We start from the raw sequence: 55,267 nt of genomic DNA, 5'->3' as shown, positions 1-55,267 counted from the left end.
CCTATCCCTTATCGTAAGGGGGAAACGGTGTCCTGTCTTTCATGGGGCTCGTTCAATGGCAATGACTGATGCCGTGGGGCGCCGTACCATGATGGATTATGATCCGCTGGACCGTAAAACCAAGGTTACGGACCCGCTAGGAAGCGTGACCAGCTTTGCTTACGACACGAACAGTAATCTCCTGAGCGTCACTGACGCCAAGAACGGAGTACATGCGTATAGCTACGACGCTCGCGATCGCCGCGTGTCTTACACCGACCCATTGAACGCGACGCAAAGCTATGGTCTCGACGGCCTGGGTAATGTGACGCAGTGGACCGCCCGCAATGGCGTCATCGCCACCTACACCTATGACGCCTTGAATCGGCGCACGCAATCAGCCTTCGGGCAAACCTTAATCGGCAGCGGGCCATCGTTGACAACGCCGGATGCCACAGTTGGCTACACCTTCGATGGTGGGAATCGTCTGACGCAGATCGTGGACACTCAAGGCGGAACGATCACCCGCAGCTACGACAATCTGGATCACCTGCTTAGCGAGACCACCTCCCTAGGCACCGTTTCCTACACCTACGATGCCGCTGATCGTCGCACCAGTATGACGGTGACGGGCCAGCCCGCTGTGAATTACACCTATGACGTCGGCAATCGCCTGACCAATCTCAGTAACGGCAGCCAGAGCGCGGCGTTCACCTACGACGCGGACAACCGTCGTGCCACCTTGACCCTGCCCAACGGGGTGACCGTCAGTTACGGTTACGATAATGCCGGCCAGCTGATCAACCTCAATTACGCCAAGGGCGGCACCAGCCTTGGTAATTTGAACTACGGCTACGACAACGCCGGTCAGCGCGTGCAACTTGGCGGCAGCTTGGCCCGCACCACCCTCCCCGGAGCCGTGAGCACCACCAGCTATAACGCGGCTAACCAGTTGACGGTATGGAGCGGTGCCGCCTTGCTGTATGACGCCAACGGCAATATGACCAGCGACGGCAGCAATACCTACACCTGGGATTCGCGCCAGCGCCTGAGCACGCTCACGGGCACCACGTCCGGCAGCTTCAGTTATGACGCGGCCAACAGACGCAGCCAGAAGACGATTGCCGGACAGACCACCGGCTATGTTTTCGATGGCCTCAACCTGGTGCAAGAGCTGACCAGTGCCGTCCCCCCGACAGTGCAAGCCAACCTCCTCACGGGCGGCCTCGATGAAATATTTAGCCGCACCGAAGCCAGTGGCAGCACTTACAGCTACTTGGCTGATGCACTGGGTTCAACCCAAGCGCTCACCGACAGCAGCGGAGCATCCACCACCCAATACACCTATGACCCTTATGGCCAGACCAGCAGCAGCGGCTCCACCAGTGCTAACAGCCAGCAGTACACCGGGCGGGAAAATGATGGCACGGGGGTCTATTATTATCGGGCACGGTATTACCAACTAGGTTTTGGGCGTTTTATCTCAGGAGATCCGATTGGTCTTGCTGGTGGTATTAATATGTATACCTATGTGGAGGGCGATCCTATTAATAATACTGATCCGCTTGGATTGATGTGCTTTGACTTCGACAGATTTACTAATCAAATTGAGCAGAATCGAGCGGATAGCGCCCTTACTTTGGGAAGTCTTTTAACAACTGAAGCTATTGGAACTATGCCAAAAGCTTCAAGTGAGATCAGAGCTTTAGGTACACCAAAAGGTAAGATCAATCCATGGACTAGCCAATTGAGTCGTTGGTCAGGAAGGTTTAATACCCGAGCCCTGAGAATTATTGGGCGAACACCTTCCATAATGGCTGCGAGTACTGTAGCCACTACCTCGGTAGTGGCAGAAGGCATTTATGATTGGGTGGTGATTGGAAAGTCTGCCTGGGATGCTACTTCCTCAGGTGATTGCGATTGTGGAAAATAATGATATGAGAGCGCATTATGAACGATCCAGATGAAATTGTCCGTGAATTCGCCTTGCAGAGAATTGCGAGTATCTTCAATGTCTCCGTGGACACTCTTAACCCAGATGCCGTGTTTGGGGATGATTTGAGAGCCACCCGCCCTACCGGCCTATTTAAAAGGAATGAGTACGATGAACTTGAAGGCGACATCCTCGATGCTTGTGATAGAAAGAAATACAAAGCAATAAGTTCTGGCAACTTAACCATCCGCACTGTCGACGACTATTGCAACCATATGACTCAATGCTATAAGACAAACCCAAAGGCTGTGATTCAGACATTAAAAATAACCTCACTTAGCTACTAAGCCGGATCTTACTTTTAAGCAGCCGGCATAAGGTGCCTGCTTCGAGCAATGTCGCTTCTATGTTTAGCTTTTCTGAAAAACACAGAATTTAGTTGTGTTGCATCGACCGGTTGAATCCACAGCCGAAAGCGGCCTCTCACGAATAGTCATCGGCCAATCTCGGCCATTTGCGACGGGCATCAATGCCATGGATCCCGATTGTTCCAGTCAAGCAGACCACCCACTGATAACGCGCCCAACGACGTGTTGGTCACTACTTGTCTAATGCGAACAGCATCACGAGCACCCGGAAGGATTCAGGTGACGCCACCGCTTACATCCGGTGGTGTTCCAGCAAAAAGTCCACGAACAACCGCACCCGCGCCGGCATTGCCGAGCCACCTACGAACACCGCATGAATCGGTTCCTGGTCGCCGGGGTTCCAGGCTTCCAGCAGCGGTATCAGATCGCCGCGCAGCAGATCCTCGCTCACGCTGAACTCGCCGATACGCGCAATGCCGGCACCTACTCGCGCGAGTTGTGCCAGTGCTTCACCACTGCTGCATTCGATGTTGCCGCTGACCTTCAGGGAAAACTCTCTTCCGCCGCGGATGAACGGCCAGTTGGGTTCGGCACGCCGGAAGTTGAAGCGTAGGCAGTTCGTAGCAGGTCTTCCGGTTCCTGGGGGATGCCGTGGCGCTGCAGAAGATCCGTCACCGTGCCCAATCACGCGAGCTTTATGGCTCCGCCCTGGATATCGTCACGCGCCATTCGTAAGTCATTAGCGTCCTGGTTGAGCCGGTGAATCATGTTGAGCAACCGTTGGCGTAGCACCTCGTCTTGGAGCTGCTCAGCAGCACGCATCACATCAAGCGCCGCTGCCTCATTGTTGGTGGCAACGACGTCGAGCAGTTTGCGCATGCTTCTTGATGGTCGATTCATCTCCAACTCCCTGGATTTCAGTGACGCGAATCATATGGCCAGAATGTTTCGTCAGTATTTCAGCTGCACGGACTGGCTTGAATCACCGGCTCCGGCTCATGGAAGGATAACCTGAGGGGTCAATTACGCTCGTAGCAACCCGTCATTAGCTAAGCGGCTTGCTCCAGAGCATCCAGCAAACCAAAAAATTTCCAGCGAAAGCTTATGCCGAGCGGCCAAATGGATGATGGGTACTGAAGCTTCGTGAGATTCGCGCATCTTGACGGAGCTGCTTAGCAACACCGGCAGCACAGGTAAACCTTCGGTCAACAACTCATCAACGAGATTTTTTGATGAAGGCTGGTGTGCCCCGTGAACTGGTTGACCACCACCCCTGTTGGCACCGACGCCAGTTTGACCTTTGGTACCGGAATCCGTTGACCCAGCCTACTACGCACAAAACGAGGGTCAGCGCGGCTTTCGATGGTTCAGCCTGGGTCAGCCAGAATCGACCACCCGGGTCAAAATTTAGTCGACGCCTACAACCACGCCCAACAACACCCTGTCGCGACAGCGGGGGCTTGGGCCTTGTCGCGCTACAGTTCTGCCGCGAAGGTCTTGGCTTTCTTCGGCGTGACACCGTACCGTTGCTTGTAGACCTTGATGAAGTGGGAGGTATTTTCATATCCCACCTCCGCAGCCGCGTCGGTGACGGAACATTGGTAGAACGCACAGCGCAGCACATGGCGGATATGGCCAAGCCTCAAGCGCCGTACTCGACCATGGTTCGCGAGTTTTTACAGGGCTTTGAGGCGCGCCTGGTTGCCGTTCCCTAGGCTGGATCAACAAATTTTCAACGCCTGGGCAATCTCGATCACCAGTGCATCACATGCTAATGGGGGCAAAAATGGGGGCAAACCAAAACTTTCTCGGCCTGAAAACACCGCGCTAGAGCCAAGTCAAAATGTTTTTTGGGGATCCCGAGAGCCTTTAAGCCCTCAACCACAGACTGCACGGCAACCGGCGCTACGCGGTCCTCATCAAACGACCGCGCACTCGCAACCCGATCATCACAGGCGACTGCGTCCCGAGTGAGCTTACCGCAGCCGAGCTACATTCTGGTCAATGCAGCCCTGGATCGTGCGCAAAGTATCTCGAGTAATACCCTGCGGGTAGAGACTCTCGGCGATGGTTGCAAACTGGCTGGCTACATCACAAATGCCGTCAATCATCCTACCGGCAACATCCAGGGGCACCTCAGCCTCCTCGGCAAGCCGAAGCATCTGCGCGCGGGTAATCTCCAGGGCCTCGCCCATCACATCCATCTGGTGATATCCGCCTGGCCCCTCGCAGAAGGTCACGTCGTATGCCGGCGCCAGTCGCCACTGGCCACCTTGCGACATGATGTACGCGAAGTTCTTCGGATGATCGTCTCTGTTGTTGAACGCCACATTGAAAACGGCGCGCTCGAAGGCCACCGCCATCTCTCGCACGTCGTTGGTGCACATCTGCGTTGCTCGCAAGAAGTTGACGTAGTCCAACACTCCCGGAGACCGGTAATCGGCACCCGTAAAGGCCGCGAGGCTTTGCATGGGTACGCGCAGGCAATCCTGGCGGTCAAATCGCCTACTGGCAAACGCCGCCAATCCGTTAGGTAGACTGAAATGCTGTGTGTCCGGTGTCTCGATGCCGCATCTGCGCAGGCACTCGGCGTAGACCATTTCGATAGCGCATACCTCGGCATGCTCTTCTCTGGCCGGAAACTTAATCAACCAGGCTTCAAAGCCCGGTGTGACGGCGGTGGTGGATGCGCCGGTCTCGGGGTTGCGATAGACGAGAGCCTTAGGCCTTGCACCTTGAGGCGAGCCCCCCACCAGCAGCAATGTCTGCAGAAACTCGCCACCCTCTCCTTGGAGCACTTGCTGCACTTCAGCCGCAAGCTGTTCCAGCGGGATGTGGACGTCCGATTTTTGCCCTTCAGGCTCCACGGGTTCAAATGTCATGGCGCCCATCGCATTGCTACCGATATAGGCCAGCCGTTCCAGTGAGCCGATACGCGCCGTGGTGAGCCCGCGACGCCTGAACATACGATCCATCAACAGCAGGCCCCACCCGTCTGGCAATGCGTCATAGACAGGTCCTGGCAAATGCAACTGGTGACCCGGAAAATCTCGCCGCAGTTGAGGTCCCTCCAACGGTAGCGCGTAGGAGGACAGCTCCAAGCCCCTTCGCTTGGCTTCATGGCTGTACTCGAACACGATCAGCGGGCGACCGGTCAGCGCGGTCGTAGAGACCAACGTACCCCATTGCCAGCGCTCACCCCAGCCCTCGTAGAAGACGTTCACCTGCTCAAGCATTGCCGGGTTTCCTCTTTATACGAAGACGATTGGCGCTGTTTTCGTAGCGCCGAATGTCCTCGATACTGTCCAGCTTCGGCAGGAACAGACCTTCGAGCTCCTTGGTTCGACCAAGCGCCATCGCCACCCGGACCAGGTTCTCGAACCCGACATTGCGCCCGGCTTCAAGATTGGACACGGTGTTGGTGCCGATGCCAGCACGCCCTGCCAAGTCGGCTTGTGTCATGCCCAGCGCCAAGCGTTCTGTGCGCAAACGATCACAGAGGCGCTTGACCACCTCACTCGGCTTGCTGAAGCTTAAATCCAACATAATGTGTACCGAGCCTGCAATATGCCAGTTAATACCCAAAATTGTAGAGTTAACGCCCATCACTAAGCAACTGGCGTGAACCCCTGATCTTGGGTCTTATGGCTTGAGCGCCGGTCTAGGCCACTCATTCAAAACCACGTCTCCATCTGAATCCCGTACTGCCACACCCCGCCGGCATTGAAATCGGACTTACCGAAAGCATCCGTGGTGCTGTACCGGTCCAGGTCCGAGGACCAATCCATGACGCTGGCGAACAGCCGCAGTTCGGGGCGTGTGAGCAGATCGCCCAGGTCGGGCTTGAAGGTCGGGGCGACGGTGAACTTCCAGAAATTGCCATTGACGGCGTTGCGTTGCAGGTAGCCCTTGGGGTCCAGGTCCATGGTTTGCCAACTCATTTCGTAGGCCATTTCGAAATTGCTGTTGATCGCATTGGCCAGTCGGACGTTCAAAGTCATCCAGCGGTAGTCGTCACCCTGGACGTAGCGGTCCTTGCTCTGTTCGGCCAGCAGACTCGGGCCGATCCGCCACCCCGGGGCGATGGGTGTCTCGCCGTAGAGGGCCAGGCGCAGCGCGCGGGCGTCGTCGATCAGTTCGCCGTCGGCGCCGACGTTCTTGACCTCCGCCCCCAGGCCTTGCCCATAGAGCAACGCCGTCTTGAAGAAGCCTTCCCGGCCGAAGAAGTTCTTCTGGTGGTTGGCCACCATGGTATGCAAGCCGGAATCGGCGGGGCTCAGGCCGGCCTCATTGGTGCGGGTGGCGATGTCGTTTTTCTTCGAACCGATGGCGTTGAACATCCACTGCCACTGCCCGTTATCGAAAAACTGGTTGGAGGTCAGGACGTAGCTTTCCACATCGGCATTGACGCCGCCTTCGCTGAACTCGCCGTAGTTGCGCCCGATCAACGAATAATTCGAGCGCCAGTCCTTGGTCATCTGCACGTCGTAGATACCGCCGCCGGTACCGGCCAGGTAGATGACGTCCGAGTCCAGCCAGTGGATGTCGAAGTTGTCGCGGTCAAAGCGTTTGCCGGCCCACAGGGTGGCGTTTTCGAACATCGGGTTGCCCTTGAACGCGGCGAGGTGATCCAGTTCGGTGAACACCTGGCGCACGTTCAAGTTGCTTTCAGTGGCCGTCCAGTCATTGGAGCTTTCCACGCCGTCGGCGATGGACACGGTGAACTTGGAGCGGGTGCCGTTCTGGGCGTACATCTCCTTGGACAGGTCGATCCGCATGTAGGTGTCGTCCTCGTTGCCGAGTCGCCCGACAGCCCCACCGACAGAACCGGCCGGCGTGGTATAGGGGCCGCCCCGGCCGCCGCCCAGCCCGTCGTTGACCAGCAATCCGGAGCGGGCATAGCCCTTGAAACTGAAGCCGTCGGTGAGGTGCGCGCCGCTGTTCTGTTTTTCCATGCTTTGCTGGCGGGCTTCGAGCGTCGCCAGTCGCGCATCCAGCGTGGGCGCGGCAACGCTCGCCACAGGCGTCGCCGAGGGTTGGGTGGGCGCGGCGAGTTTGAGTTGTTGCAGTTCCCGGGCCAGTGCCTGGGTCTGCTGTTCGGCGGCAGCGGCACGTTTTTCCGCGGCGCTGGCGCGGGCTTCGAACGCGGCCATGCGTTCTTCCAGTGTCGCCGCCTGAGCGGTGGCTGCCGAGGTGCCGAGTACGCCTGCCAGAAGCCAACTTGATGCTTTCTGCATATGGATCTCCCTGTTTTGTTTTTATTTTTCGTTCCCGCGACCCGCCTCCGCGCAGCGTTTTGAATTGTCAAAACCTGCGAAAAAAAGGATGCCTCATCGCAAATACGCTGCTACATTTGGCGATGTTAACGTTAACTTTTCTAAAAACAAAAATAAAGAGGGACCTATGAAACAGCTCAAATCGCTCCTTCCAGCAGTATTGCTCGCCCTTTGCAGCGGGCTTCCCAGCCTTTCCAGCGCGGCTAACCTGACGATCTCCTGCGGCGCGGTGGGTGCCGAACTGCAACTGTGCAAGGAGGCTGTCGACGCGTGGTCGAAACAGACCGGCCACAGCGTCGAAGTGGTTTCCACGCCTAATTCGGCGACCGAAAGGTTGTCGTTCTATCAACAGATCCTCAGTGCGCAATCCAGCGACATCGACGTCATCCAGATCGACATGGTGTGGCCTGGCATGCTCGCCAAGCACCTGATGGATCTGCGTGAGGTACTGCCCGCCAACGCTACCCAAGGCTATTTCCAGGCTCAGGTGGACAACGCCACGGTCAACGGACGGCTGGTGACGATGCCGTGGTTCACCGATTCGGGCCTGCTCTATTACCGCAAGGACCTTCTGGAGAAATACAACAAGCCAGTCCCCCAGACCTGGGAAGAAATGACCGCGACCGCCAGGGATGTCCAACAGGCCGAACGCAGCGCCGGTAACGCCAACGCCTGGGGTTATGTGTTCCAAGGCCGCGCCTACGAAGGCCTGACGTGCAATGCCCTGGAGTGGATCAGCAGCCAGCCGCAAGGTGGCCTGGTCAATGCCCAGGGCGACATCGTGGTCAATACCCCGGCCTCGAAGGCTGCGCTGACATTGGCGAAAAGTTGGGTGGGCGACATCTCTCCGCGCGGCGTACTCAACTACACCGAGGAAGAAGGACGCGGGGTTTTCCAGTCCGGTAATGCGTTGTTCATGCGCAACTGGCCGTATGTCTGGGCATTGGTGCAGAGTCCGGACAGCGTCGTGAAAGACAAGGTCGGCGTCGCGCCCCTGCCCCGTGGCAGCGAAACCGGCACCCACGCCTCCACACTCGGTGGCTGGGGCCTGGCCGTTTCGCGCTACAGCGCCCATCCCAAACTGGCCGCCGAGCTGGTGAGTTACCTGAGCAGCGCCCAACAGCAGAAGCACCGGGCCTTGGTCGGTGCCTATAACCCAGTCATCGAATCGCTCTACCAGGATCCCGAGCTGTTGGCGGCCATGCCTTACTACAGCCAGCTGCACAGCATCCTCAATGACGGCGTCATGCGCCCTGCCGCGATCACCGCCGAGCGTTACCCACGGGTGTCCAATGCGTTCTTCGACCAGGTGCATGGCGTGCTGGCGGGCGAGTTGCCGGTCGATCAGGCCCTGGCCGAACTGGAAAGCGAACTGACGCGCATCAAGCGCCGGAACTGGTAAGCCACAAGGAAGAAAATCACCATGTCTGTCTCCACCGCACTTGCCCCTGATGATGAGTGGGTTCCCCGCGATACACCGGTACAACGCCGACGTGTGCGCGCCGCCTGGCTGTTCCTCGCGCCCATGTTGCTGTGCCTGGCCCTGGTCGCGGCCTGGCCGCTGCTGCGCACTTTCTGGTTCAGCCTGACCGACGCCAGCCTGGCCGATACCGGCGAGGCGACCTTTGTAGGCCTGAGCAATTACCTGTTCCATAGCGGCACCGGCTGGTCGGGCATCCTGGTCGATCCACAGTGGTGGAACGCGGTGCGCAACACCTTGCATTTCACCGCCGTATCCGTGGGGCTGGAGATGGTGTTGGGTCTGCTGGTGGCGTTGCTCTTGAACGCCAAGTTCAGCGGCCGGGCGCTGGTGCGGGCATTGATCCTGATCCCCTGGGCCATTCCAACCATTGTCTCGGCGAAGATCTGGTCGTGGATGCTCAACGATCAGTTCGGCATCATCAACCACCTGATGCTCAGCCTCGGCCTGATCGATGCGCCCCTGGCCTGGACGGCAGACGCGAACCTGTCGATGTGGGCGGTGATCATCGTCGACGTCTGGAAGACCGTCCCGTTTGTCACCCTGTTGATGCTGGCCGCCTTGCAGATGTTGCCCGGCGACTGCTACGAAGCCGCCCGGGTCGATGGCATTCACCCCCTGAAAGTGTTCTGGCGGGTCACGCTGCCGCTGTTGATGCCGGCGCTGCTGGTGGCGGCGATCTTCCGCATCCTCGATTCGCTGCGGGTGTTCGACGTCATTTATGTGCTGACGTCCAACTCGTCGAGCACCATGAGCATGTCGGTCTATGCCCGCCAGCATCTGGTGGAGTTCCAGGACGTCGGCTACGGCAGCGCCGCTTCGACCTTGTTGTTCCTGGTGGTTGCCGTGATCGCCATGGCGTATCTGTACCTCGGACGTCGTCAGCTGGAGGTGCGTTCATGAGCCTGCGCCTGCTGAAGAAAACCCTGCTGCGCCTCGGTTTCTGGAGCCTGATCGGCGTGCTGCTGGTGTACGCGGTGTTCCCGTTCTACTACGCCGTCGTGACGTCGCTCAAGCCGTCCAGTGCCTTGTTCCAGGTGAGCTACTGGATCGCCAATCCCGACTTCTCCAATTACGCCGCGGTGCTTAACCAGGCTTCGTTCCTGCGGGCGATCGGCAACTCGCTGGTGGTCGCGTTGTGCGTGGTCGCCTTGGCGCTGTTCCTCAGCCTGACCGCCGCCTACGCCTTGGGCCGGGTGAAGTTCCGTGGACGCGGTACGGTGCTGATGCTGGTGCTGGGGGTGTCGATGTTTCCCCAGGTCGCGGTGTTGTCGGGGCTGTTCGAGGTGATCCGTTCCCTGGGGCTGTACAACACCTCCTGGGCGTTGATCCTCAGCTACACGATTTTCACCCTGCCCTTCACCGTTTGGGTACTGACCACGTTCATGGGGCAGTTGCCTCACGAGCTGGAGGAAGCGGCCATCATGGACGGCGCCTCGCCCTGGATCACCCTGATGCGCGTGCTGTTGCCGCTGCTCTGGCCCGCGCTGGTCACCACCGGCCTGCTCGCCTTCATCGCCGCATGGAACGAATTCCTGTTTGCCCTGACCTTCACGCTCACCGACACCCAGCGCACGGTGCCGGTCGCCATCGCCCTGATTTCCGGCGGCAGCTCCCATGAACTGCCTTGGGGCTTGCTGATGGCCGCGTCGGTGCTGGTCACCGTCCCCTTGGTGATTCTGGTGCTGATTTTCCAGCGCCGAATCGTTTCCGGCCTCACCACCGGCGCGCTCAAGGGCTGAGCCCCACAAATACAAGGAACAGCATCGTGATCAAGTTAAAGCTGGACAACGTGAACAAACAATTGGGCGGCATGCGCATTCTGCGGGATGTCAGCCTGGAGATCGCGGCCGGTGAGTTCGTGGTATTCGTCGGCCCGTCGGGCTGCGGCAAGTCAACCCTGTTACGACTGATCGCCGGGCTGGATTCGATCTGCGGCGGCGACCTGCTGATCGATGGGCGCCGGGTCAATGACCTGGAACCGCGCGAGCGTGGAGTCGGCATGGTGTTTCAATCCTATGCGCTGTACCCGCACATGAGTGTCTACGACAACATCAGCTTTGGCCTCAAGCTGGCCAAGACCGAAAAGACCAGCCTACGCGAACGCGTGCTGAAGACCGCACAGATCCTGCAACTGGACAAACTGCTGCAACGCAAGCCAAAGGAGCTCTCGGGAGGCCAGCGTCAGCGCGTGGCCATGGGCAGGGCCATGGCGCGGGAGCCGGACATTCTGTTGTTCGATGAACCCCTGTCCAACCTCGACGCCTCCCTGCGGGTGCAGATGCGCAACGAAATCGCCCGGCTGCATGCGCGCCTGGCGTCGACCATGATCTACGTCACCCACGACCAGGTCGAAGCAATGACCCTGGCCGACAAGATCGTCGTGCTCAACGGCGGTCGCATCGAACAGGTCGGCTCGCCACGTGAACTCTATGAACGCCCGGCCAGTCGTTTTGTCGCCGGTTTCCTGGGCTCGCCGAGGATGAATTTCCTGGCCGCGCACCTGCACACGCCAGGCGAAACCACCGTGGTGCAAGACCCTGTGCTCGGCAAGACCGCCCTGCCCTTCGACAGTTCGGGCCTGGACGCGGATACCCCGCTGAGCTTGGGCATCCGCCCGGAACACGTCGCGCTCAAGGCGGCGCAAGGCAACGCTGGCCTCGCCGTGACGGTGGTCGAATACCTGGGCAGCGAAACCTATGTGCACCTCGATACCGGGCAGGAGGAGCCACTGATCTGCCGCTGTGACGTCCACGCAGGCTGGCGAGTAGGCGACCGGGTCGAGCTGCAACTGGACCTTGCCAATGCGCACCTGTTCGACGCCAACGGTGCGGCGTTGAAACGTCGGCCAACGGCCAATCAGGCCTCGCCCGATGAGGCCAGGCAGCTTCCGGTACGAGCAAACGCCCTATGACTTCGTTCTCGAAAACCACAAGCACTCCAGCACTGTCACCCCTTGAACGGGCGCAGCAAGCCCTGGCGGATGGCCGATCTCGGGTGATCGACGATTATCGCCCCGACTACCACCTGGCCCCACCGGTCGGCTGGATGAACGACCCTAACGGTGTGGTGTACTTCCGTGGCGAGTACCACGTGTTCTACCAATACCATCCCTTCGACGCGAAATGGGGCCCGATGCATTGGGGCCACGCCAAGAGCGCCGACCTGGTCCATTGGCAGCACCTGCCCATCGCGCTGGCGCCGGGCGACGCGTTCGACCGCGACGGCTGCTTTTCCGGCAGCGCAGTGGTGTGCGGCGAGACCCTGGCGTTGATCTACACCGGGCACACCTGGCTGGGAGACGTGGGTGACGAGCGCCAGATCCGCCAGGTCCAGTGCCTGGCCACCAGTGTCGACGGCATTCGGTTCACCAAGCAAGGCGCCGTCATCGACACCCCGCCGCAAGACGAGATCATGCATTTTCGTGATCCCAAGGTCTTGCAGCAGGACGGCTCTTGGTACCTGATCGCCGGCGCGCGGTTGGGCGATACACCACTGCTGCCGCTGTACCGTTCCGCCGACCTGCGCACCTGGGAATTTCTCGACTACGTGTCCAGCGGCCAGGACGGCGATGGCTACATGTGGGAATGCCCGGACCTGTTTCAACTCGATGGGCGCGATGTGCTGTTGTACTCGCCCCAAGGCATGCAGCCGACGGGTCATGAGCGGCTCAACAAGTACCAGACCGGCTATCGTGTCGGCCAGCTCGACAGCCAATGGCACTTCACCGGCGGACCGTTCATCGAGCTGGATAACGGTCACGACTTCTATGCCGCGCAAACGCTGGTGGCCGCCGATGGCCGGCGCCTGGTGTGGGCCTGGCTGGATATGTGGGAAAGCCCGATGCCGAGCCAGGCCCATCACTGGTGCGGCATGCTCGGCCTGCCGCGTGAACTGCAGCTGCACGCCGACCGGTTGAGGATATTCCCGGCGCGGGAGCTGACCGCCCTGCGCCAGGCCCCCTTGTTGAGCGCACCGGCTTGGAATAGGCCGGACAGCCAATGGGTGCCGCAGGTGAAGGGCGACCGGCTCGAAATCCATGCGCACCTGGATCTGCGCGATTGCACCGACGGTCACCTGGGTATCGCCTTGCGTTGCAGTGCCTATGAGCAGGAACAAACCCTGCTCTATTACGATGCCTCGTCGCGGCGTCTGGTGCTCGACCGCAGCCGTTCGGGTGCACAAGTGACCGGCCAGCGCAGCGTGTCGATAGACCCGGCACAAGGAGACTTGCACCTGCGGGTGTTCCTGGACCGCTCCTCTATCGAGGTGTTCGCCGAAGACGGGCGTTTCAGCCTCAGCAGCCGCGTCTATCCGAGGACCGACAGCCTGGGCGTGAAGTTGCTGGCAAATGGGACTGGCGGGCGCGTTTCCATCACCCAGGCCTGGCCCCTGGCCTCGGGATGGTTGTGAACGTCGTCATTCGGGTCGCGAGAAGCCCGGGCCCTGTGTCATGATCCTGCGTCAACCCGACTGGCCTCACCTCGCATGACTTCAGTGAAAGACGTTGCACAGCTGGCCGGCGTGTCCCTGATGACGGTTTCACGAGCGCTCAACAGTCCGGAAAAGCTGAGCCCCGAAACCCTTCAGCGGGTACGTCGCGCCATTGACGAACTGCAATTCGTACCGAGCCTGTCGGCGCGCCGGATGCGCGGCGACAACCTCCAGTCGCGCACCATCGGGGTCTTCGCCCTGGACACCGCCACCACGCCCTTTGCCGTCGAACTGTTGCTGTCCATCGAACAGACCGCACAGCAGGCGGGCTGGAATGTCTTCATCCTCAACCTGCTGAGCAACCCACCCACCGACCAGAACATCGACCTGATGCTGTCGCACCGCCCCGACGGGTTGATCTTCAGCGCGATGGGGTTACGCCAGGTGAGCATTCCGGAGCGTCTGAAGAGCAAGCCGCTGGTCCTCGCCAACTGCGTGGCCGATGACAGTCAACTGGTCAGCTATGTGCCGGATGATGAATCAGGACAGTATCGCGCCGTCCAACACGCGTTGAGCCAGGGTTACCGGCGCCCGCTGTGCATCAACCTGCCTCGTAAAAGCCTCGCCTGGAGCTTGCGGCAAAAAGGCCTGTTGCGTGCCTGCCAGGCATTTGGACTGGCGCCCGACGCCCTGCTGCAATATGACCTTTGCGATCACGATGCCTACGGTGAAACGGCCGCTATTCTCGAACGCCACATCGTCGACGGCCGTCCGCAGTTCGACATCCTGGTCTGCGGCAACGACCGCATCGCCTTTTGCGCATACCAGCTGTTGTTGGCCCGCGGCCTGAACATCCCCAAGGACGTTGCAGTGCTCGGCTACGACAACATGATCGGCATCGCCGAATTGTTCATCCCACCGCTGACCACGGTGCAACTGCCCTACTACGAGATCGGCCGCCAGGCCGCCCGACACCTGATCGAGACCCTGGAGGTGGCCGGCGCCCAACCCGTGGATTGCCCACTGGTGGTCAGGGCGTCGGTATGAACCAGGCAGCGCCTGCTGGCAGGCGCTGAACCTCGTGATCAGGCCACCAGGTCGCTGGCGCTGAAGGTGTTGACACCCACCAACTGGATTTCGAAATCCGCGCCCAGGTCACCGTTCACGTTGCCGTAGAGCACGTGATCGGCGAAGCGCAATTGCCCTGCTCCGGTGAAATCGCTCGTATCGACGAAGCTGAATTTGTTGAACAGCGGCGTCAACATATCCGCATCCAGTTTCGTCAGATCGATTTTATCGCCCTGGAGGCGGTTGAAATCGAGAATGGTGTCGCGGGCGCCGCCGGTACCCAGCTCGTTCAAGGCGCTGAAGACGAATCGGTCAGCGCCAGCACCACCGGTCAAGGTATCGGTGCCAATGCCGCCGACCAACACGTCATTGCCTGCGCCGCCGTCGAGTTGATCATTCCCGGCACCACCGCTCAGCAGGTTGTTTCCGGCATTGCCGATCAACACGTTGTCCAGCTCGTTGCCAGTGCCATTGATGAGCGCCGTGCCGGTCAGCGTGAGGTTTTCCAGGTTGGCGCCCAAGGTCCAGCTCACCGAAGAACGTACGGTGTCGATTTCGCTGGCCAGGGTGCTGGTCTCGGTGACGACGTCCTTGAGGTTGTCGACGATGTAGGTGTCATTGCCGGTGCCGCCGATCAGTGTGTCGGCACCGAGACCACCGTCCAGGGTGTCCGCGCCGTCCAGGCCGTTGAGCACGTTGGCGGCGCTGTTGCCGATCAGGCTGTTGTCCGAGGCGTTGCCCGTCAGGTTGAGCGCGGCGACGCCGAGCAGTTGTCCGTCCTCGACGTTGGCCGACAACGTGTGGCTGACCGTCGTGCGCACCAGGTCGTGGCCTTCATCGGCGAGTTCGGTGACGCTGTCCCCCAGGTTGTCGAGCAGGTAGGTGTCGTTGCCGGCGCCGCCGATCAACGTGTCCTGCCCAAGGCCACCGCTGAGCAGGTTGTTGCCGGCGTTGCCGGTCAGCACGTTGTTCAAGGCGTTGCCAGTGCCGCTGAGGTGGTCGGTGCCGGTTAGCGTGAGGTTCTCCAGGTTCAGGCCCAAGGCCCAGCTCACCGAGGCGCGGACGGTGTCGATTTCATTGGCCAGGGCGCTGGTTTCGCTGACGACGTCCTTGAGGTTGTCAACCACGTAGGTGTCATTGCCCGTCCCGCCGACCAGCGTATCGATACCCAGGCCACCGTCCAGCACGTTGGCCCCGGCATTGCCGGTGATGCGGTTGTTCAGCGCATTGCCGGTGCCGTTGATGTCGCCGCTGCCACTGAGCGCCAGGACTTCGAGGTTGCTGCCCAGGGTGTAGCTGATGGACGAAATGACGCTGTCGATTTCCGTGAGCGACGTGCCGCGTTCGATGACCGTGTCACCGATGTTGTCGACCACGTAGGTGTCATTGCCCGCGCCGCCGTCCAGCTGATCGCTACCGGCGCCACCGTTCAATACGTTGTTAGCGGCATTGCCGATCAACACGTTGTCCAGCTCGTTGCCGGTGCCATTGATGAGCGCCGTGCCGGTCAGCGTGAGGTTTTCCAGGTTGGCGCCCAGGGCCCAGCTGACCGAAGACCGCACGGTGTCGATTTCGCTGGCCAGGGTGCTGGTCTCGGTGACGACGTCCTTGAGGTTGTCGACGATGTAGGTGTCATTGCCGGTGCCGCCGATCAGTGTGTCGGCACCGAGACCACCGTCCAGGGTGTCCGCGCCGTCCAGGCCGTTGAGCACGTTGGCGGCGCTGTTGCCGATCAGGCTGTTGTCCGAGGCGTTGCCCGTCAGGTTGAGCGCGACGACGCCGAGCAGTTGTCCGTCCTCGACGTTGGCCGACAACGTGTGGCTGACCGTCGTGCGCACCAGGTCGTGGCCTTCATCGGCGAGTTCGGTGACGCTGTCCCCCAGGTTGTCGAGCAGGTAGGTGTCGTTGCCGGCGCCGCCGATCAACGTGTCCTGCCCAAGGCCACCGTTGAGCAGGTTGTTGCCGGCGTTGCCGGTCAGCACGTTGTTCAAGGCGTTGCCAGTGCCGCTGAGGTGGTCGGTGCCGGTTAGCGTGAGGTTCTCCAGGTTCAGGCCCAAGGCCCAGCTCACCGAGGCGCGGACGGTGTCGATTTCATTGGCCAGGGCGCTGGTTTCGCTGACGACGTCCTTGAGGCTGTCAACCACGTAGGTGTCATTGCCCGTCCCGCCGACCAGCGTATCGATACCCAGGCCACCGTCCAGCACGTTGGCCCCGGCATTGCCGGTGATGCGGTTGTTCAGCGCATTGCCGGTGCCGTTGATGTCGCCGCTGCCACTGAGCGCCAGGACTTCGAGGTTGCTGCCCAGGGTGTAGCTGATGGACGAAATGACGCTGTCGATTTCCGTGAGCGACGTGCCGCGTTCGATGACCGTGTCACCGATGTTGTCGATCACGTAGGTGTCATTGCCTGCGCCACCGTCCAAGGTGTCCGCACCGCCCTGGCCATTGAGCACGTTGGCGGCGCTGTTGCCGAGCAGGCTGTTGTCCGAGGCGTTGCCCACCAGGTTGATCGCGGCGACGCCCAGCAGTTGCCCGTCCTCGACGTTGGCCGACAGCGTATGGCTGACTGTCGTGCGCACCAGGTCGCGGCCCTCGCTGGCCAGTTCGATGACGCTGTCGCCCAGGTTGTCGATCAGGTAGGTGTCGTTGCCAGCGCCGCCGATCAACGTGTCCTGGCCGAGACCACCGTTGAGTAGGTTATTGCCGGCGTTGCCGGTCAGCACGTTGTTCAGGGCATTGCCGGTACCATTGAGGTGGTCCGTACCGGTCAGCGTGAGGTTTTCCAGGTTGGCGCCCAGGGTCCAGCTCAAAGAGGCGCGCACCGTATCGATTTCGCTAGCCAGCGTGCTGGTTTCACTGATGACGTCCATGAGGCTGTCGACTACGTAGGTGTCGTTGCCAGCCCCGCCGATCATCGTGTCGTTGCCGGCGCCCCCATCCAGAACGTTGCCCAGCGCATTGCCGATCAGCGTGTCGTTGTTGACCGAACCCACGGCGTTTTCGATCTTGGCACCGTAAGCAATCGCCAACCCTTCGTTGAAGGCGGCCCCGGTCTTGTTATTCATGAAGGTCTGGCCGATTTTGCTGAACTGGCCTTCATTGAGGTTGATGCGGACCGCGTTCGCCTGGTTGCTCGCGTCGATGGTGTCTATGCCGCCCGCGTCCCAGATCGTTTCGAAAACCGACTGGTTAGTGTTCCAGCTATAGGTGTTGTTACCCGTCTGCCATTGGGTGTTTGCGCCGTAAAGACTCTGGATGGCCGCGATGTCCAGCAGCATGGGCGTGGTGGGCTCATAAGAGTACGCGTTGTTGTAGCTCATGATCGTGTAGCGCACGTCATCGAACTGGGCAGAGAGCAACGTAGGGTTGGTCAGGCCGGCGTCGAATGGATGCTTGAGGCCCAACGCATGGCCGATCTCATGCATGAAGACCAGGTAGTCGTAGGAGCCCTCGTCAGGTGTCGGGTCGTTGGTGACGGGCCCCAACCAGACGTCGCCAGCACTGGCCGACCTGTCAGGGAAATAGCCCCAGGCTGCGATGTTGCTATCCATCCATTGATAGCCGCCAAATCGCAGGTCCCCGACGTTGGTGGAGGACTCAGTCACTTGCGTGAACTTCAGGTTGGCGACCGAGCTCCACGCGCCAAGCGCGCCGGTGATGCCGTTCTGTTGTGCCGAGGTCAGGGCGTAGTCGAACAGGTCTTCTCTTTCATCGCTGTAGTACCTGGAGAATTGGGAACTGGCAGTGATGAAGCTGTACGTCAGGGACGTACCCGTAAGCGCGTCTCCCGTCCAGTAAGTACCATAAAGCAAGCTGTTGACCTGAGCATTAGCGGTCAGCTTTGCATACGAAATGGATGAGTAACCTGTTGGACTGGGCATACGAGCTTCCTATGAGCAATCTGCGGCCTTTCCAAGGTGCGGCCGCTGCAAGTGATTCATTCTTCACGAAAAGGGCGACAGTGATATCATTTTGACGTCAAACTTTCAATCACTGTCCAAAACCTATGGCATCACCAGCCATTCATTGGCTTGGCGAATATCCCCATCCCCCAATCTTCCACTCCAGCGATGCAGGACGAGCAAGCTGGTGACGAACTTGTATTGGGACTGGTAAAAATCGCGTCGGGCGCGAAATTCTTCCTTGATGCTGTCCAGCACATCCACGGCGTTCTTGACGCCGTACTCGAAGGCTTTCTCGGTGGCGATGCGTGATTTTTCGGCGGACTCCAGCGCCCGCCGCGTTGCCTTGATCCGGCTCAGCTCGGTCACCATGCCCAGATAAGCGGTGCGGGTTTGCTTGATGACCTGGCGGCGCATGGCCTCCAGCTCCTGCTCGGCGGCGTCCTTGTCGCTTTCGGAGCTCGACACGCGCGCGCTCGTGGAACCGCCACTGTAGAGCGGCATTTGCAAGTCGAGAGACGCAACGAGGTTGTCCGAGCGAGGCGCCAGCGCGCCTTCATAGCCGATATCACTGCGTTGCGCCGTCAAGTTCAGCCCCAAGCGCGGCAGATGACCGGCCTTGGCCTCCCCCATCGCCGCATCGGCGGCGCGCACACTGTGCTCGCGGGCATGCAGTGCCGGGTTGCTGTCGAGCGCGGTCTGCACCCAGTAATCCTGCGCCTGGGCGGGCAGGCTGAAGGCCGGGTTGTCGCCAATGCGCTTGAACGGCTCCTGGACATCGCGGCCCACCAGTTCGGAAATCGCCTCGCGACTGACCTTGACCTGGTTGTCGGCTTCGATTTCATCGGCCTTGAGCGCATCTACGCGCGCCTCCAGGTCAAGTACGTCGGTCACCATCGCCATCTGGCGTGCGTACAGGGCATTGACCCGCTTGAGGTTGTGCTCGGTGGCGTCCCGCTCGCTGCGCACCAGGGACAACTCATCTTCAGCCGCCAGGACAGCGAAGTAGCGCTCCGACAGGTCGATACCGGCTTGCACTCGGGTGTCATCAGATTCGTATTGGCTCTGTCGGGCTAGCTCGACGTACTTCTGGTAGCTGCGCCAGACCTGCGGGTCATAGATCACTTGATTGAGCATCATCGCCACGCGCCGACCGTTGTATTGGATACGGCTCAGGTCGTCGTCGCGCCGGCTGCGGTTGACACTGCCGCTGGCATTGAGCTGCGGCAGCAGTTGGCCAAGGGCGGCCCGCTCTTTGCCCTCGCCACTGCGGGTCAAGGCCTGCGCCCGTAGCACGCGCGGGTCAGCGGCCTGCGCCTCTTGGTGCAATTGCCACAAATCCATGTAGGGCACCGCTGCGCCAGTCTCGGCCAGGACGCACACGGGCAGGACAGCCAGGCAGGCCGCAAACAGAGCCTTCATGTCAGTCCTCGATCAACGAACGGGCAAACGCGTTGCTGGCAGGCTGCATCAAGTATTGCAACAGCGTCCGCGCCCCAGTGTTGATCAGCACTTCGACCGGCATCCCCGGCACCAGAGTGAGCTCACCCAATGCCTGGCGCCCCTTGTCGGTCAGGGCGACGCGCGTCAGGTAATAGGCGGTACCGGTGTCCTTGTTGGTCAGGCGATCGGCGGATATCTGCACCAGTTGCCCTTCGATGACCGGTGTCGTGCTGCTCTTGAAGGCACTGAAGCGGATAGCCGCCGACTTGCCCAGCGCGATGCGGTCGATGTCCAACGGTGACACCTGGGCCTCGACGATCAGTTCCTCGTTGGCCGGGACGATGTCCAGCAGCGCAGAGCCGGGGGTGACCACTGCACCCAAGGTGTGCACGTTCATGCCCATGACCCTGCCCGACTCGGGCGCGAGGATATCGGTGCGCTGGTCACGGTCCTGCAACGTGGCCAGTCGCTCGCGCAGTTCGTACACCTTGGTCCGGGCGTCACCCAGCAGACCGGCGACTTCGCTGGCAAACGTCTTTTTCAGCTGCATGATCTTCAGCCGCGCTTCATCGACATGGACCCGCGCTTGTGCAATCGAGGACTGGGTTTCGGCGATCTCGGTCTGCAGGCGAGAGAGGCTGCGCTCCTGCTCGCGCAAACGTTGCTTGTCGACGAATCCTTCGGCCAGCAATGCCCGCAGATCGACGATCTCTTCCTCGTAGGAAGCCGCCAACATCTGCTTGCTGGCGATAATGGCCTTGAATCCGCGAATCTGTTCGTCGAACTGTCCGATCGTCTTCTCTTGCAGGCCGATTTCACCCAATAACGAGGTGCGCCGCGCCTGGAAGATTCGCGCCTCACTGTCGCGAGCCTCCCGCACACGCGGGTCCGCCGGATCCAGTGACGGCACGGCCAGCGGCTCCGGCAGCGCGTCACGCTCAGCCTCCAGCCGGGCCTGCAGTTCGAGCGCAGCAATCAGCTGACTGCGCATGGCTTCCATTTCCGAACGTGCCTGGGTGTTGTCGAGCACCATGAGCACATCGCCGGCCTTGACCAGGTCACCATCGCGCACGCGCAGTTCACGCACGATGCCACCTTCCAGGTGCTGCACGGTCTTGCGATAGCTCTTGACCGTGACCACACCCGGCGCAAGTGCCGCGCTGTCGAGCGGCGCCAGGCTGGCCCAGCCGCCGAACAGGCCAAAGGTCACCAACAGCATGAGGTATCCGATACGCCGTACCGGTACATCATCGACGGGCAGTAGAGACGTATTGGCGGATGAGTGCTTACTGTTTTGCATTGAATGGGTTATCCGCTTCTTACGGTTGAATCGCAGTCGCCGCGGGGGCGGTCGGCGCAGCACTCTGCAGGCGGGCCAGGACTTTGTCCCGCGGCCCGAACAGGCTCAGCTCGCCTTGATTGAGCACCAGCAGCTTGTCCACCTGCGCCAGCACGGCGGGTCGATGGGTAATGACAAATACCGTGGCCCGGCTTTCCTTGAGCTTGCGCAGGGCCTGGGCGAGCATTTTTTCCCCGGCGTCATCCAGATTGGAGTTCGGCTCGTCGAGCACCACCAGGCGCGGTTCACCGTATAGGGCACGGGCCAGACCGATGCGCTGGCGCTGGCCCCCGGACAATCCGCCGCCATTGGCGCCAATCACCGTGTCGTAGCCCTCGGGCAGTTGCAACACCAGCTCATGGACACCGGCCATCCGCGCAGCGGCGACCACCGCTGGCGCATTCGCCGCGCCAAAGCGCGAGATGTTCTGGCTGATGGAGCCCTCGAACAGTTCGATGTCCTGTGGCAGGTAACCGATGTACTGGCCTAACTCGTCCCGCCGCCATTGACTGATGTCCGCCCCGTCCAGGCGCACGGTGCCGCTCAGGCTGGGCCAGATCCCCAGAAGCGCCCTGGCCAGGGTCGACTTTCCGGCGCCACTGGGACCGATGATGCCGACGATCTCACCCGCCGGCACCTGGAAGTCCAGCCCGCGAATAATCGGCTTGCGCCCCTTGGGCGATCCCACCGAAAGCTGCTCCACGCGAATCGCTCCCGCGGGCGCCGGCAACGACATGCGCTCGGGTTCTGCGGCGACCTCGATCAACAACTCCCGCAGCCGGGCATATTGCGAACGTGCACCGAGAAAGCCATTCCAGACGCCGATCAACTGATCGATCGGGGCCAGTGCACGCCCGAGCAGAATGGACCCGGCGATCATCAGCCCGGGCGAAATTTCGTGATTGATCGCCAGGTAGGCCCCCAGGCCCAACACCAATGATTGCACGACCTGGCGGGAGGTCCTCGACACCGCTGAGACGGTCCCGGCGCGATCACTGGCCAGGCTTTGCAGCACCAGGATCTTGTGGATACGCCCACTCCAGAGCTGGCGCAGGCTGCCCAGCATACCCATGGACTCGATCACTTCGGCATTGCGCAGGCTTTTGTTGGTAAACGCGTTGACCGCCATCTGCTCACGATTGGCGGCCTGCAGCGGCGCACGCGCCAGCTTTTCATTGATCAGCGCCAAGCCCCCCAGCATCAGCGCACACAACACCCCCATCCAGCCGTACCAGGGATGAAACATGAACATGACGGCCAGGTAGATCGGAATCCACGGCGTGTCAAAGAACGCAAAGAGGCCGTTGCCCGTCAGGAACTGCCGCAAGCTGCCCAGATCGCTCAAGGGCTGCGCCGTGGCGTTCATGCCACTGGTATTGAGGGCCTGCTTGAAACTGGCGTCGAACAGGCGCGCGCCCAGCAACGTATCCAGGCGGGTACTGACACGCACCATCACCCGCGAACGTACCCACTCCAGCCCCCCCATCGTGGTCATCAACAGCAGCATGATCAGCGTGAGCATCAACAGCGTCGACAGACTGGCGCTGCCTACCGCACGGTCATAGACCTGCAGCATGTAGAACGAGGGAACCAGCATCAGCAGGTTGACGAAAAAACTGAAAAAACCGACGGACAGAAAACTGCCTTTGCAGACGGCAAGGGCGTCTTCAAGTTCGGTTCGCAGATGGGCTGACATGGTTCAATACCGCTCGCGCTAGGAACTACCCGCGCTATATCGGCAGGCCTCTTGGGTTCTGAAGACCGACGCGCATTCATTGGCTGCAATCAACAGGCACCGTCCCAGGGTCGACAGGATGATCTATACCTTCATCCATGCGCAATCGTTGCCGCAGTTTCCCCTTGGCAAGCCAGCCTCGGGCAGACGTCGCATTGCAAAAGACGCAGGCCGGTGAAAATCACCGCTGCACAGCGCCGCGCACACGTAGAATGGCCGACTTTTTTTCAATGCCTGAAGTAGTGATCATGAACCCGATTACCCGCGTCTTTAACGTTTCCACCCAGGCACTGTGCGCGTTGTGCCTGTGCCTGTCGCTGCAGGTGGTCAACGACGCCCGGGCTGACTCGCCAGTGATCGAGCTGCATATGCTCGACGCCCCGCCACTGACATTCATCAACGACCCGAGGGGGCACGGAATCGTCGGCGATGTCGCCATGGCCGCCATGACCCGGGCCGGTTACACCGCGACGATCCATGTACTGCCTTGGGCCAGGGCCCAGAAACATGTCAGCGAAGGACAAGATCACCTTATTACGCCCCTGTCGCGTATACCCGGGCGCGAGGAGCGCTTCACCTGGATTGCCTCGATCATGCCGATGGAGCGGGCATTTTTCAGCCTGGACCAGCACGTCGACAGTTTTGCCCAAGCCAAGGAGATGTACCACAAGATCGGGGTCGGCCTGGGCAGCGCGCAAGAGGAGATCCTGCGTACCGAGGGTTTCAGCAATGAACAGATCTACACGCTGGCCATCGGTGACAACCCCGCCCAGTTGCTCTTGATGGGGCGCATCGATGCATGGTTCAACGGCGTCCCGGAGAGCCGGTACATCTGGCCAAAGGTGTCCAAGCGCAAGCTGGTCATGAGCCCAGTGGGAAGCAACGCCGATCTGTACCTGGCCTGCTCCAGGCAATGCTCCGGGAAAATGGTCGAGGACTTGCGCAACGCTGTCGAAGCCTTGCGCCAGGAAGGCGCGATCAAGCGGATTCATGATATCTATCTGCCGGACTAGACACGTCCGCAGGGGACCCGCATCTTCCCGCGCCCCCAGAAAAAGTTGTTAGCCTCCTAACGAAAGCCCCGTTCTAGAGGCCTCGTCGATGGCTTATATCATTCCGAATGATAGTTACCTTCGCTTCATTCGATTCGTTCCCCTGCACCCCGCCACGCATCATCCGCCCATTCTCATTAAAATTGGCGGATGCTATCCATGGAACATTCACTTTCAACCTTGCGTTTTCCCCTCGCCCTTATCGCAGTGCTGGTGATGAGCGCCTGCGGCAAGACACCCGACTCGGCAGCTTCCATGCCGCCAGCCAAAGTCAGCGTAGCCAAGGTACTGGAGCAGCCAGTCAACGAGTGGGACGAATTCACCGGTCGCCTGGAAGCCCCGGAAACCGTTGAGATCCGTCCACGCGTCTCGGGGCAGATTGACGAAGTGGCCTTCACCGAAGGCGCACTGGTCAAAAAAGGTGATCTGTTGTTCCAGATCGACCCTCGCCCTTTCCAGGCTGAAGTGCGTCGTCTCGAAGCCCAACTGGCCCAGGCCCGAGCCACTGCCACCCGCAGCGAGAACGAAGCCCAGCGTGGCGAGCGCTTGCGCTTGAGCAATGCCATTTCCGCCGAACTGGCCGACTCGCGCACCAGCGCCGCCCAGGAAGCCCGCGCCGCCGTCGCAGCCATCCAGGCGCAACTGGACCTGGCCAAGCTGAACCTGAGCTTCACCCGGGTCACCTCGCCCATCAGCGGCCGTGTCAGCCGCGCGCAGATCACCGCCGGCAACCTGGTGACCGCCGACATCACGTCGCTGACCAGCGTCGTCTCCACCGACAAGGTCTACGCCTACTTCGACGCCGACGAACGCGTCTTCCTCAAGTACACCCAGCTCGCCCGCCAGGGTCAGCGCGGCCAGGCCACGCCGGTCTACATGGGCCTGTCCAACGAGGACGGCAATCCACACCTGGGCCAGATGAACTTCATCGACAACCAGGTCAACCCGCAAACCGGCACCATCCGCGGCCGTGCCGTGTTCGACAACAAGGACGGCGCCTACACCCCAGGTCTGTATGCCCGCTTGAAACTGGTGGGCAGCGGCACGTATTCGGCGGTGCTGATCAACGACGAAGCCGTGGGCACCGACCTGGGCAAGAAATTCGTCCTGGTGATGGACGCCGAGAACAAGCCTGCCTATCGCGCCGTCGAGCTGGGGCCGAAGATCGAAGGCCTGCGCATTGTGCGCAACGGCCTGAGCAAGGACGACACCATCATCGTCAAGGGGCTGCAACGGGCTCGCCCAGGTGCGCCTGTCACACCTGAAACCATACCGATGGCCAGCGACGCGACCCTCGCCGCCCTGGCACAACAACGCAAGGCACTCGAAGCCAGCAACCTGCCCCAAGTCGCGCCTTCCAAGGCCGTCTCCGGTGCGGCCGGCAAACTGGCCGTTGCGACCCCACGCGGTTAAGGGACTGAATCCAAGATGAAATTTTCCCAGTTCTTCATTTCACGGCCGATCTTCGCAGCGGTGCTTTCGCTGCTGATCCTGATCGCCGGCGCCATCTCGCTGTTCCAGCTACCGATCAGCGAATACCCGGAAGTCGTGCCGCCGACCGTGGTCGTGCGCGCCAACTTCCCGGGCGCCAACCCCAAGGTCATCGGCGAAACCGTCGCCGCGCCCCTGGAACAAGCCATCACCGGTGTCGAGAACATGCTGTACATGTCCTCGCAATCCACCGCTGACGGCAAGATCACCCTGACCATCACCTTCGCCCTGGGCACCGACCTGGACAACGCCCAGGTGCAGGTGCAGAACCGCGTCACCCGGACGGAGCCCAAGCTGCCCGAAGAAGTGACCCGGATCGGCATCACGGTGGACAAGGCCTCGCCCGACCTGACCATGGTTGTGCACTTGACCTCGCCGGACCAACGCTACGACATGCTCTACCTGTCCAACTACGCCCTGCTCAACATCAAGGATGAGCTGGCGCGCCTGGGCGGCGTGGGTGACGTACAGCTGTTCGGCATGGGTGACTACTCCCTGCGAGTCTGGCTGGACCCGAACAAGACCGCTTCGCGCAACCTGACCGCCACCGACGTGGTCAACGCGATTCGCGAGCAGAACCGCCAGGTCGCCGCCGGTGCCCTGGGTGCGCCGCCAGCCCCCAATGCCCAGGCCTTCCAGCTGTCGATCAACACCCAAGGTCGCCTGGTGGATGAGGAAGAGTTCGAGAACATCATCATTCGCGCTGGCCAGAACGGCGAGATCACTCGCCTGAAAGACATCGCGCGGGTCGAACTGGGCTCCAGCCAATACGCCCTGCGCTCGCTGCTGGACAACCAGCCGGCGGTGGCAATCCCGATCTTCCAGCGCCCAGGCTCCAACGCGATCCAGATCTCCAACGACGTCCACGCCAAAATGGACGAACTGAAGAAGAACTTCCCGGCGGGGATGGACTACAGCATCGTCTATGACCCGACGATCTTCGTGCGCGGTTCCATCGAGGCGGTGGTCCACACCCTGTTCGAAGCGCTGATTCTCGTGGTGCTGGTGGTGATCCTGTTCCTGCAGACCTGGCGCGCCTCGATCATCCCGCTGGTGGCGGTGCCGGTCTCGCTGATCGGTACGTTCGCCGTGATGCACCTGTTCGGCTTCTCGCTCAACGCCCTGTCGCTATTCGGCCTGGTATTGGCCATCGGTATCGTGGTGGACGACGCCATCGTGGTGGTGGAGAACGTCGAACGTAATATCGGCCTCGGGCTCACGCCGGTGGAAGCCACCAAGCGCGCCATGAGCGAAGTGACCGGCCCGATCATCGCCACGGCGCTGGTGCTGTGTGCGGTCTTCATACCGGCCGCGTTCATCAGTGGCTTGACCGGCCAGTTCTACAAGCAGTTCGCCCTGACCATTGCCATTTCCACGGTGATCTCGGCGTTCAACTCGCTGACCCTGTCGCCAGCGCTGGCGGCGGTATTGCTCAAGAGCCACGACGCGCCCAAGGACCGTTTCTCCAAGTTCTTGGACAAACTCCTCGGCAGTTGGCTGTTCCGTCCGTTCAACCGCTTCTTCGACCGTGCCAGCCACAGCTACGTGGGGGCGGTAGGCCGCGTGATCCGCAGCAGCGGCATCGCCCTGTTCGTCTATGCCGGCCTGATGGTATTGACGTTCTTCGGTTTCTCCAACACCCCGACCGGTTTCGTGCCCGGCCAGGACAAGCAATACCTGGTGGCTTTCGCGCAACTGCCGGACGCGGCGAGCCTGGACCGCACCGAAGATGTGATCAAGCGCATGTCCGACCTGGCCCTCAAGCAGCCGGGTGTTCAGAGCGCGGTGGCCTTCCCTGGCCTGTCGATCAACGGCTTCACCAACAGCCCGAACGCCGGCATCGTGTTCGTGACCCTCAAGCCTTTCGATGAGCGCAAGGACCCGAGCCAGTCGGCCGGCGCTATTGCCGGGGCCTTGAACGGTCAGTTCTCGCAGATCCAGGAAGCCTACATGGCGATCTTCCCACCGCCGCCGGTACAGGGCCTGGGTACGATCGGTGGTTTCCGCCTGCAAATCGAAGACCGGGGCAACCTGGGCTACGACGAGCTGTACAAAGAAACCATGAACATCATCGTCAAGAGCCACAGCGTGCCGGAACTGGCCAACCTGTTCACCAGCTACACCGTGAACGTGCCCCAGGTCGATGCCGCCATCGACCGCGAGAAAGCCAAGACCCACGGCGTGGCCGTCAGCGACATCTTCGACACCCTGCAGATCTACCTGGGTTCGCTGTATGCCAACGACTTCAACCGCTTCAGCCGCACCTACCAGGTCAACGTCCAGGCCGAGCAGCAGTTCCGTCTCGAATCGGACCAGATCGGCCAACTCAAGGTGCGCAACAACCGTGGCGAGATGATCCCGCTGGCGACCTTCATCAAGGTCAGCGACACCTCTGGGCCTGATCGCGTGATGCACTACAACGGCTTCATCACCGCTGAGATCAACGGTGCCGCCGCCCCCGGCTACAGCTCCGGCCAAGCCGAAAAAGCCATCGAAAAACTGCTCAAGGAAGAATTGCCCAACGGCATGACCTACGAGTGGACCGACCTGACGTACCAGCAGATCCTCTCGGGCAATACCGCGTTGTTCGTGTTCCCACTCTGCGTGCTGCTGGCGTTCCTGGTGCTCGCGGCGCAATACGAAAGCTGGAGCCTGCCACTGGCGGTGATCCTGATCGTACCGATGACATTGCTGTCGGCCATTACCGGGGTGATTCTCTCCGGCGGCGACAACAACATCTTCACCCAGATCGGCTTGATCGTACTGGTGGGGCTTGCCTGCAAGAACGCGATCCTGATCGTCGAGTTCGCCAAGGATAAACAGCTGGAGGGCATGAGCCCGCTGGCTGCGGTCCTGGAAGCGTGCCGCCTGCGTCTGCGGCCGATCCTGATGACCTCCGTGGCTTTCATCATGGGCGTGGTGCCCCTGGTGTTCTCCAGCGGCGCCGGTGCGGAAATGCGCCATGCCATGGGTGTCGCGGTGTTCTCCGGGATGCTCGGCGTGACCTTCTTCGGCCTGCTGCTGACCCCTGTGTTCTATGTACTGATCCGTAACTTCGTCGAGCGCAGCGAGGCCCGCAAGGCGGCCCGGGCTTTGAAACTGGAGGCGCAACAATGAGTTTGAAAGCGTTCGTGCCGAGCTTGCTGGTATTGGCCTTGAGTGCTTGTGCCGTAGGCCCGGACTACAAGGCACCGCAAACGGAGGCGGCAAACATCACCACCGCCACCGACGGTGCCGCCGGCCAGAAGAATTTCGACCGTGCCCGTTTCGAAGGCGTCTGGTGGCAGCAGTTCGACGACCCGACCCTCAATGCGTTGGTGACCCGTTCCCTGGACGGCAACCGTGAATTGCGCGTCGCCTTCGCCCGCTTGCGGGCGGCCCGGGCGATTCGCGATGACGCCAGCAATGACGCCATGCCAACCATCACCAGCCGCGCCAGCAGCAACCTGGGCAAAGGCCAGATCCCCGGACAGACCACTGACCGGGTCAACACCGAGCGCTACGACCTGGGCCTGGACATGGCCTGGGAAGTGGATCTGTTCGGACGCATCCAGCGCAACCTGGAAGCCACCGACGCCGATCAGCAGGCGGCCGAAGCCGACCTCTACCAATTGCAGGTGACTATGATCGCCGAACTGGTGGACGCCTACGGTCAACTGCGCGGCGCCCAGCTGCGGGAAAAGATCGCCCTGGCGAACCTCCAGAACCAGCAGGACTCGCGCAAGATCACCGAAAGCCTGCGTGATGCCGGCGTCGGCGATCAGCTCGATGTGGTGCGCGCCGATGCGCGCCTGGCGGCGGTGGAAGCCAGCGTCCCGCAATTGCAGGCCGAACAGGTGCGCCAACGCAACCGCATCGCCACCTTGCTGGGCGAGCGCCCGGACAAACTGAGCGTGGACCTGAGCCCCAAACAGTTGCCGGCCATTGCCAAGGCACTGCCCATCGGTAATCCGGGTGAACTGCTGCAACGTCGTCCGGACATTCTCAGTGCCGAACGCCAGTTGGCGGCCGCCACGGCGCGCATTGGCGTAGCCAAGGCCGACTTGTTCCCCCGGGTCAGCCTCAGCGGCTTCCTGGGGTTCACCGCCGGACGCGGTTCGCAGATCGGTTCCTCGGCCGCCAACGCCTGGGCGCTGGGCCCGAGCATCACGTGGGCCGCCTTCGACCTGGGCAGCGTGCGAGCCCGCTTGCGCGGTGCCAATGCCGAAGCTGACGGCGCGCTGGCGACCTACGAACAGCAAGTGCTGCTGGCCCTGGAAGAATCGGAAAATGCCTTCAGCGACTACGGCAAGCGCCAGCAACGCCTGATTTCGCTTATCCGCCAGAGCGAATCGAGCCGCGCCGCCGCTGACCTCGCCCAGATTCGCTACCGCGAAGGCACCGTGGACTTCCTCGTCCTGCTCGACGCCCAACGTGAACGCCTGGCCGCCGAAGACACCCAGGCCCAGGCCGAAGTGGACCTGTACCGCGGCATCGTCGCGATCTACAAGGCCCTCGGCGGAGGCTGGCAGCCGGAAACCGTCGCCAGCAACTGATCCCCCTTCCCAACCGAGCTCCTTTGGTTGGCCGCAACCAACCAATTGTTTGCCCCGCGTTCCATTGGACGCGGGGCTTTTTTGGTTTATCACTGACGGCTGATTTCCACGTTCCCCTGTGGAGTTGCCCTATGGAATTACCCTGTGGGAGCAAAGCTTGCTCGCGATAGCGCCGAGTCAGCCTGCATCACTGTTGCCTACACAGCCGCCATCGCGGGCAAGCCTGGCTCCCACATCACCGGTGTTTAGTTCAAGTTCCTGTGGAGTACGCAAATACTCACAAGGTTTGACTCAGGCGCCCGCCTGGCCGAAGCTGGCGACAACTCACGCTTCTGGTTATGGATTACCTGCATGCCCTCGTCTCGCCGCTATCTGCTGCTCAGCCTGTTCGTCCTGTTGGTGCTCGGTCTTGTCGCGGTGTGGCTGCGCAGCACTACCCCCCAGATCCCCGAGGCGATCAAGCGTGGCTACAGCGAAGCTCTGGAGCAGGCACGCAACGGCCAGCCGGGCGCGGCGCGGGTGCTCTATCAACAACTGGGGCGCCCGGATCTGTCGCCCAAGCGCCGTGTGTGGCTGCACGCCGAACTGCCCAACTACCCCAGCCCGCAAGCCTTGAAACTGGCCGACGCCGACCTGCACAGCGCCTCGCCGGAGGTGCGTCGCGCCGCCATCGGCAGCATTGTCGGGCTGGTGCCGACGGGGCAGCGCAGCCTGCTGCTGGGTCCGCTGCTCGATGACGACGACCAGACCGTGCGCTTCGCCGCCGTCAACGCACTGCTGGGCTTGTCTCCCGATGACCTGGGTTTGTACTTCGGCGCGATGCAGCTGGCGATCGACACCTGGGAGCAGGTGCTGGAGGACAGCCCGCCAAGCGCCGACACCTTTTATCAGCTCGCCCGCCTGCACCTGCACAACGCCGAACTGACGAAAGCCCAGCAAGCATTGGACCAGACCCTACGCCTGCAACCGGACAACCTGCCGGCGCTGGTGATGCAGATCGAAGTGTTGGATAAACAGGGCCAGGGCGATGCCGCGCGACAATTACTCGCCCGCCAGTTGCAAACCCAGCCAGACTCAGCTTATCTGCAACATGCCTTGGGCCTGTGGCTGTTGCAGCATGGCCAGGGCGAATATGCCGTGCTCGGCCTGGCCAAGGCCGTGGAACTGGAGCCGCAGAACAGGCATTACCGCTATGACCTGGCGACCACCCTGCACGCCGAACAGGAGCTGGAAGCGGCGCAAAAGCAGCTGGAGGAAATCGTCCAGCGCTACCCAGCCGATCGCAAGGCACGGGTCACCTTGATCAACTACTGGAAGGAAACCGGGCAGTTGCAGAATGTACAGATCCTGCTGGCCAAGCTCGAACAACTCAACCCCGACGACCCGGCGCTGCAGCAAGGCCTGTAGCCGTCGGCCCCTGCCGGACACAAGATCCGAGACGTGCACCCGTGCGCGTTTTGGCAACGCAGGCGGAACCGCCGCCACCGCCAGGGGTCAAGGTGTTCAGGCAGTTCTTTTTTCAGGCATGTTGCAGCCTGCTGCCCACTTTCCCCGTCACAAGAGGGCTGTTTTTGTCTACGTCTAATGAGTTGATCAGTGCTAAAGCCGCCACCGGCGTCGAAGGGCTGGACGATATCCTGTGCGGTGGCCTGTCCCGCGGCCACGTGTTCCTGCTGGAAGGCGAACCCGGGACCGGCAAGACCACGGTGGCGTTGCAGTTCCTGCTGGCCGGCGCCAAGGCTGGCGAGCGCTCTTTGTACATCACACTCTCGGAAACCGAACGCGAATTGCGCCAGGGCGCCGCGTCCCACGGTTGGACCATCGACGACGGCGTGCATATTTTCGAGCTGACACCGCCCGAAAGCCTGCTCAATGCCGAACACCAGCAGAGCCTGTTGTATTCCTCGGACCTGGAACTGGGGGAAGCGACCCGGCAGATCTTCGAGGTGGTCGAACGCGTCAAGCCAACCCGCGTGGTGCTCGACAGCCTGTCGGAGATCCGCCTGCTGGCCCAGAGCTCACTGCGCTATCGCCGGCAGATCCTGGCCATCAAGCATTACTTCGTGCGTTATGACGCCACCGTCCTGCTGCTGGACGACTTGACCACCGAATCCCTGGACAAGACCGTGCACAGCGTCGCCCACGGGGTGATCCGCCTGGAAGAACTGACCCCCGACTACGGCGCCGAGCGACGGCGCGTCCGGGTGGTCAAGTACCGCGGCCAGAAGTATCGCGGTGGTTTCCATGACTTCACCATCATGGCTGACGGCGTGCATGTGTACCCGCGGCTGGTGGCCGCCGAGCACCGCGGCGCCTATCTGCGCCAACAGCTGTCCAGCGGCCTCCCAGGCATGGACGCCTTGCTGGGCGGCGGTATCGAGACCGGCTCCAGCACGCTGATCCTCGGGCCGGCGGGCACCGGCAAGTCGCTGGTGGCGATGCTTTTTGCCGCCGCCGCCGTCTCCCGTGGCGAGAAGGCCGCGCTGTTCATTTTCGATGAGGAGTTGGGCCTGCTGTTCGAGCGCATGAAAAACATGGGCATCGACCTGCACGCGCTGCAAAAGACCGGCAACTTGTGGATCGAACAGGTGGACGCCGCCGAACTGTCCCCCGGCGAGTTCTCCCATCGCGTGCGCCATTGCGTCGACGAAGGCAACATCAAGACCGTGGTGATCGACAGCATCAACGGTTACCAGGCCGCCATGCCGGAAGAAAACTCGCTGGTGCTGCACATGCACGAGCTGCTGCTGTACCTGAACCGCAAAGGTGCCGCGACCTTCATGACCGTCGCCCAGCACGGCCTGGTCGGCGACATGCAAGCCCCGGTGGACATCACCTACCTGGCCGACACGGTGGTGCTGTTGCGTTACTTCGAAGCGCTGGGCAAGGTTCGCCGGGCGATCTCGATCATCAAGAAACGCACCGGCAGCCATGAATCGACGATTCGCGAATACCGCATCAGTGGCCAGGGCCTCACCATCGGCGAACCCCTGGATGCCTTCCAGGGCGTGCTGCGTGGCGTGCCGACCTATCTGGGCGAGAGCAACCCGCTGCTTGAGGAACCGTCGCAGTGACCATGAGCGAGTCCCGCTCCGAGCGGGCGCTACTCCTCGCGCCGCTGGGGCGGGATAACCAGATTGCATTGATGATCCTTGAGGAGGCCGGCTTTTGCGGCCTGATCTGCCAGACCCTGGGGCATCTGTGCGACGAGCTGGAACAAGGCGCCGGCCTGCTGGTGATTTCGTCCGAAGCGCTGTCGGGGCCGGACCTGGAGGTCCTGTTCCTGCTAATCGAACAGCAACCGACCTGGTCCGACCTGCCCATCGTCCTGCTGACCCACCACGGTGGCCCGGAGCAGAACCCGGCGGCACGCCTGGGGGCGCAATTGGGTAACGTCACGTTCCTGGAGCGCCCTTTCCATCCGGTGACCCTGATCAGCCTGGTAACCACCGCCCTGCGAGGACGCCGCCGGCAGTACGAAGCCCGGGATCGCCTGATCGACCTCAGCAACAGCGAACTGCGCCTGCAGACCATCCTCGAGACCCTTGAGCAGCAGGTGCAAGAGCGCACCGCCCAACTTCGCCACAACGAAGAGGCGCTGCGCCAATCGCAGAAAATGGAAGCGGTCGGCCAACTCACCGGCGGCATCGCCCATGATTTCAACAACATGCTCACCGGGATCATCGGCAGCCTCGAACTGCTGCGCCGACGCCTGGCCCGGGGCCGTACCGAAGACCTCGACAGCCTGATCGACCTGGGCGTGACCTCGGCCAACCGCGCCGCCGGGCTGACCCATCGCTTGCTGGCCTTCTCCCGGCGGCAATCGCTGGACTCCAAGGCGGTGCAGGTGAACACCCTGGTGCTGTCCATGGGCGAATTATTGCAACGCAGCCTCAACGAAAGTATTCGCCTGGACATGCAACTGGACGACCAGTTGTGGATCGCCGAAGCCGACCCCAACCAGCTGGAAAGCGCCCTGCTCAACCTGGTGCTCAATGCCCGGGACGCCATGCCGGACGGCGGCACGTTGGTCATACGCACCTTCAACCAGCACCTGGATGCGGGTGTTACCGACGCCTCCAGCAATCTGGAGCCCGGCGACTATGTCGCGTTGAGCGTGCAGGACACCGGCTGCGGCATGCCGGAGGCGGTCATCCAGCGCGCGTTCGATCCATTCTTTACCACCAAGCCGATTGGCCAGGGCACTGGCCTGGGCCTGTCGATGATCTACGGTTTCAGCAAGCAATCCCATGGCCACGTGACCATCGACAGCGAGGTCAACCGCGGCACCACCGTCAACCTCTACCTGCCGCGCTTCATCGGTGAGCAAGTGAGCGAACCGGTGGTCGTCACCTCGCACACGCCCCATGCGCAGGCGGGCGAGACGGTGTTGATTGTCGAAGACGATCCGGCAGTGCGGGTGCTGGTCAGTGCGGTACTGGGCGAGTTGGGCTATGCCTTCGTCGAAGCGGGCGACGCCAACAGCGCGCTGCCGATCCTGCAGTCGAGCCAGCGCATCGACCTGATGGTCAGCGACGTGGGACTGCCGGGCATGAATGGCCGGCAACTGGCGGAAATCGGCCGGCAGCTGCGCCCCGACCTGCGGGTCCTGTTCATCACAGGCTACGCCGAGCATGCCGCGGTACGCGGCGGCTTCCTCGATGCCGGCATGCAGATGATCACCAAGCCGTTCACATTCGATCTGTTGACGGCCAAGGTACGGGAAATGATCAAGACCTAGGCGCTGCCAAGCGAAGCAAGGCAGCCCCTACGACAGCATCGACTGCATGATCGCTTGCAGCTCATCCAGGTCGAAAGGTTTGTCCAGGATCGGCGCCTTGCGAGTGATGGGGCTGTCGGTCTCGCGCACTTCCTGGGCGTAGCCGCTGATGAAGATGACTTTAAGGTCCGGACGCAACCTGACCGCAGGTTCGGCGATCTGCACACCCGAGATGCCTCCCGGCAGTCGGAAATCGGTAATCATCATGTCCAGGTGCGGTTTGCTCGCCAGGATCTCGAAGGCCTGTTCACCGTTCTCCGCCTGCAGCACCCGGTACCCTTCACCTGACAGGTAGGCCGACAATACCATCAAGATCGATGGATCATCCTCGACGATCAGTACAACATCTTGCGCATCTTCACTCATGAGAAGCCTTTGTTCGATCAATAGCTGCTGATACGACCGTGGGGTCACTCAGAGGTTGCGTCAGTTCGACGGTTTTGTGAATCGCTGTTTTCTGAAAAGGCAGGCAAACACAAAAAAGCGCCCCTTCATTCAACCGACTGTCGACTGTGATGGTTCCGCCATGGGCCGTCACGATCTGCTCGGAAATGAACAGCCCCAGGCCCAATCCGGCAGTCGCGGCCTTGGACGAGACCCGCTCGAACTGCTGGAAGATACGCTTCTGGTTCTCTTCACTGATACCGATGCCCCGGTCCTGGACCTCGAAGCAGGCGTGTTCGGGGGTCTTGTAGATCCGCACGTCGATAGGGCCTTTGCCACCATAGCGCAAGGCGTTGGTCAGCAGGTTCGACACCACCTGCTCGATCCGGAACTCATCCCAGAGCCCTTCTACCGAAGGGTCGGCGGTGTAGGTCACGCTGCATTCGGCAGCCGTGATCTGCGGCTGGAAATTGCGCAGCAGATTAGCCACCAGCGCCGTCAGGTTGAAGCGCGTCGGGCGAATGGACAGCTTGCCGGTGCGAATCCGCGAAACATCCAGCATGTCCTCGATCAGCCGGATCAGGCTCTTGATCTGTCGCTCGTCGCGCTCGACCATCGCCCGCACCTTGTCCATGCTGAAGGCGGCGGCGTTGTCCCGGGCCAGGTGCATCTTGCGCAGCTGTGTCTCCAGGATCAGCCCATTGAGCGGGGTGCGAACCTCGTGGGCGACGACGGACATGAAGTCATCACGCATCCGCACCGCCTGCTCCAGCTCATTGCGGGTGGCCTGCAGTTGCTGCAACAACACCTGTTGCTCGCGGCGACTGCGCTCAAGGGCCACCACTTGCTCCTTGACCGCCTTGCGCTGGCGATAGAGCTCGACGAAGACGCTGACCTTGCTCTTGACGGCGTGGGTGTCCAACGGCTTTTGCAGGAAATCCACCGCGCCGTTTTCATAACCGGTGAAGGCGTAATTGCGCTCGCGGCCGGCGGCACTGACAAAAATGATCGGGACGCTGCGGGTCTTTTCCGTGCCGCGCATCAATTCGGCCAGTTCAAACCCGTTCATGTCCGGCATCTGCACATCGATGATGGCCAGGGCAAAATCGTGCTGCAGCAGCAGCGACAACGCTTCGTCTGCCGACAGGGCGGAGAAGACCTTGCGACCATCGCCCTTGATCAACGCTTCCAGCGCCAACAGATTTTCCGGCAGATCATCAACGATCAGCAGCTTGGTTCGACTGTCTTTTGGCATTGGGTTCATTCCAGCCCGGCCAGCAACTGGCCGATGTCTTGCAAAGAGAGGATGTGGTCGGGCTGGTGCAGCGCCAGCGCGGCTTCGGGCATGGTCGCTACCTGGGCTTCATGGGGGTCCTGGACTACGGTAATCCCGCCCTGCGCCCTGACCTTGGCCAGGCCTTGGGCGCCATCGCCATTGGCGCCGGTCAGCACCACCGCCAGCAGGTTCGGCCCGTAGACATCGGCGGCCGACTCGAACAGCACGTCGATGGAGGGCCGCGAATGATGCACGGGCGGTTCCAGGCTCAGCGACAGGCTGCGGTCGGCCTCGACCGACAAGTGATAGCCGGGTGTCGCGACGTACAAGGTGCCTGGGCAAATGTCCTGCTTGTCCCGGGCTTCTTCCACAGGCACCGCAAGACGACGCCCAAAAACCTCGGCCATCTGGCTCTCACGCTCGTCGGGTAAATGCAGCACCACCAGGATCGGCAAACCGAAGCCTTGGCGCAACGACCCGAAGACCTTGAGCAAGGCTTCGACGCCGCCGGCAGAAGCGCCCACGACGATGGCCTCGATTCGCGGCGCGGGTTCATCAATCGTCTGGTTCATAGCTTGCGGTAGATCCGTTCCTGTTTGACCAACGGCTCGAACTGCTTGCCATAGGCCGAAAAATCCAAGGTCTCCTTGCTGCCCAGGACCAGGAACCCTCGGTGGCAAAGGGACTCGTGAAACAGCCCGAACGCACGATCCTGAAGCTTTTTATTGAAGTAGATCACCACGTTACGACAGGAAATCAATTGGGTTTCTGAAAAGACGCTGTCGGTTGCCAGGCTGTGGTCGGCAAAGGTCACGTTCTCGCACAGAGTCTTGTCGAACATCGCGTAATCGTAGGCGGCGGTGTAGTAATCGGCAAACGAACGCCGCCCTCCGGCCCGCTGGTAATTTTGAGTGTAGGCCCGCACGCTTTCGAGGGAAAAAATGCCCTGCTTGGCCTTTTCCAGCGAGCGCGGGTTGATGTCGGTGGCATAGATGAGCGTACGGTCCAGCAGGCCTTCTTCGCGCAGCAGAATCGCCATGGAGTAGACCTCCTCCCCGGTGCTGCACCCGGCGATCCAGATCTTGAGCGAGGGATAGGTCTTGAGCAGCGGCACCACTTCCTCACGGATCGCCAGGAAATGCGTCGGGTCGCGAAACATTTCGCTGACCGGAATCGTCAGCAGTTGCAGCAGTTGCATGAACGCGCCGGGATCGTGCAGCACACGCTCCTGCAAGGCCGAAATGGTCTGGCATTCGAACTGGGTCAGAGCGTGCTCGACCCGGCGCTTGATGGAAGCGCCGGAGTAATCCCGAAAATCGTAGCTGTACTTGAGGTAAATCGCTTCGATCAACAAACGAAGTTCAATGTCGGTATGACGTTCCACTAAATTCTTTCCACATTCGGCAACCACACGCGAATCAGCGAGAACAGACGATCCAGGTCGATCGGTTTGGCCAGGTAATCATTGGAGCCCGCCGCCAGGCAGCGTTCCTGGTCATCCTTCATGGCCTTGGCCGTCACGGCGATAATCGGCAATTTGCGCCAGCGCGGGTCTTTGCGGATCAGCGTCGTGGCTTCGAAACCGTCCATCTCCGGCATCATCACGTCCATCAGCACCAGGTCGATATCGTCCACTTCATTGAGGCGGTCGATGGCCTCGATGCCATTACGGCCGATCACCACCACCGCCCCTTTCGCCTCCAGCGCGCTGGTCAGGGCGAAGATGTTGCGCACATCGTCGTCCACCAGCAGCACCTTGCGGCCCTCGAAAACCTTGTCACGGCTGCGGGCGGTCTTGAGCATCCGCTGCCGTTCATGGGACAACCGCGACTCGACTTGGTGCAGAAAAAGTGTGACCTCGTCCAGCAGCCGCTCTGGGGAGCGGGCGCCCTTGATGATGATCGAGCGTGAATACCTGCGCAGCTCGGCTTCTTCGTCGCGGGTCAGGTTGCGCCCGGTATAGACGATCACCGGCGGGAACGAACAGATCTCCTCGCTGGACATGCGCTTGAGCAGGTCATTGCCGAGCATGTCCGGCAACTTGAGGTCGATGATCATGCAGTCGTAGACGTTCGTCTGCAGTAGGTCCAGCGCTTGCTGGGCCAGGCCAACGGCGGTGATTTCGATGTCATCGTCGCCGATCAGGCGCTGAATGCTGTCACGCTGCAAATCATCGTCTTCCACCAGCAGCACCCGCTTGACCTTCTGGGTCAACTTGGCTTCCAACCGGGCGAACACCGCCTTGAGCTCCTCGCGGGTGGTCGGCTTGACCGCGTAACCGATGGCCCCCATGTGCAGCGCCGCCTCGGCGCGGTCCTCGACCGAAATCACGTGCACCGGGATATGTCGGGTTTCGGGCTGTTCCTTGAGACGTTGCAGCACGGTCAGCCCGGAGTGGTCCGGCAGGCGCATGTCCAGCAAGATTGCGTCGGGACTCAGTAGCGACGCCAGGTCAAAGCCTTCGTCGGCGCTATGGGCCACCAGGCACCGGTAGCCCAGCTCATGGGCCAGGTCGAACAGGATCTGGGCGAACTTCTCTTCATCTTCGATGACCAGGATGCAGCGGTTATTGAACGGCGCCTCGTCCCGATCATCGGCGAACCGCGCAATGGGCAGATCCACCTCGGCGACGGGGGGCGCCGGCGCAGGTTTGGGCGTCACCAGGGTCGGCGCGATCGCGGTTGGGGTAAACGTCATCGGCTCTGCCGGACGCTCCCCAGGCTCGACATAGCGCTCCGGCAACACCAGCGTAAACACGCTGCCCTGCCCCGGTTCGCTGGAAACCGAAATCGAACCGCCCAGCAAGGTCGCCAGATCGCGGGAAATCGACAGCCCCAACCCGGTGCCACCGTAGCGGCGGTTGGTGGTGCCGTCGGCCTGGCGGAACGCCTCGAAGATGCTTTGCTGCTGATCGGCAGCGATGCCGATCCCCGAGTCACGGATCATGAAGGCGATGCCCGAGCCCGGCTGGCCGGCCACCGACAGCCGGACGGAGCCGTGCTCGGTGAACTTCACGGCATTGGACAACAGGTTCTTGATCACCTGCTCCAGGCGCTGGCGATCGGTGTAGAGGGTGGAGGGCGCGTCGGGCAGCAACTCCGTCTCGAAAAACAGGCCTTTTTCGGCCGCCAGGGGCATGAACAGATCCCGCAGCCCCTCCACAAGGCGCGGCACGCTGGTGTTCTCCGGACGTACTTCCAACTTGCCGGCCTCGACCTTGGAGATGTCGAGGATGTCATTGATCAGGTTCAACAGGTCGTTACCGGCGCTGTAGATCGACTCGGCGAACTTGACCTGCTCCTCGCTGAGGTTGTTCTGCGGGTTCTCCGCCAGCAGCTTGGACAGGATCAACGAACTGTTGAGCGGCGTGCGCAACTCGTGGGACATGTTGGCGAGGAATTCGGACTTGTACTTGCTCGAACGCTGCAACTCTTCGGCGCGCTCCTGCAACTGGACCTGGGCCAGGTTCAGCTCGCTGTTCTTGCGGTCGACGGCATCGCGTTGCTGCGACAACTGCTCGTTGGTCTGCTCCAGCTCCAGCTGCTGGGTTTCCAGGTGAGCCTGGGACTCCTTGAGGATGCGCGACTGTTCTTCCAGTTCTTCGTTGGCGGTCTTGAGCTCTTCCTGCTGGACTTGCAGCTCTTCGTTCAACTGCTGGGTTTGCGCCAGGACTTCTTGCAAGCGTTGACGGTAACGGGCGGCTTCGATGGAGGTGCCGATGTTTCCGGCGATCCGCTCCAACAACTCGACGTCGCGCTCGGTCAGTGGCCGCAGGAAACCCAGCTCGATGACACCGTTGACCCGCTTGTCGTCGCTGGTGGGCACCACCAGCACACTGTTGGGCAATCCCTGGCCCAAGCCGGAGCTGACTTTCAGGTAGTCTTCAGGCACGTTGTCCAGGCGGATGAGCCGCCCCTGCTGCGCCGTCTGCCCCACGATGCCTTCACCGTCGCCGAACACCTGGTTCTGTTCGGCGTCTTCACCGGACATGCCATAGGTGGCGACACGTTTCAACGTGCCATTTTCTTCGCGAGCATAGAGTGCGCAGACGACGACGCCCATGTACTGGGCAAAGAACTGCAGGATATTGCGACCCAGCAGGTTCAGGGTCAATTGCCCCAGGACCTGCTCGGCCAACTGGGTCTGGCCGTCGCGCAACCAGGCTTGTTTTTCCAGGTGCACTGCACTCTGTTGCTGGGCCTGGAGGGTCTTGCTGTAGCTGTTCGACAGGCTCAACAAGTCTCGCCGACCGATACCCGCGAGCACACCACTGATCCCGGCGATGAACAGCAGATACAGGACGACACTCCAAATCGTGGAGGAGCGCACCTCGTCGTTGCGTGCCACACGTAGGTGCTGTTCGGTTTCGATGATGTCATTGAACGCCTGGCGAATCTCATCCGTCAGGTGCTTGCCGCGCCCGGTCCTCACCACTGCCCCAAAATCGCCGCCGGTGCGTTGCATCTCGATCAAGCCTTGGGCATAGGTATTCCATTCACCCTGGAGTGCTTGGACCTTGTGCAGGCGGTCGGTCTGGATTGGGTTATCGGCTGTCAGTTCCAGCAATGTTTGCAGCGCCGCCGCGATCTGTGGCTTGCCCAGTTCATACGGTTCGAGAAACTCCTCAGTGCCGCTCAAGAGAAAGCCGCGCATGCCGGTTTCCAGCTCCACGCTCAGTTTCAGCGCTTCGTTGGTATTATTGATCACCTGGTCGGTGTGCCCGACCCATTGGATGACCGACAACAGGTAGCCGATCACTGCGACGAAGAACACCGCGCTCAGAGCGCCCATGCCCAGCGGCATACCAAGATTGCGGCTCAGGAGTTTGCGAAAACTTTGCTCATCAACCGGCGACGAAAGAGTCATGGAAAGGGCCTTGGTAAACAGTTGAGATCCGTGGAGTGTGCCCGAAAAATATCGGTTGGATCCACATTTCTGACAAGGCACCGGCGCCCATCCCACACAACTCTACCCTACGGCGAGGGAGCGACTTATCCTTGTCAGCCCTTGTACTATAGATCCTTTCTTGTACAAGTCCGGGAACTTGTGCCACCTCGCTACTTACTCATGTATGAGGCTGTTTTTTTCACCCTTCCCGAACCACCTGCGAGAACGCCGACTATGCCCACCTCTGTTTCAGCCACCCCCCCCACCATCCTGGTCGTCGAGGATGATGACATTGTGCGGATGCTGATCGTCGATGTACTGGAAGAGCTGGAATACCAAGTGTTGGAAGCGAACGGTTGCGAGCAGGCGCTGGCGTTCCTGCGCGATGAAGCACGACCCATTGCCCTGATGATGACGGACGTCGGCCTGCCGGTGATGGACGGCCGTGAATTGGCCCGGCAAGCGCGGCTGGCCCGTCCCGCGCTGGCAGTCCTGTTTGCCAGCGGCTATGTCGAAAGCATCGATGTACCCGAAGGCATGGCGGTGATTGGCAAACCCTTTTCCATCGACCAATTGCGGGACAAGGTCCGCAGCATTCTTTCTTGAGCCGGGGCGCATTCTTGGTCACTATCGGCGCCCCGCGCGTCGACCGCGCCTGATTCGCCTCCAAGGAAGTACCCGCCCATGCGTCATCCCTGCGCCACCAAGGTCCTGGTCATCGGCTATGTCTGGCCCGAGCCGCGCTCGTCGGCGGCCGGCGGGCACGTCATGCAGCTCCTGGAAGCTTTTCTCGGGCAAGGCTGGGACATCACCTTCAGCAGCCCCGCCCGTCCAGGGGAAACCCGCGCCGACCTGGTCGCACTGGGTATCCACGAGGTGCCGATCGAACTCAACAACAGCAGTTTCGATGCATTTATCCAGGAGCTGGCCCCCGATATCGTCCTGTTCGACCAGTTCATGATGGAGGAGCAGTTTGGCTGGCGCGTCGAGCAACACTGTCCCGATGCGCTGCGCGTGCTGGAAACCTCCGACCTGCAAAGCCTGCGCCACGCCCGGCACCAGCGCTTGAAGGAACGCCTGAAGACCGATAACGCGGCCGAGGACTTCACTGACTTCTTCAGCGCGGGGCTGGATGTCGAATTCCAGTGGATGGCCGACACCGACCTCGCCAAGCGGGAAATCGCCGCGCTGTACCGTTGCGACCTCAACCTGATGGTCTCCGAGGTTGAAATCGAGTTGTTGGTGGAGCACTTCAAGGTGCCGCGCAACCTGCTGCTCTGGTGCCCGTTGATGCTCGACTTGCCGAGCGAACCGTTCGTCCCCTTCGACGACCGTGCGCATTTCCTGAGTATTGGCAACTTTCGCCATGCACCGAACTGGGACGCCGTGCTTTGGATGAAGAATGCCGTTTGGCCGCTGATCCGCCGGCAGCTGCCGACGGCGCAATTGCACCTGTACGGCGCCTACACCCCGCCCAAGGCCACCGCGCTGCACAATCCCACCCAAGGCTTTCACATCATGAACTGGGCCGAAGATGCCTTGCAGGTCATGTCGGCAGCACGTATCTGCCTGGCCCCGCTGCGTTTCGGTGCTGGCATCAAGGGCAAGCTGATCGACGCGATGCTTTGCGGCACGCCGAGCGTGACCACGCCCATCGGTGCCGAAGCCATGGACGGCGGCCTGCCTTGGCCCGGCGCCGTTGCGCAAAGCGCCGAAGACCTGGCCAACGCCGCGGTGCAGCTGTACAGCGATCCGGCGCGCTGGGCCCAGGCCCGGGACGCCGGCCTTACCCTCGCCCACCGGTACCGCCGTGAACTGCACAACACGGCGCTGATCGAGCGCATCGAGGCTTGCCGCGCGAACCTGGCGCAAGGACGCCGGGACAATTTCACCGGCAGCATGCTGCGTCACCACCAGCACAAAAGCACCCAATACATGGCGCAGTGGATCGAAGAAAAAAACCGCAGCCACTAAGGACGTCCGGGGTGACACCTGCCTTGCGAAGGGGGCATTATCCAGCGGCGATAACAACAAAAGACGCCAGCATGACGCGGACAGCCAGAGTCACCGACCCTTCTTACGAATTGATGGACGACCATAACGGGCTGTCCATCATCTATCGCCAGCACGGCTTCCCCTGCCCCTTGGTGCGCTGGCACTTCCACAAGGAATACGAGCTTCACCTGATCATCGCCAGCGCCGGCAAGGTGTTCATTGGCGACTACATCGGCAACTTCAGTCCGCAATCGCTGTTTCTCATCGGCCCCAACCTGCCCCATAACTGGATCAGCCAGGTGGCCGAGGATGAAGTGGTGCCCAAGCGCGATATGCTGGTGAACTTCACTGACGAGTTGTTCGAAAGCGGTAATCAGGTGTTTGCCGAACTCAAGACCGTCGGCCCGCTGCTCGAACGTGCCCGGCACGGCATCGAGTTTCGCTGCAAGCGCACCATCCGCCAAGCCATGATCCTGATGCAGCGCATCGCCGATTCCCAGGGCATGAGCCGCCTGGGGCACTTTTTCATCCTGATGGAGCTGCTGGCCGCCACCGATGACTATCAGCTGCTGTCCGGGGCCACTGCGCCGCAAATGGCCGACGAACACAGCATCGACCGCACCAACCGCGCGGTGGACTACATCTTTGCCCACTACGCCCGGGAATTGTCCCTGGAGGAAGTCGCTGAGCACTTGGGGATGAAGCCCACCTACTTCAGCCGCGTGTTCAAGCAGGCCACCGGCCGCTGCTTCATCGAATTCGTCAACCGCCTGCGCATCAGCAAGTCCTGCGAACTGCTGGCCGATGGCGACAAACCGGTGACAGACGTGTGTTTCGAGTCCGGCTTCAACAACATTTCCAACTTCAACCGGCGCTTCCAGCAACTCAAGGGCATGACCCCCTCGCATTACCGGCGGCTGGCCGTGCAGCGGTTGACCGAGCAGAACCTGGGCTGACACTTTATTTCGCGTTGACGGGGCCCCTGTGGCGAGGGAGCTTGCTCCCGCTGGGACGGTCCGACGCCTCGGGCGAAGCAGCCCCAAAAAAGCGGGGTCGCTACGCGCCCCAGCGGGAGCAAGCTCCCTCGCCACAGGTTCTCTGTCAACCAATCTTGAGTGCAAAAAAGTATCAGCCAAAGTGCGACGGATGATTTGTCTCGCCGCTCATTGAGGGCTGTAATCAGCGCACATTCTTCCTCTCATCCGGAAGACACAAAAACAATAACTGTCCTTCTGTTGCCCCACGGCGCGGAAAAGGAGTGCGCGATGAAACCTTCGATAAAAGTTCTGCTTGTCTCTGCTTGCATGACCCTCAGCGGCGTCAGTCTCGGCGCACAGACCCTCACGATCGCCACCGTCAACAACAGCGACATGATCCGCATGCAAAGACTCTCGAAAACCTTCGAGACCGAGCACCCGGACATCAAGTTGAACTGGGTGGTGCTGGAGGAAAACGTTCTGCGCCAACGCCTGACCACCGACATCGCCACCCAGGGTGGGCAGTTCGACGTATTGACCATCGGCATGTACGAAGCCGCACTCTGGGGGGCCAAGGGCTGGTTGGAGCCGATGAAGGACCTGCCGGCCAGTTATGCCCTAGACGATGTTTTCCCTTCGGTGCGCGAAGGCCTGTCCGTCAAGGGTTCCCTGTACGCCCTGCCGTTCTACGCCGAAAGCTCGATGACCTATTACCGCACCGACCTGTTCAAGGACGCCGGCCTGACCATGCCGGAACGACCGACCTGGGAGCAGATCGGCGAGTTCGCTGCCAAGCTCAGCAAGCCCGACCAGGAGCAGTACGGCATCTGCCTGCGGGGCAAGGCCGGTTGGGGCGAGAACATGGCGTTGATCACCACGCTGGCCAACGCCTACGGCGCGCGCTGGTTCGATGAGCAATGGAAACCGCAGTTCAGCGGCCCCGAGTGGAAAAACGCGCTGAACTTCTACGTCGACACCATGAAGAAATCCGGTCCGCCCGGGGCGTCGAGCAACGGCTTCAATGAAAACCTGGCGCTGTTCAACAGCGGCAAGTGCGCCATCTGGGTGGACGCCAGCGTTGCCGGTTCCTTCGTCACCGACAAGAGCCAAAGCAAGGTCAGCGACCACGTCGGCTTCACCTACGCGCCCACTCAGGTCACCGACAAAGGCTCGGCCTGGTTGTACTCATGGGCGCTGGCGATCCCGGCCAGTTCCAAGGCCAAGGACGCGGCGAAGACCTTCAGCACCTGGGCCACGTCCAAGGAATACGCTGCCCTGGTCGCCGAGAAGGATGGCATCGCCAATGTACCGCCGGGCACGCGTGCTTCGACCTACAGCGACGCTTACATGAAGGCCGCGCCGTTCGCCAAGGTGACCCTGGAGTCGCTCAAGGCCGCCGACCCGAGCAAACCGACCCTCAAGCCGGTGCCCTACATCGGTATCCAACTGGTGACCATTCCTGAATTCCAGGCCGTGGGCACCCAGGTCGGCAAGCTGTTCTCCGCCGCCCTGATCGGCCAGTCCAGCGTCGACCAGGCCCTGGCCGCCGCGCAGCAGACCACCGAACGCGAGATGAAGCGGGCCGGGTATCCCAAGTAAAGGCTGGTCAACATCCATTTGTGGCGAGGGAGCTTGCTCCCGCTGGCGATCAAGGATTGCCTATCGGCTTGGGCCCGCTGCGCGGTCCAGCGGGAGCAAGCTCCCTCGCCACAGGGAATGCGTCGTATAAAGAGTAAACACTCATGAATAGTTCAACGACCACCGCCAAAGCACCCATCGAACTGACCCAACCGGTTCGCAAGATCCGCCTGGCCAACCCCGGCTGGTTCCTGGTCAGCCCTTCGGTAGCCTTGTTGCTGCTGTGGATGATCGTGCCACTGGGCATGACCGTCTATTTTTCGATGATCCGCTACAACCTGCTCTACCCCGGTGAAAACGAATTCGTGGGGCTGGAGAACTTCACGTATTTCCTCACCGACTCGGGGTTCATGCCCGGTGCCACCAATACCCTGTTGTTGGTGGGCAGTGTGTTGCTGATCAGTATCGTGTTCGGCGTGCTGATCAGCGCGCTGTTGGAAGCCAGTGAGTTTTTCGGGCGCGGTATCGTGCGGGTGCTGCTGATCTCGCCGTTCTTCATCATGCCCACCGTGGGCGCGCTGATCTGGAAGAACCTGATTTTCCACCCGGTCTCGGGAATCCTCGCGGCGGTGTGGAAGCTGTTCGGGGCACAACCCGTGGATTGGCTGGCCCATTACCCGCTGCTGTCGATCATCGTTATCGTGAGCTGGCAATGGCTGCCCTTCGCGATCCTGATCCTGATGACGGCCATGCAGTCCCTCGACCAGGAGCAAAAGGAGGCCGCGCGCCTGGACGGTGCCGGCCCCATCGCGATCTTCTGGCACCTGACCCTGCCGCACCTGGCCCGGCCGATTGCCGTGGTGGTGATGATCGAGACCATTTTCCTGCTGTCGGTGTTCGCCGAGATATTCACCACCACCAACGGTGGCCCCGGCTACGCCTCGACCAACCTCGCCTACCTGATCTACAACCAGGCGCTGGTGCAGTTCGACGTCGGCATGGCGTCGGCCGGTGGCTTGATCGCCGTGGTCATCGCCAACATCGCCGCCATCATCCTGGTCCGGATGATCGGCAAAAACCTCACCGACAAGCCCTGAGGTCGCCACCATGACGCTTCAACAATCGCGCAAGCTGCAAAGCCTGCTATTGGGCACACTGGCCTGGGCCATTGCGATCCTGATCTTCTTCCCGATCTTCTGGATGGTGCTGACCAGCTTCAAGACCGAGATCGACGCCTTCGCCACACCGCCGCAGTTCATCTTCGCGCCGACGCTTGCGAACTACCTGCACATCAACGAGCGCAGCGACTATTTCAGCTTCGCCTGGAACTCGGTGGTGATTTCCTTCAGCGCCACCGCCCTGTGCCTGCTGATCGCGGTGCCGGCGGCCTACTCCATGGCGTTCTACGAAACCCAGCGCACCAAGCGCACGCTGCTGTGGATGCTCTCCACCAAAATGCTGCCGCCGGTGGGCGTGCTGATGCCGATCTACCTGCTGGCCAAGCAGTTCGGCCTGCTGGACACGCGCATCGCGTTGATCGTGATCTACACCTTGATCAACCTGCCGATCGTGGTCTGGATGATCTACACCTACTTCAAGGACATTCCCCGCGACATCCTCGAAGCCGCACGCCTGGACGGCGCCACGCTGTGGCAGGAAATGGTCCGGGTGTTGCTGCCGATTGCCAAGGGAGGCCTGGCCTCCACCGTGCTGCTGTCGCTGATCCTGTGCTGGAACGAGGCCTTCTGGTCGCTGAACCTGACCTCGTCCAAAGCCGCGCCGCTGACCGCGTTGATCGCTTCGTACTCCAGTCCCGAAGGGCTGTTCTGGGCCAAGTTGTCGGCGGTCTCGACCCTGGCCTGCGCGCCGATCCTGATCTTTGGCTGGATCAGCCAGAAGCAACTGGTGCGCGGTTTGTCGTTCGGTGCCGTGAAATGAACTCGATTGCACATCCACCACACTGCCCACTCCCACAAAGAGCCGCCCTGCGCCACTGAATAAGACTGGAGGCCCACCCCCATGGCCAACCTGAAAATCAAGAATCTGCAAAAAGGCTTCGAAGGCTTTTCCATCATCAAAGGCATCGACCTCGAGGTGAACGACAAGGAATTCGTGGTCTTCGTCGGCCCGTCGGGCTGCGGCAAATCCACCCTGCTGCGGTTGATCGCCGGGCTTGAAGACGTCAGCGATGGCACCCTCGAACTGGACGGCCGGGACATCACCGAAGTCAGCCCGGCCAAGCGCGACCTGGCGATGGTGTTCCAGACCTACGCCCTGTACCCGCACATGAGCGTGCGCAAGAACATGTCCTTCGCCCTGGACCTGGCCGGCGTGCCCAAGGCCGAAGTCGAGAAAAAGGTCAACGAAGCGGCGCGGATCCTGGAGTTGGGGCCGATGCTCGAACGCAAGCCCAAGCAGCTGTCCGGCGGCCAGCGTCAACGCGTAGCGATTGGCCGGGCGATCGTGCGCAACCCGAAGATTTTCCTGTTCGACGAGCCCTTGTCCAACCTCGACGCCGCCCTGCGGGTGCAGATGCGCCTAGAGCTGGCGCGGCTGCACAAGGAACTGCAAGCGACCATGATCTACGTGACCCACGACCAGGTCGAAGCCATGACCCTGGCCGACAAGGTGGTGGTGCTCAACGGTGGGCGCATCGAGCAGGTCGGCTCGCCGCTGGAGCTCTATCACCAGCCGGCCAACCTGTTTGTCGCCGGCTTCCTCGGCACACCGAAAATGGGTTTTCTCAAGGGCAAGGTCGCAAGCCTTGACGGCCAGGGATACGAAATCCTGCTGGACGCCGGCACTCGCGTCAGCCTGCCGTTGAGCGGCGCCAGCCTGGGCGTCGGCGCGCCAGTAACCCTGGGCATTCGTCCGGAACACCTGAACCTGGCGCAACCGGGTGATTGCACCCTGCAAGTCACCGCCGACGTCAGCGAGCGACTGGGCAGCGACACCTTCTGCCACGTCACGACGGCTTCCGGTGAAGCCTTGACCATGCGGGTTCGCGGCGACCTGGCGAGCCGTTTCGGCGAACAGCTGGCCCTGCACCTGGACCCTGAACACTGCCATTTATTCGATGCCGAGGGCGTCGCGGTGACCCGCGCGCTGCGCGCCGCCGCCTGATTGCCGAGACCTGCGATGAAACTCAACCGACAAAACCTGCACAACCTCGAATCCGAAGTCGCCCTGCCCGCCTACCCGTTGAGCGACATCCGCCAGGGCATCGCCCACATCGGTGTCGGCGGTTTCCACCGGGCGCACCAGGCCTACTACACCGATGCGCTGATGAACACCGGCGAAGGCCTGGATTGGGCTATCTGCGGCGTGGGCCTGCGGGCCGAAGACCACCGCGCCCGGGATGACCTGGCCGGCCAGGACTACCTGTTCACCCTGTTTGAACTGGGTGATAGCGATGACACCGAAGTCCGCGTGATTGGCGCCATCACCGACATGCTGCTGGCCGAGGACGGCGCCCAGGCGCTGATCGACAAACTGTCCGATCCACAGATCCGCATCGTCTCGCTGACCATCACCGAGGGCGGCTATTGCATCGACGACAGCAACGGCCAGTTCATGGCCCACCTGCCCCAGATCCAGCACGACCTGGCCCACCCGAACGCACCGAAAACCGTGTTCGGCTTCCTCTGCGCCGCCCTGGCCAAGCGCCGCGCGAGCGGCACCCCTGCGTTCACCCTGATGTCTTGCGATAACCTGCCCCACAACGGCGCCGTGACCCGCAAGGCCCTGTTGGCCTTTGCCGCGTTGCGCGACGCCGACCTGGCGCAGTGGATCGACCGCAACGTCAGCTTCCCCAACGCCATGGTCGACCGCATCACCCCGATGACCAGCGTCGCCCATCGCCTGCAACTGCATGACGAACACGGCATCGACGACGCCTGGCCGGTGGTCTGCGAACCGTTCGTGCAGTGGGTATTGGAGGACAAGTTCGTCAACGGCCGACCGGCCTGGGAAAAGGTCGGCGTGCAGTTCACCGACGACGTATCGCCCTACGAAGAGATGAAGATCAAGCTGCTCAACGGCAGCCACCTGGCGTTGACTTACCTGGGGTTTCTCAAGGGTTATCGCTTCGTCCACGAAACCATGAACGATCCGCTGTTCGTGCGCTACATCCAGGCCTACATGGACCTGGACGTGACCCCGCAACTGGCGCCGGTGCCCGGCATCGACCTGGTCGACTACAAGGCTACCCTGGTGGAGCGTTTTTCCAACCAGGCGATTGCCGACCAGCTGGAGCGGGTGTGCTCGGACGGTTCGTCGAAGTTTCCCAAGTTCACCGTACCGACCATCAACCGCCTGATTGCCGACGGTGGCGAAACTCGCCGCGCGGCACTGGTCGTGGCCGCGTGGGCGGTGTACCTCAAGGGCGTGGACGAAAACGGCGTCGCGTATGCCATCCCGGACCCGCGAGCCGCGTTCTGCCAGGCGTTGGTGGCCGACGATGCACTGGTGACCCAACGGCTGCTGGAGGTGGAAGAAATCTTCGGCACCGCCATCCCCCGTTCAGCGGAGTTCGTGGCCGCGTTCGAGTGGTGCTGCAACAGCTTGCGCGAGCATGGCGTGACGCGCACGCTTGAGCGGGTGTTGGCTGACGCGAATTGAGACTCGGATGTTGTGGCGAGGGAGCTTGCTCCCTTGCCACAACAAGCAATGTTGACCTGATCCTGTACCCAGACCTGACAACCTGAGGATTTCCATGGCAAACACACAACTGTTCCTGGGCATCGACTGCGGCACCCAAGGCACCAAGGCGCTGGTCCTGGACGCCACCAGCGGCCAGGTCCTCGGCCAGGGCACCGCGGCCCATGACATGATCAGCGGCCCCAACGGCCGTCGCGAGCAAGAGACCGGGCAGTGGCTCGACGCATTCACCCAGGCGACCCGCCAGGCGCTGGCCGCTGCCGGCGTCGATGGCCAGGCGATTCTCGGCATCGGCGTCTCCGGCCAGCAGCACGGCCTGGTGCTGCTCGATGCGCAGGGCGAAGCCCTGCGCCCGGCCAAGCTCTGGTGCGACACCGAAACCACCCCGGAAAATGAACGGCTGCTGGCCCACCTCGGCGGCGAAAGCGGTTCCCTGGAGCGCCTGGGCGTGGTCATCGCCCCCGGCTACACCGTGTCCAAGCTGTTATGGACCCGTGAACAGCATCCTCAGGTGTTCAACCGCATCGCCCGCATCCTGTTGCCCCACGACTTCCTCAACCACTGGCTCACCGGTCGCCATTGCACCGAATACGGCGACGCCTCGGGCACCGGCTATTTCAACGTACGCACCCGTCAATGGGACGTACAGCTGCTGCAACACATCGACCCCAGCGGTCGCTTGCAAGCAGCGTTGCCCGAGTTGATCGAGGCCCATCAGCCGGTCGGACGCATCCTGCCGGCCATTGCCGCGCACCTGGGCATCAACCCCGAGGCCGTGGTGTCCAGCGGTGGTGGCGACAACATGATGGGCGCCATCGGCACCGGCAATATCCAACCCGGCGTGATCACCATGAGCCTCGGCTCTTCCGGTACCGTCTACGCCTATGCCGCAGAACCCTCGGTCAGCCGACAGGCGTCGGTCGCGACCTTTTGCTCGTCCAGCGGCGGCTGGTTGCCGTTGATCTGCACCATGAACCTGACCAACGCCACCGGAGCGATCCGCGAGTTGTTGGAACTGGACATCGACACCTTCAACACCCTGATAACCCAAGCGCCCATCGGCGCCGAAGGCGTGTGCATGCTGCCGTTTCTCAATGGAGAACGCGTGCCCGCCCTGCCCCAGGCCACCGGCAGCCTGCTGGGCTTGACCACCACCAACATGACCCGGGCCAACCTGTGCCGGGCCGTGGTCGAGGGCACGACCTTCGGCTTGCGTTATGGCTTGGACCTGTTGCGGGCCAACGGGCTGCAGGCCCAGAGCATTCGCCTGATCGGCGGAGGCTCGAAGAGCGCGGTGTGGCGGCAGATCGTCGCCGACATCATGGACACCACAGTCATTTGCACCGAACAGAGCGAAGCCGCCGCATTGGGCGCGGCGATCCAGGCGGCGTGGTGCCATTCAGGCGCATCGCAAGGCCTGGCCGAACTGTGCGAGCGCTGCGTCAAGCTCGAACCGGCCAGCGAAACCCGGCCCGTCGCCGGGCAAGTCGCGGCGTCCCAGCAGGCTTATGAACGATATCGACAACACGTCGCAACCCTTTGAGAGCGGGCATCTATGTATCTGGTGTGTGGTGAAGCGCTGTTTGATTTTTTCAGTGACAACGAGGCGGATGGGCCGATCTCGCAAGTGAACTACAGGGCGATTGCCGGTGGCTCGCCCTTCAACGTGGCGGTGGGGCTGCGTCGCCTGGGGGTCGAATCGGCACTGTTTACCGGGCTGTCCACCGATTACCTGGGCCGCCGATTGCAGCAAGTGCTGCTCAATGAGGGCGTCAGCCCCCAATACCTGCTGGATTTCGACGCACCGACCACGCTGGCGATGGTGGCTGTAGGGGCCAATGGCTCACCTCACTACAGTTTTCGTGGCGAAGACTGCGCGGACAGGCAATTGAGACTGCCCCATCTACCGGAGCTTGGCCCCGAGGTACGCGGCTTGCATTTGGGCTCATATTCCCTGGTGGTACCGCCCGTCGCCGACACGCTCCTGGCCTTGGCGCAACGTGAAAGCGGTAAGCGCCTGATCAGCCTAGACCCGAACGTGCGACTCAACCCGCAACCGAACATCGAGCTGTGGCGCGCGCGGATCGCGATGCTGGTGGAATATGCAGACCTGATCAAGGTCAGCGACGAGGACCTGAGCCTGCTCTACCCCGGCATCGATCCCCAGGTGGTCATTGAAGTCTGGCTGGAGCAACGTTGCCAATTGGCGTTCCTGACCCGTGGCGGCCAGGGGGCTACAGTCTTCAGTCGCCAGCACGGCTCATGGTCGCTGCCGGCGTGTCCGGTGGAAATGGTCGACACCGTGGGCGCGGGCGATACCTTCCAGGCCGCATTGATTGCATGGTTGACAGAACAGCGACTGGACTCGATCGAAGGCTTGCACAGCCTGACCCGGGAACAGATCAGCGCAATGCTTGGGTTCGCCATGCGCGCGGCAGCCCTGACGTGCGGCAAGACCGGGCCCGACCTGCCCTACCGCCGGCAACTGGACTGAACTGGAAAAACAGAAAAAGGGATGCCAGGTCTCGGCCATCACCAACCCGATATTGACCCACCTGGCGTTTCGATTAGCGCAAAAGCCGTTGCCTTCAGCGTCCGGTCATCCGGTGATGTTGCTGATGAAAATGGTTACCACTGGCCTGGTTCTGGTCCAGCTCGGAGCGCAGCTCGGCAATCAAGTCGTTGATTGCCCGGCAGCCGGTGAGCTTGTTGGCATCGATGTCGGACTTGATCAAGGCCACGCGATCGGTTTCATGATCGTCGTAGATCTTCACCGTCATCGACAGGTCAGGTGACAAGGTGCATTGCGAGCGCTTGGGCAGCAAACTGCTTTCAATGATGTTTCGCATTTCGAGGGCAGATAAAAACATGGCGACTCTCTCCTGTTGAGGCGGCCAACTTATGTTCGCGAAGCCGGTATTTCTTCCGTTTCCTTCCCTGCGGACTGGGACTACGAATACCGTGCCATTCGCTCGTTCTTTTGCGTTGTCGATCAGCGAGTTCGTCATGCGAACTCCTGAATCATCCCGCAAAAAATATGCCTGTATTGACGACCTTCCGGATTGATTTGAATCAAGCGCTTAGCTTCGTCCTGCTTCCACGGGCTCGTGCAGAATGCAAGGAAACACTGCTTTTCCCATGCAAACTGCAATCGCTTTGTCGCCCGGTCGCAATCTAGAGTAGCCGTTCTTTTGCAGACGCAAGCGGGCGCCCGTCGGCTGCGCCGAAAAAAGTGTGACGCCGCGTAAAAAACTCAAATCGCGCTCACCGCCGCGCGCTCCGCGACATGGCCCAGGCTGTCGAAATTGATGTTGGCGCCAGAATCGATCGCCACCAGGGTCTGGCCTTGCACACCCGTGCGGGCGACGTACTGTTTGATGCCCGCGACCGCCAGCGCGCCGGAGGGCTCGGTGATGGAACGGGTGTCGTCGTAGATGTCCTTGATCGCGGCGCACAGCTGGTCGTTGCTCACCGTCACCACCTCATCCACGCAGAAACGGCAGATATCCAGACCGTGCCCCCCGACCTGAGCCACGGCCACACCGTCGGCAAAGGTGCCCACCTGCGCCAGGCTCACCCGCTCCCCGGCCACCAGCGCTGCCTGGAGACTGGCCGAATGCTGCGACTCGACACCGATGATGCGCACATCCGGACGCAGGTACTTGACGTAGGCGGCAACCCCAGCGATCAGCCCTGCGCCGCCGACCGGGACAAAGATCGCATCCAGCCGGCCGGGTTGCTGGCGCAGGATCTCCATGGCGACGGTGCCCTGCCCGGCGATCACGTCCGGGTCATCGAACGGTGAAACGAACTCACGCCCGGTCTGTTTCGCCAACTCCAGCGCGTGGGCCAGGGCAAACGGAAAGCTTTCCCCGTGCAGCAACGCCTCGGCGCCCAGCTTGCGTACACCCTGCACTTTCAATTGCGGGGCGGTCCGGGGCATGACGATGCTGGCCGCGATGCCCAGTTCCCGCGCCGCCAGCGCGACGCCTTGGGCATGATTGCCGGCCGACGCGGCAATGACGCCACGGGCACGTTGCTCCGGGGTCAGTTGCACGAGTTTGTTGTAGGCACCGCGGATCTTGAAGGAGAACGTCGGTTGCAGGTCTTCGCGCTTGAGCAGCACCTGGTTGCCCAAGGCTTGGGACAGCCCGGGGGCGACTTGCAGCGGTGTTCGCACCGCCAGTTCGTACACCGGGGCGGCAAGGATCTTCTTGACGTAGTGTTCCAGCAGGGCAAGTTCGGCAGAACTGAAGGGCATGGCGGTCTCCTGGTTTGAACGGAGCCCGGGAGACAGAAAGAAAAAACCCGCCTCGAGGGCGGGTTGGGTGCAGCCGTCAGCTAACCCGCCAAATAAGGAATGGCGGTAATAATGCTTGGCTGGCTACGCAGTACGGTGAAAGTCATGGGTGGAAATTAGCGGTGCATGGGTGACAAGTCAACGGCGATATCAAGTGACATGGGCGGTGGGCCGCTCGGCGACTTTTCGTACAAATCCTAGCGGTTGCCATCGGGCTTCCTCGACGGCGCAGGCGACTCGAGGGTGGGTCGCGGCGAACCCGACGGCTGCCCCGCACGCGGATAACCGTTGCCGATCCCGCCGTTCTCCAGGGTGGGCGGACGTGGCACAGGGACAGTCGGATTGTTACGAAGGGTCGGCACGTTGGGCTGGGTGCCCTGCATGCTATTGGGATTG

General features: G+C 61.4%; 42 protein-coding genes and 2 pseudogenes (1 of these 44 cut by a window edge). 25 read left to right on the top strand and 19 right to left on the bottom strand.

Going from position 1 to position 55,267, the window contains the following annotated elements:
- The first annotated feature begins 55 nt into the window (after positions 1 to 55).
- Both ACODSJ_RS14145 and ACODSJ_RS14140 read left to right on the top strand, forming a co-directional pair.
- On the top strand, positions 56 to 1,912 hold the full coding sequence (locus tag ACODSJ_RS14145) for an RHS repeat-associated core domain-containing protein (protein WP_489102317.1): 1,857 nt from the start codon (positions 56 to 58) through the stop codon (positions 1,910 to 1,912).
- Positions 1,913 to 1,929: 17 nt separating this feature from the next.
- The gene (locus ACODSJ_RS14140; protein WP_489102316.1) at positions 1,930 to 2,259 is read left to right on the top strand and encodes a hypothetical protein; all 330 of its coding nucleotides are present in this window, start codon (positions 1,930 to 1,932) and stop codon (positions 2,257 to 2,259) included.
- Between the two features lie 313 nt (positions 2,260 to 2,572).
- On the opposite strand, the pseudogene ACODSJ_RS14135 reads toward ACODSJ_RS14140, so the two are convergent.
- The 7 genes and pseudogenes from ACODSJ_RS14135 to ACODSJ_RS14105 form a co-directional block, all read right to left on the bottom strand.
- Positions 2,573 to 2,949, bottom strand: a pseudogene (locus tag ACODSJ_RS14135) (LysR substrate-binding domain-containing protein); the annotation flags it as partial.
- A 15-nt stretch (positions 2,950 to 2,964) separates the two neighbouring features.
- Entirely contained in the window at positions 2,965 to 3,180 is a 216-nt protein-coding gene (locus ACODSJ_RS14130; RefSeq protein ID WP_489102315.1) for a hypothetical protein, read from the bottom strand.
- 149 nt (positions 3,181 to 3,329) lie between these two features.
- Positions 3,330 to 3,563: pseudogene (locus ACODSJ_RS14125) on the bottom strand (ParA family protein); the annotation flags it as partial.
- Between the two features lie 192 nt (positions 3,564 to 3,755).
- Positions 3,756 to 3,926, bottom strand: coding sequence for a helix-turn-helix domain-containing protein (locus tag ACODSJ_RS14120; protein ID WP_489102314.1), 171 nt, complete (start codon positions 3,924 to 3,926; stop codon positions 3,756 to 3,758).
- Positions 3,927 to 4,256: 330 nt separating this feature from the next.
- Positions 4,257 to 5,516: a type II toxin-antitoxin system HipA family toxin gene (locus ACODSJ_RS14115; protein ID WP_489102313.1), complete on the bottom strand. Its 1,260-nt coding sequence runs from the start codon at positions 5,514 to 5,516 to the stop codon at positions 4,257 to 4,259.
- The gene (locus ACODSJ_RS14110; RefSeq protein ID WP_489102320.1) at positions 5,509 to 5,826 is read right to left on the bottom strand and encodes a helix-turn-helix domain-containing protein; all 318 of its coding nucleotides are present in this window, start codon (positions 5,824 to 5,826) and stop codon (positions 5,509 to 5,511) included. The genes ACODSJ_RS14115 and ACODSJ_RS14110 overlap by 8 nt, the downstream gene beginning before the upstream one ends.
- Positions 5,827 to 5,954: 128 nt before the next feature.
- Positions 5,955 to 7,517, bottom strand: a complete 1,563-nt coding sequence (locus ACODSJ_RS14105) for a carbohydrate porin (protein WP_489102312.1) — start codon at positions 7,515 to 7,517, stop codon at positions 5,955 to 5,957.
- A 166-nt stretch (positions 7,518 to 7,683) separates the two neighbouring features.
- Between ACODSJ_RS14105 and ACODSJ_RS14100 the strand changes: the two genes are divergently transcribed.
- From ACODSJ_RS14100 to ACODSJ_RS14075, 6 genes are all read left to right on the top strand, one after another.
- On the top strand, positions 7,684 to 8,958 hold the full coding sequence (locus tag ACODSJ_RS14100) for an ABC transporter substrate-binding protein (RefSeq protein WP_489102311.1): 1,275 nt from the start codon (positions 7,684 to 7,686) through the stop codon (positions 8,956 to 8,958).
- A gap of 21 nt (positions 8,959 to 8,979) precedes the next feature.
- On the top strand, positions 8,980 to 9,939 hold the full coding sequence (locus ACODSJ_RS14095; RefSeq protein ID WP_489102310.1) for a carbohydrate ABC transporter permease: 960 nt from the start codon (positions 8,980 to 8,982) through the stop codon (positions 9,937 to 9,939).
- Positions 9,936 to 10,778 (top strand): carbohydrate ABC transporter permease, encoded by an 843-nt coding sequence (locus ACODSJ_RS14090; RefSeq protein ID WP_489102309.1) that lies wholly within the window; start codon positions 9,936 to 9,938, stop codon positions 10,776 to 10,778. Before ACODSJ_RS14095 ends, ACODSJ_RS14090 begins: the two co-directional genes overlap by 4 nt.
- A 26-nt stretch (positions 10,779 to 10,804) precedes the next feature.
- Positions 10,805 to 11,950 (top strand): ABC transporter ATP-binding protein, encoded by a 1,146-nt coding sequence (locus tag ACODSJ_RS14085; protein WP_489102308.1) that lies wholly within the window; start codon positions 10,805 to 10,807, stop codon positions 11,948 to 11,950.
- Positions 11,947 to 13,449, top strand: coding sequence for a glycoside hydrolase family 32 protein (locus ACODSJ_RS14080; RefSeq protein ID WP_489102307.1), 1,503 nt, complete (start codon positions 11,947 to 11,949; stop codon positions 13,447 to 13,449). Before ACODSJ_RS14085 ends, ACODSJ_RS14080 begins: the two co-directional genes overlap by 4 nt.
- A gap of 75 nt (positions 13,450 to 13,524) precedes the next feature.
- Complete coding sequence (locus tag ACODSJ_RS14075) at positions 13,525 to 14,517, top strand: LacI family DNA-binding transcriptional regulator (RefSeq protein WP_489102306.1); 993 nt, start codon at positions 13,525 to 13,527, stop codon at positions 14,515 to 14,517.
- 38 nt (positions 14,518 to 14,555) lie between these two features.
- On the opposite strand, the gene ACODSJ_RS14070 is transcribed toward ACODSJ_RS14075, so the two are convergent.
- The 4 genes from ACODSJ_RS14070 to ACODSJ_RS14055 all read right to left on the bottom strand — a co-directional run bounded on the left by ACODSJ_RS14070 (position 14,556) and on the right by ACODSJ_RS14055 (position 22,918).
- A complete protein-coding gene (locus ACODSJ_RS14070) occupies positions 14,556 to 18,419 on the bottom strand; it encodes a M10 family metallopeptidase C-terminal domain-containing protein (protein ID WP_489102305.1) in 3,864 nt (1,287 codons plus the stop codon).
- Between the two features lie 123 nt (positions 18,420 to 18,542).
- Positions 18,543 to 19,862, bottom strand: coding sequence for a TolC family outer membrane protein (locus ACODSJ_RS14065; RefSeq protein WP_489102304.1), 1,320 nt, complete (start codon positions 19,860 to 19,862; stop codon positions 18,543 to 18,545).
- A 1-nt stretch (position 19,863) separates the two neighbouring features.
- Positions 19,864 to 21,183 carry an HlyD family type I secretion periplasmic adaptor subunit gene (locus ACODSJ_RS14060; RefSeq protein WP_489102303.1) on the bottom strand — a complete coding sequence of 440 codons (1,320 nt, stop codon included), beginning with the start codon at positions 21,181 to 21,183 and terminating at the stop codon, positions 19,864 to 19,866.
- A 19-nt stretch (positions 21,184 to 21,202) separates the two neighbouring features.
- Positions 21,203 to 22,918: a type I secretion system permease/ATPase gene (locus tag ACODSJ_RS14055; protein ID WP_489102302.1), complete on the bottom strand. Its 1,716-nt coding sequence runs from the start codon at positions 22,916 to 22,918 to the stop codon at positions 21,203 to 21,205.
- Between the two features lie 287 nt (positions 22,919 to 23,205).
- Between ACODSJ_RS14055 and ACODSJ_RS14050 the strand changes: the two genes are divergently transcribed.
- From ACODSJ_RS14050 to ACODSJ_RS14020, 7 genes are all read left to right on the top strand, one after another.
- Complete coding sequence (locus ACODSJ_RS14050) at positions 23,206 to 23,970, top strand: substrate-binding periplasmic protein (protein ID WP_489102301.1); 765 nt, start codon at positions 23,206 to 23,208, stop codon at positions 23,968 to 23,970.
- A 198-nt stretch (positions 23,971 to 24,168) separates the two neighbouring features.
- The gene (gene mexE / locus ACODSJ_RS14045) at positions 24,169 to 25,422 is read left to right on the top strand and encodes a multidrug efflux RND transporter periplasmic adaptor subunit MexE (protein WP_489102300.1); all 1,254 of its coding nucleotides are present in this window, start codon (positions 24,169 to 24,171) and stop codon (positions 25,420 to 25,422) included.
- 15 nt (positions 25,423 to 25,437) lie between these two features.
- A complete protein-coding gene (locus tag ACODSJ_RS14040; protein WP_489102299.1) occupies positions 25,438 to 28,617 on the top strand; it encodes an efflux RND transporter permease subunit in 3,180 nt (1,059 codons plus the stop codon).
- Positions 28,614 to 30,035, top strand: coding sequence for an efflux transporter outer membrane subunit (locus tag ACODSJ_RS14035; protein WP_489102298.1), 1,422 nt, complete (start codon positions 28,614 to 28,616; stop codon positions 30,033 to 30,035). The genes ACODSJ_RS14040 and ACODSJ_RS14035 overlap by 4 nt, the downstream gene beginning before the upstream one ends.
- 351 nt (positions 30,036 to 30,386) lie before the next feature.
- Positions 30,387 to 31,442, top strand: a complete 1,056-nt coding sequence (locus ACODSJ_RS14030; protein ID WP_489102297.1) for a tetratricopeptide repeat protein — start codon at positions 30,387 to 30,389, stop codon at positions 31,440 to 31,442.
- A gap of 164 nt (positions 31,443 to 31,606) precedes the next feature.
- Positions 31,607 to 33,109, top strand: coding sequence for an ATPase domain-containing protein (locus tag ACODSJ_RS14025; protein ID WP_489102296.1), 1,503 nt, complete (start codon positions 31,607 to 31,609; stop codon positions 33,107 to 33,109).
- Between the two features lie 2 nt (positions 33,110 to 33,111).
- On the top strand, positions 33,112 to 34,776 hold the full coding sequence (locus ACODSJ_RS14020) for a response regulator (RefSeq protein ID WP_489102295.1): 1,665 nt from the start codon (positions 33,112 to 33,114) through the stop codon (positions 34,774 to 34,776).
- Positions 34,777 to 34,803: 27 nt separating this feature from the next.
- Here ACODSJ_RS14020 and ACODSJ_RS14015 read toward each other — a convergent pair whose 3' ends face one another.
- The 5 genes from ACODSJ_RS14015 to ACODSJ_RS13995 are packed head-to-tail and all read right to left on the bottom strand — an operon-like array spanning position 34,804 to position 41,341.
- Positions 34,804 to 35,181: a response regulator gene (locus ACODSJ_RS14015; protein WP_489102294.1), complete on the bottom strand. Its 378-nt coding sequence runs from the start codon at positions 35,179 to 35,181 to the stop codon at positions 34,804 to 34,806.
- Positions 35,174 to 36,454 carry a hybrid sensor histidine kinase/response regulator gene (locus ACODSJ_RS14010; RefSeq protein ID WP_489102293.1) on the bottom strand — a complete coding sequence of 427 codons (1,281 nt, stop codon included), beginning with the start codon at positions 36,452 to 36,454 and terminating at the stop codon, positions 35,174 to 35,176. Before ACODSJ_RS14010 ends, ACODSJ_RS14015 begins: the two co-directional genes overlap by 8 nt.
- Before the next feature lie 5 nt (positions 36,455 to 36,459).
- A complete protein-coding gene (locus ACODSJ_RS14005) occupies positions 36,460 to 37,047 on the bottom strand; it encodes a chemotaxis protein CheB (RefSeq protein WP_489102292.1) in 588 nt (195 codons plus the stop codon).
- On the bottom strand, positions 37,044 to 37,859 hold the full coding sequence (locus tag ACODSJ_RS14000) for a CheR family methyltransferase (protein ID WP_489102291.1): 816 nt from the start codon (positions 37,857 to 37,859) through the stop codon (positions 37,044 to 37,046). The genes ACODSJ_RS14005 and ACODSJ_RS14000 overlap by 4 nt, the downstream gene beginning before the upstream one ends.
- The gene (locus ACODSJ_RS13995) at positions 37,859 to 41,341 is read right to left on the bottom strand and encodes a response regulator (protein ID WP_489102290.1); all 3,483 of its coding nucleotides are present in this window, start codon (positions 41,339 to 41,341) and stop codon (positions 37,859 to 37,861) included. The genes ACODSJ_RS14000 and ACODSJ_RS13995 overlap by 1 nt, the downstream gene beginning before the upstream one ends.
- A 255-nt stretch (positions 41,342 to 41,596) precedes the next feature.
- On the opposite strand from ACODSJ_RS13995, the gene ACODSJ_RS13990 reads away from it, so the two are divergent.
- The 10 genes from ACODSJ_RS13990 (at position 41,597) to ACODSJ_RS13945 (ending at position 53,065) form a co-directional block, all read left to right on the top strand.
- Complete coding sequence (locus ACODSJ_RS13990) at positions 41,597 to 41,968, top strand: response regulator (protein WP_489102289.1); 372 nt, start codon at positions 41,597 to 41,599, stop codon at positions 41,966 to 41,968.
- A gap of 78 nt (positions 41,969 to 42,046) precedes the next feature.
- Entirely contained in the window at positions 42,047 to 43,336 is a 1,290-nt protein-coding gene (locus tag ACODSJ_RS13985) for a glycosyltransferase (protein ID WP_489102288.1), read from the top strand.
- 71 nt (positions 43,337 to 43,407) lie between these two features.
- A complete protein-coding gene (locus tag ACODSJ_RS13980; protein WP_489102287.1) occupies positions 43,408 to 44,313 on the top strand; it encodes a helix-turn-helix domain-containing protein in 906 nt (301 codons plus the stop codon).
- A gap of 309 nt (positions 44,314 to 44,622) precedes the next feature.
- Positions 44,623 to 45,933 (top strand): ABC transporter substrate-binding protein, encoded by a 1,311-nt coding sequence (locus ACODSJ_RS13975; RefSeq protein ID WP_489102286.1) that lies wholly within the window; start codon positions 44,623 to 44,625, stop codon positions 45,931 to 45,933.
- Between the two features lie 143 nt (positions 45,934 to 46,076).
- Positions 46,077 to 47,009 carry a carbohydrate ABC transporter permease gene (locus ACODSJ_RS13970; RefSeq protein WP_489102285.1) on the top strand — a complete coding sequence of 311 codons (933 nt, stop codon included), beginning with the start codon at positions 46,077 to 46,079 and terminating at the stop codon, positions 47,007 to 47,009.
- A 10-nt stretch (positions 47,010 to 47,019) separates the two neighbouring features.
- Entirely contained in the window at positions 47,020 to 47,850 is an 831-nt protein-coding gene (locus ACODSJ_RS13965; protein ID WP_489102284.1) for a carbohydrate ABC transporter permease, read from the top strand.
- A gap of 81 nt (positions 47,851 to 47,931) precedes the next feature.
- Positions 47,932 to 49,035, top strand: a complete 1,104-nt coding sequence (locus tag ACODSJ_RS13960) for an ABC transporter ATP-binding protein (protein ID WP_489102283.1) — start codon at positions 47,932 to 47,934, stop codon at positions 49,033 to 49,035.
- Between the two features lie 15 nt (positions 49,036 to 49,050).
- A complete protein-coding gene (locus ACODSJ_RS13955; RefSeq protein WP_489102282.1) occupies positions 49,051 to 50,532 on the top strand; it encodes a mannitol dehydrogenase family protein in 1,482 nt (493 codons plus the stop codon).
- A gap of 94 nt (positions 50,533 to 50,626) precedes the next feature.
- A complete protein-coding gene (xylB, locus tag ACODSJ_RS13950; protein WP_489102281.1) occupies positions 50,627 to 52,114 on the top strand; it encodes a xylulokinase in 1,488 nt (495 codons plus the stop codon).
- A gap of 12 nt (positions 52,115 to 52,126) precedes the next feature.
- Positions 52,127 to 53,065 carry a carbohydrate kinase family protein gene (locus tag ACODSJ_RS13945; protein WP_489102280.1) on the top strand — a complete coding sequence of 313 codons (939 nt, stop codon included), beginning with the start codon at positions 52,127 to 52,129 and terminating at the stop codon, positions 53,063 to 53,065.
- A 94-nt stretch (positions 53,066 to 53,159) separates the two neighbouring features.
- Here ACODSJ_RS13945 and ACODSJ_RS13940 read toward each other — a convergent pair whose 3' ends face one another.
- The 3 genes from ACODSJ_RS13940 to ACODSJ_RS13930 form a co-directional block, all read right to left on the bottom strand.
- Positions 53,160 to 53,441 (bottom strand): DUF1652 domain-containing protein, encoded by a 282-nt coding sequence (locus tag ACODSJ_RS13940; protein WP_489102319.1) that lies wholly within the window; start codon positions 53,439 to 53,441, stop codon positions 53,160 to 53,162.
- A 383-nt stretch (positions 53,442 to 53,824) separates the two neighbouring features.
- Entirely contained in the window at positions 53,825 to 54,832 is a 1,008-nt protein-coding gene (ilvA, locus tag ACODSJ_RS13935) for a threonine ammonia-lyase, biosynthetic (RefSeq protein WP_489102279.1), read from the bottom strand.
- A 236-nt stretch (positions 54,833 to 55,068) separates the two neighbouring features.
- On the bottom strand, positions 55,069 to 55,267 hold the 3' portion of the coding sequence (locus ACODSJ_RS13930; RefSeq protein WP_489102278.1) for a hypothetical protein. The gene runs 140 nt beyond the window's last position; 199 of the gene's 339 nt are visible here — the last part of the coding sequence; its start codon lies beyond the right edge, outside the window — the gene reads right to left on this strand; it ends in the stop codon at positions 55,069 to 55,071.

The organism is Pseudomonas sp. FG6 (assembly GCF_057809015.1).
This window is presented reverse-complemented; position numbering and strand designations above follow the sequence as displayed.

Coding starts and splice junctions, on each gene's coding strand:
- ACODSJ_RS14145 (WP_489102317.1), top strand. CDS start 56: ATGGCAATGACTGATGCCGTGGGGCGCCGTACCATGATGGATTATGAT.
- ACODSJ_RS14140 (WP_489102316.1), top strand. CDS start 1,930: ATGAACGATCCAGATGAAATTGTCCGTGAATTCGCCTTGCAGAGAATT.
- ACODSJ_RS14130 (WP_489102315.1), bottom strand. CDS start 3,180: ATGAATCGACCATCAAGAAGCATGCGCAAACTGCTCGACGTCGTTGCC.
- ACODSJ_RS14115 (WP_489102313.1), bottom strand. CDS start 5,516: ATGCTTGAGCAGGTGAACGTCTTCTACGAGGGCTGGGGTGAGCGCTGG.
- ACODSJ_RS14110 (WP_489102320.1), bottom strand. CDS start 5,826: ATGTTGGATTTAAGCTTCAGCAAGCCGAGTGAGGTGGTCAAGCGCCTC.
- ACODSJ_RS14105 (WP_489102312.1), bottom strand. CDS start 7,517: ATGCAGAAAGCATCAAGTTGGCTTCTGGCAGGCGTACTCGGCACCTCG.
- ACODSJ_RS14100 (WP_489102311.1), top strand. CDS start 7,684: ATGAAACAGCTCAAATCGCTCCTTCCAGCAGTATTGCTCGCCCTTTGC.
- ACODSJ_RS14095 (WP_489102310.1), top strand. CDS start 8,980: ATGTCTGTCTCCACCGCACTTGCCCCTGATGATGAGTGGGTTCCCCGC.
- ACODSJ_RS14090 (WP_489102309.1), top strand. CDS start 9,936: ATGAGCCTGCGCCTGCTGAAGAAAACCCTGCTGCGCCTCGGTTTCTGG.
- ACODSJ_RS14080 (WP_489102307.1), top strand. CDS start 11,947: ATGACTTCGTTCTCGAAAACCACAAGCACTCCAGCACTGTCACCCCTT.
- ACODSJ_RS14075 (WP_489102306.1), top strand. CDS start 13,525: ATGACTTCAGTGAAAGACGTTGCACAGCTGGCCGGCGTGTCCCTGATG.
- ACODSJ_RS14070 (WP_489102305.1), bottom strand. CDS start 18,419: ATGCCCAGTCCAACAGGTTACTCATCCATTTCGTATGCAAAGCTGACC.
- ACODSJ_RS14065 (WP_489102304.1), bottom strand. CDS start 19,862: ATGAAGGCTCTGTTTGCGGCCTGCCTGGCTGTCCTGCCCGTGTGCGTC.
- ACODSJ_RS14060 (WP_489102303.1), bottom strand. CDS start 21,183: ATGCAAAACAGTAAGCACTCATCCGCCAATACGTCTCTACTGCCCGTC.
- ACODSJ_RS14055 (WP_489102302.1), bottom strand. CDS start 22,918: ATGTCAGCCCATCTGCGAACCGAACTTGAAGACGCCCTTGCCGTCTGC.
- ACODSJ_RS14050 (WP_489102301.1), top strand. CDS start 23,206: ATGAACCCGATTACCCGCGTCTTTAACGTTTCCACCCAGGCACTGTGC.
- mexE (WP_489102300.1), top strand. CDS start 24,169: ATGGAACATTCACTTTCAACCTTGCGTTTTCCCCTCGCCCTTATCGCA.
- ACODSJ_RS14040 (WP_489102299.1), top strand. CDS start 25,438: ATGAAATTTTCCCAGTTCTTCATTTCACGGCCGATCTTCGCAGCGGTG.
- ACODSJ_RS14035 (WP_489102298.1), top strand. CDS start 28,614: ATGAGTTTGAAAGCGTTCGTGCCGAGCTTGCTGGTATTGGCCTTGAGT.
- ACODSJ_RS14030 (WP_489102297.1), top strand. CDS start 30,387: ATGCCCTCGTCTCGCCGCTATCTGCTGCTCAGCCTGTTCGTCCTGTTG.
- ACODSJ_RS14020 (WP_489102295.1), top strand. CDS start 33,112: ATGAGCGAGTCCCGCTCCGAGCGGGCGCTACTCCTCGCGCCGCTGGGG.
- ACODSJ_RS14015 (WP_489102294.1), bottom strand. CDS start 35,181: ATGAGTGAAGATGCGCAAGATGTTGTACTGATCGTCGAGGATGATCCA.
- ACODSJ_RS14010 (WP_489102293.1), bottom strand. CDS start 36,454: ATGCCAAAAGACAGTCGAACCAAGCTGCTGATCGTTGATGATCTGCCG.
- ACODSJ_RS14005 (WP_489102292.1), bottom strand. CDS start 37,047: ATGAACCAGACGATTGATGAACCCGCGCCGCGAATCGAGGCCATCGTC.
- ACODSJ_RS13995 (WP_489102290.1), bottom strand. CDS start 41,341: ATGACTCTTTCGTCGCCGGTTGATGAGCAAAGTTTTCGCAAACTCCTG.
- ACODSJ_RS13990 (WP_489102289.1), top strand. CDS start 41,597: ATGCCCACCTCTGTTTCAGCCACCCCCCCCACCATCCTGGTCGTCGAG.
- ACODSJ_RS13985 (WP_489102288.1), top strand. CDS start 42,047: ATGCGTCATCCCTGCGCCACCAAGGTCCTGGTCATCGGCTATGTCTGG.
- ACODSJ_RS13980 (WP_489102287.1), top strand. CDS start 43,408: ATGACGCGGACAGCCAGAGTCACCGACCCTTCTTACGAATTGATGGAC.
- ACODSJ_RS13975 (WP_489102286.1), top strand. CDS start 44,623: ATGAAACCTTCGATAAAAGTTCTGCTTGTCTCTGCTTGCATGACCCTC.
- ACODSJ_RS13970 (WP_489102285.1), top strand. CDS start 46,077: ATGAATAGTTCAACGACCACCGCCAAAGCACCCATCGAACTGACCCAA.
- ACODSJ_RS13965 (WP_489102284.1), top strand. CDS start 47,020: ATGACGCTTCAACAATCGCGCAAGCTGCAAAGCCTGCTATTGGGCACA.
- ACODSJ_RS13960 (WP_489102283.1), top strand. CDS start 47,932: ATGGCCAACCTGAAAATCAAGAATCTGCAAAAAGGCTTCGAAGGCTTT.
- ACODSJ_RS13955 (WP_489102282.1), top strand. CDS start 49,051: ATGAAACTCAACCGACAAAACCTGCACAACCTCGAATCCGAAGTCGCC.
- xylB (WP_489102281.1), top strand. CDS start 50,627: ATGGCAAACACACAACTGTTCCTGGGCATCGACTGCGGCACCCAAGGC.
- ACODSJ_RS13945 (WP_489102280.1), top strand. CDS start 52,127: ATGTATCTGGTGTGTGGTGAAGCGCTGTTTGATTTTTTCAGTGACAAC.
- ACODSJ_RS13940 (WP_489102319.1), bottom strand. CDS start 53,441: ATGTTTTTATCTGCCCTCGAAATGCGAAACATCATTGAAAGCAGTTTG.
- ilvA (WP_489102279.1), bottom strand. CDS start 54,832: ATGCCCTTCAGTTCTGCCGAACTTGCCCTGCTGGAACACTACGTCAAG.